The following is a 55,222-nucleotide window of genomic DNA, read 5'->3' on the forward strand; positions in this document are numbered from 1 at the left end:
ATCTCCATGTACCGCGAGCCCTCGCTGAGCATCGCTCCCCAGGACGGCGTGGGTGGCGGTGTGCCGATGCCCAGGAAGCTCAGCGCGGACTCGGCGATGATCACGATGGCGAACAGCAGGCTCGTCACCACCAGCAGTGGGGCGAGCAGGTTGGGCAGCCCGTGCCGGCGCAGGATCCGCCAGGTGCTGCACCCGCTCGCCCGTGCCGACTCGATGTAGAGCTCCTCGCGGATGCGCAGCATCTCCCCGCGGGCCACGCGGTTGAACGAGGGGATGACCAGCAGGCTCAGCGCGATCACCGTGTTGCGCACGCTCGGGCCCAGCAGGGCCGCGACGAACAGCAGCAGCACGATCCCGGGGATCGCCATCAGGGTGTCCATCACCCGCTGCAGCGCCGTGTCGAGCGCACTGCCGCCGAAGTAGCCCGAGGCCACCCCGATCGCGATCCCGATGACGCCGCCCGCGGTCAGCGTTGCCACCGAGACCAGCAGGGAGGTGCGCGCGCCGTAGAGCACCCGGCTGAAGATGTCGCGGCCGAGGTCGTCGGTGCCCATCAGGAACTGCGCGCTCGGCGGCTGCTGGAAGGCCTCCCGGTGCTGTGCCACCGGGTCGAAGGGCGCTATCACCGGGGCCAGCACCGCGGCGAGCACGAACAGCGCGATGAGCGCCAGTGCCACCACACCGAGGGGCTGCGTGCGGACCAGGTGGCGCAGGCCCCGCCGTGCGGTGCGGCGTGCGACCGGTACCCGGTCCGCCACGATCTCGGTCATCCGACTCGTCTCCCGTTCGTCACGCGTAGCGGATGCGCGGGTCGATCACTCCGTACAGCAGGTCGACCACGAGGTTGACCAGCACGAACACGGCGCCGTAGACGACGACGCAGCCCAGCACGACGGGGTAGTCACGCAGCTGGACGGACTCGAAGATCAGCATGCCCATGCCGGGGATACCGAAGATCGACTCGAGGATCACGGTTCCGCCGAGGATCGCCCCGACCTGCAGGCCGACCAGCGTGAACACGGGCACGAGCGAGTTGCGCACGGCGTGGACGAACACCCGGGTCTCGGAGGCGCCCTTCGCCCGGACCGTGCGGACGAAGGGGGACCGCAACACCTCCAGCAGCGACGAGCGGAGCATCCGCGCTATCGCCGCCATGCCCGCCACGCCGAGCGCGAGAGCGGGCAGTGCCATGTGGACGAGGTTGCTCCCGAGATCTTCGCCCGGCGTCCGGTACACCAGCGGCGGCGACCAGCCGAACCACAGCGCGAGGTAGGTCACGAGCAGCAGGCCCAGCCAGAAGTTCGGCACGGAGATCCCCGCGACCGAGACGACCCGAAGGCCCTGGTCCAGCCAGCTGTTCTGCCGCGCGGCCGAGAGCAGCCCCAGCGGAACGCCGAGCAGGACGCTCACCAGCATCGCCATCACGCCCAGCTGCAGGGTGGTGGGCAGCCGGTCGGCGATCAGCGCGGTGACGGGCTCCTGGCTCTGGAACGACGTGCCGAAGTCGCCGCGGGCCGCGTCGGTGACGAAGGTGCCCAGCTGCGTCAGCAGTGGTTGGTCGAGGCCCAGCTGAGCGGCAAGGGCCGCGACCTGCTCCTCGCTCACGCCCGGGGCGTCGGCCAGTTGCAGCCGCACGGCGTCACCGGGGATGAGCCGCAGTGTCAGGAATACGAAGACGGTGACGAGCGCGACCACGAGCAGGCCGTAGAGCGCGCGCCGGAGCACGTACTCAGCCACGGGCCGCCGCCTCTCCTGTGAGCAGGTGGCATGCCGCGATCCGGCCGGGACCGGCCGCGACCGGTTGCGGCGGCGTGGTGCGGCACGGATCGAACGCCGACGGGCAACGGGTGTGGAACCGGCAGCCGGGCGGGGGAGCACTCGGACTGGGTATCTCGCCGCGCACCACCCGGCGTCCGCGCAGGCGGGCGACGGTCGGGTCGGCCGTGGCGACCGCATCGGCGAGCGTGCGCGTGTAGGGGTGGCGCGGGTCGGACAACAGCTCGTCGGCCGGGCCCTGCTCGACGATCTCGCCGAGGTACATCACGCAGATCCGGTCCGAGACGTACCGGACGACGTTGAGGTCGTGGGCGATGAACAGGTAGGACAGGCCGAGCTCGCGCTGGAGCGAACGCAGCAGGTTGAGCACCTGGGCCTGCACCGATACGTCGAGCGCGCTCACGGCCTCGTCGCACACCAGCAGCCGGGGATCGGTGGCCAGTGCCCGCGCGATCCCGATGCGCTGGGCCTGGCCGCCGGAGAACTGGTGGGGGTACTTGTCGAGGTCGCTCCCGGACAGCCCGACGAGCTCGAGCAGCTCACCCGCCCGTCGGCGGTTCGCCCGCCCGTCGGTGCCGCCCTGCGCCTCGAGTGGCTCGCTGATCACCGAGAACACGGTCATCCGCGGGTCGAAGGAACTCACCGGATCCTGGAAGACGATCTGCATGCGCCGGCGCAGCGGGCGCAGCTCGCGAGCGCCCATCCCGGTGAGCTCACGGCCCTCGAACCGGATGCTGCCGCTCGTCGGGTCGAGCAGGCGCAGCACCAGCCGGGCCACCGTCGACTTCCCCGACCCGGACTCCCCGACGAGGCCGACCGTCTCGCCCTGGCCGACCGAGAACGACACCCCGTCGACGGCCCGGACGTGCCCGACGGTGCGCCGCAGCAGCCCACGGGTGATCGGGAAGTGCTTCACGAGGTCACGGACGGCGAGCACGTCCTGCTCGGTGGCGGGCACGGGAGCGGCGGCGGGTTCGGCGACCGACGACATCACGCGCTCTCCCGTCCGACGGCCGCGACGGTGTCGTGCGGGGCCGCCCGGTGGAGCAGGCACCGGCTCGTCCGGCCGCCACCCAGTGTGTACAGATCGGGCGCTGTGGTGGCGCACTCGTCCCAGGCCTGCGGGCAGCGCGGGTGGAACCGGCAGCCGGCGGGGGTGTCGTGCAGGCTCGGGACGGCGCCGGGGATGGCGGCGAGCGGAAGCGTCTTGTCGGTGGTGGGGGTGGGCACCGCGGCGAGCAGCGCGGCGCTGTAGGGGTGGCGCGGGTCGCCGAGCACCTGCGCGGTGGGGCCCTGCTCCACCACCTGGCCTGCGTAGAAGACCACCACCCAGTCGGCCGTCTCGGCGACGACGCCCATGTCGTGGGTGACGAGCAGCAACGCGGTGCGGTACTCGCGCTGAACGGTGCGCAGCACCTCGAGCACCTGGGCCTCGATGGTGACGTCCAGCGCGGTGGTGGGCTCGTCGGCGATGAGCAGCCGAGGGGAGCAGGCCAACGCGATCGCGATCATCACGCGCTGGCGCTGACCGCCGGAGAGCTGGTGCGGGTAGGCGTCGATGCGGCTGCGCGGATCGGGGATGCCGACCTGGTCGAGCAACTCGATCGCGCGCTCCCGTGCGGCCCGTTTCGAGACCCGCCGGTGCAGCCGGATGGCCTCGACGACCTGGTGGCCCACCGAGTACAGCGGGTCCAGCGAGGACATCGGGTCCTGGAAGATCATGGCGATCTCGTCGCCGCGGACCCGGCGCATCCCGCGAGTGTCCAGCTCGGCGAGGTCACGCCCGTCCCAGAGCACCCGCCCCCCGCTGATCCGGCCGCCGTCGAGCAGGCGCAGCACGGCCAGCGCGGTGACGCTCTTGCCCGACCCGGACTCGCCGACCACGGCGACCGTCTGGTTCTCGGCCACGCTGAAGCTCACGCCGCTGACCGCCTCGACGGTGCCTGCTGCCGTGGTGAACTCGACCCGTAGGTCCTCGATCTGCAGGAGCGGTTCGGAGTCCAGGTCGGAGTTCACACAGCCTCCTCGTTGGGGCGCGGTGCTCTCGTCGGCCGCGGCTAGAACCGGGCTCTAGAACTGCATCTGAGGGTGATGCGTACCACTCTATGTGTCAAGGTCCGTTTCATCCGGTCTGTGCGGAGCGCACAAACACGGCTCTCGGTCGAGTCCGCGTCGCAGTTCGCGCAGCCTTCTCCTCCGAAGTCCCGTTCATCCGTTTTGTCGGACCCGCTCCGTAGGCTGCGCGAATGCTTCCCAACATCGTGGGCGAGGCGGCCGACCGCGCCGAGCATCGCCTCCACGACCAGACGGTCATCTGGCTGACGACGGTCAGCCCCGACGGTCAGCCGCAGACGTCACCCGTGGGCTACGCATGGGACGGGACGACGTTCGTGATCATCAGCCGGCCCGACGCTCCGAAGGTCCGTAACCTGCGGGCCAACCCCAAGGTCGCGCTCCACTTGGACCTCGATGGAGACGCGGAGAGGCACAGCATCCTCACCATCGAGGGCATCGCTGCGCTGAGCTCCGCGCCACCGGGAGAGTCCGCTCCGCTGAGTGCGGATGAGACCTCTGCCTACGTGGAGAAGCATCGGGAGTCGATGCGCTGGGCGGGTCTGACGCCGGAGACGACCTTCGCCGACTTCTCGACGGTGATCCGGGTGACGCCCACCCGCGCCCGCTCCTACTGAGCTGTAGGCGCAGCGCACCGGCTGGTCAGACGGGAGTGGTCTCCGCCAGCAGGTCGGGTTCGATCACCGTGCGCATGCGCGTGAGGACGTCCATCATCGCCTCGACCATCTGGCGGGCCTCCTTGGCCGAACGAGCGGAGGCGATCTCACGCCGCGCCTCACCGGTGAAGCTCGTGAGGAGGGCGACCAGCACCCTGTTGACCGGCTGGTTGTCGGCCCGCAGCAGCCGGAAGTTGCTCTTCACCCACTCCTTGCCGCTCTGGCGGAGCAGCCGCTGGAAGCCGGGTGGAGTGTCGCCGTCGTGGATCAGTTTCACGACGTCGCGGTTCGGCCAGGTGTTGTTGAGGTAGGCGCGGGCACCGGCCTCGAACAACTCGAAGGGATCGGTGACGCCGCTCTCCTTCGCGGCGGCGACAGCCGTGGCGGCGACGGCGTGCTGCTCGTCGCGGTAGCGCTCCCACAACGCGGTGAACAGCTCGCTCTTGCCCCCGAAGTGGTGGTACAGGCTGCCGACGCTCGACCCCGCCCGCTCGACGACATCCGAGACGCTGGCCTCGGCGAAGCCGCGCTGGGCGAAGACGACCCGCGCGGCGTCCAGCAGTTGGGTGCGGGTCTGCTCGGTGCTGCCCCACTGGCGACCGGCGCTGCGACCACGGCCCACGTTCCGCGTTGTCACGGCGCCTCCTCAGCCTTCCCCGGCCGTTCCGTTGCGGCCGCGGGGGACCGATAGTGCCAGCACACGCCGTGCACGGCTGTTCGACCCGCCCTACCCGGCCGGCCGGAAGACGGGGACGGCGGCGCCGTCGTGGTCCTCCCAGTCGAGCTCCACGCGCTGCCCGACGCTGACGCTGCCGGGTTCGGCGATCACCTCGGTGAGCATGCGGAAGCCTTCGTCGAGGTCGACGTAGGCCACCGTGTAGGGCGCGTGCGCGCGGAAGAACGGGTGGCCCTGCTGGCGCACCACGGTGAACGTGTAGACGGTGCCGCGGCCCGCCGAGTCGAGCGTCTCCAGATCGGGGTCGTCGTGGCCGCGGGGATAGAACACCACCTCGCCCGTGCTGCGACGGCGCTGGTAGGTCAGCCGGTGCTCGCCGCAGGCCCGCCAGAACGGGCCGGTGTCGGCCTCGTCGAGCACCGGCAGGGGCCGCGCGGGTGCGGTGTCGGCGGTGGCGCTCACGGTGATCAGTCCTTTCCGAGGACGACGGTGGCGGCGGAGTGGCGGGTGCCCAGCTGTCCGCCGTTGCCGTGGGCGACGGCGAGGCGGGCGCCCTGCACCTGGGAGGTCGATTCGCCGCGCAGCTGCCGGGTGGCCTCGATCAGCAGGAAGATCCCGCGCATGCCGGGGTGGTTGGACGACAGCCCGCCGCCGTCGGTGTTGAGGGCGGGTGCCCCGGGGCGGTCCCAGCGCAGCCGGCCGCCCTCGACGTAGGAGCCGCCCTCACCCTTCTTGGCGAACCCGAGGTCCTCGAGCAGTGTCAGCACGGTGATGGTGAACGAGTCGTAGATCATCGCGATGTCGATGTCCTCGGGTCGCACCCCTGCCTCGCCGAAGGCGAGCGGTGCGGACTGGGCGCCGGCGCTGGTGGTGAGGTCGCGGGTGTTGCCCGGGTAACCCACCGCCTCGCCGCTGCCGAGGATCCAGACGGGAGATGTGCGGATCCCGGTGGCCACGTCGTCGCCGACGATCACGACGGCGCCGCCGCCGTCGGAGACGATGCAGCAGTCGAGCAGGTGCAGAGGGTCGGCGATCATCCGTGAGCCGAGCACGTCGTCGACGGTGAGTTCGCCGACGTTCTTGATGCCGAGGTCGCGCAGTCCGGCGACGGCGTCGGGGTTGCGCACGGCGTGGGCGCGCGTGGTGACGGCGATCTCGGCCAGTTGCTCGGGTGTGGTGCCGTACTCGTGCATGTGCCGCTGGGCCACCAGCGCGTAGTTCCCGATCAACGGAAGCCCGTAGGGGATCTCCATGTTCATCCCGGGCGCCGGGTCGGGGGTGCTGCGGCCACCGGTGCCGATGGCTCTGGCCTCGCTCTTCGCCGTGGAGCCGTAGGTCAGCAGCGCGACGTTCGCCCGTCCGGCCGCGATGTCCCGGGCGGCGTGGGCGGCGTGGAACTCGTAGGAGCTGCCACCCAGTGACGTCGTGTCGATCACCCGCGGCGCGATACCCAGGTGCTCGGCCACGGTGATGCCCGACATCGCGCCGGTCTCGCCGGCGTCGTAGAGCGCGTCGACGTCGGCGAACGTCAGTCCGGCGTCCGCCAGCGCCCGAGCGGCGGACTCGGCCTTGATCTGCATCTTGCTGCGGCCGGGTGCCCGGCGCAGTGAGTACTCGTGGATCCCGGCGATCGCGGCGCGTCGCGGTGCCATGTGCGTCTCCCCGTCTGTGGATACGGCCGGTAGGTCAGCGCGGTAGCGCGGTGGATCAGCGCAGCCGGAAACGGCCGCGGTCGATGACCACGCTGCCGTCCGCTGTGCTCGTCCGGAACAGAGCGTCGTCGGGGCCGTCGGCTCCCGTCCACACCGAGACGACGAGCTCCTGGCCGGGCAGGACCGGCCTGCTGAAGCGACCCGACATCCCGCCGAACCGCTTCGGGTCGGAGCCGCACACGGCGTGCAGCAGGGCGCGGCCGGTGAAGCCGTACGTACAGAGTCCGTGCAGGATCGGGCGGTCGAAGCCGCCGCGCGCGGCGAACGCGGGATCGCTGTGCAGCGGGTTGCGGTCGCCCGAGAGGCGGTACAGCAGCGCCTGGTCCGGACGGATGCGGTAACGCACCTGCTCGTCGGGCTGGCGGTCGGGGAGCGTCCAGTTGTCGCCCTGACCCGGCTCCCGGCCGAAACCGCCCTCGCCGCGGATGAACACGCCGCTGCGCGTGGTGACGAGCGGCCGTCCGTCCAGCGTCGCGGTGTTCTCGGTGGTGACGAGTGCGCCGCTGCCCTTGTCCTGGATACCGGTGACCCCCGAGGTGACCTGCACCGTTGCGGCGACGGGCAGGGTGGCGTGCAGCTCGAACGCCTGCTCGGCGTGCACGAGCTTCGCGGGGTCGAAGTCGCCGAGCCGACGGCCCGTGCGAGCAGCCGCGGCGAGCACGCCGAAGGTCGGGAGCACCTGCTGCTCCACCCCGGCGGTGTTCTCGGTGGTGAACTGCAGTTCGGTGGTGGGGTCGTCGGCCCCGGCCCCGACGCCCAGTGCGTAGAGGATGGCATCGGTGGCGTTCCAGGACCGGTCGACCGGCTCCGACCGGATCCCGACGAGGCTGTGGTCGAGCGCCATGGCGCGCCTCCAGCGGAGTCGAGTGGAACTACATTCTAGGACAACCCTCAGCGTGACTCGATGCCCTTGTCAAGCCGTTGACAGCCTCGTCACGGTGCGGTCTCATGGAAGAATCTGATTCTAAAACACGGATTTACCTCTGGCGTGCAGTGCGGAGCAGGTGGGGGACCGGGTATGACTCAGGCCGATCACGTCGCGGTGGTCGATGACGAGCACGGAGTCGGGCAGCAGGACCGGAGCCGCCGGTCGCTGGCCACGCCACAGCGCCTCCGGTCGTTCTTCGCCCCACGGAGCATCGCCCTCGTCGGGGCGTCGGAAGGCTCCGGCTGGGCCCGCTTCATTCTCGACAGCCTCTCCACGTCGGGGTTCGGTGGCGACCTGCGGCTCGTCCATCCCGTGCGTCCGCAGGCGTTCGGCCGCCCCACGGTGCCGAGCCTGCGAGCTTTGGACGAGCCCGTCGACCTCGCGTTCGTGCTGGCCCCCACCCGCGCCGTCGAGGGCGTGCTGGAGGACGCCGCCGCGGCCGGGATCCACAACGTCGTGGTGCTGGCCTCGGGCTACGGCGACGGAGGGGGCGAGGAGGGCCGGGAGCGCGAACGCCGGCTGGTCGAGCGTGCGGTGGAGCTCGACCTCACCCTGCTCGGTCCCAACTGCCTCGGCTTCGTGAACGCGGCGGCCGGTGTGGCGCCGTTCGGCCTGCACATCGTGCCGCCGCTGCGCAGGGGAGGGCTGGGCGTCGTACTGCAGAGCGGGGCGCTCACCAGCAACGTCCTCGCGTTCGCGCGGGCCCACGGCATCGGGATCAGCCTGCTGACGTCGATGGGCAACGAGGCGGTGATCACGGCGGCCGACGTGATCGAGCACCTCATCGACGACGACGAGACCCGTGTGATCGGTCTGTTCCTCGAGTCGGTCCGGGACCCTCAGCGGTTCCTGGCCCTCGCAGAGCGGGCGCTTCAGGTCGGCAAGCCGATCGTGGCGCTCAAGGTGGGGCGCAGCCCGGCGGGCCAGCTCGCCGCGCTGGCTCACACCGGCGCCGTGGCGGGCGACGACGCTGTCGTGGCCGCGGCGTTCCGCCAGTTCGGCGTGACCAGGGTGGACAGCCTGGAGGAACTGCTCATCACGGCGGGGCTGCTCGGCTCGGGAACGGTGCCGACGGGCCGGCGGATGGGAGTGGTCACGGCGTCCGGCGGGGCGTGCGACATCATCGCCGACCGCAGCGCGGACGAGGGGGTGGAGATCCCGGAGTTCAGCGAGTCCACCGGTGCCCAGCTGCGCGAACTGCTCCCGTCGTTCGCCGCAGCGCGCAACCCGCTCGACGTCACCGGGGTGATCCTGGCCGACACCGCCACGGCGAGCGCCAACCTCGGCGGCACCGCGCTCAACGCCGTGGCCGCCGACCCGAAGCTCGACTTCGTTCTCAACCTGATCTCCGTGCCCGTCGCGGCGCCTCCCGACCCTGCGGTGCCCGAACGCCGGATGGCCGACATCGCGGCCACCGTGGCACGGTCGCCGATCCCGATCGTCAACTTCTCCGCCACCTGCAGCGACCTCTCCGAGTACGGCGCCGACCTGCTCGACCGGCACGGCCTGCACGTCGTCGGGGGCATCGAGTTCGGGCTGACCGCGGTGGGGCATGCGATCCGGTGGAACGAGATGCGCCAGGACCGGGGCGCCCGTCCGGCGGCCGCACCGGCGCCCGCCCCGCGCGTCGCACCGGACGACCTGCCCGACGGGGCGTGGTCCGAGGCACGGGCCCGTGACCTCCTGGTCGCGGCGGGCGTGCCGGTGGTGCCGGCCGAGCTCGTGCAGGACCCCGATGAGGCGGTGGCCGCGGCCGAACGGCTCGGCCACCCGGTGGCGGTGAAGGTCTGCTCGGCGTCCATCACGCACAAGTCCGACATCGGGGGCGTCGCCCTCGGCCTCGGTGAGCCCGACGCGGTTCGTGCCGCAGCGGAGAGCGTGCTCGCCGCAGGGCGGGCGGTCACCGACGACGTCGAAGGCGCTCTCGTGAGCCCGATGCGCACCGGCGGCACCGAACTGTTCGTCGGCGTCACGGTGGACCCGTCCTTCGGGCCGGTGCTCGCCGTCGGGCTGGGCGGAGTGTTCATCGAGGTGCTGCGCGACGTCAGCCTGCGAGTTCTGCCCGTCGACCCCGCAGAGGTGGTGCGCATGCTGGGTGAGCTGCGTGGTGCGCCGGTGCTGGCCGGCGCGCGAGGGACGGTTCCCGTGGATCTGCAGGCCGTGGCCGAGGTGGTGACCAAGGTCGCCGAGTGCGCCCGGTCGCTGGGGCCTGCCCTGCAGGTGCTGGAGATCAACCCGCTCTGGGTCGACGGGTCGCACGTCGAAGCCCTCGACGTGCTCGTGGTGACCGGGCCCAGCTGATCGACCCCGTAGACCGACCCGCCTGATCGACCGCTTGATCGACACAGCTCGTGATCGACACAGCTGTCGACACCGCCTGAGGAGGCGACGACGTGGAACTCGACCTGGGACCGGAGGCGTCCAAGTTCCGGCAGGAGACCCGGGACTGGATCGCCGACAATGCGCCCGCCGGCCTGGCCGACCTGGTCGACTGGACCGTCCCACCGATGACGGCGGGCGACCATTCCGCCCATGCCCAAGCCGCGAAGAGCCCACTGCACGAGGAGTGGGAGCGCAGGCTGCTGGCCGAGCGGATGATCTGCCCGCAGTGGCCGGAGCGGTTCGGCGGCCGCGGCTGGACCGCGGTGCAGAACGCCATCTACAGCGAGGAGTGCGCCCGGGCGGGCGTGCCGCGGATCCGGCGTGGGTTCGGCGAGGGGATGGTGGGCCCCTCGGTGATGGTGCACGGCACGCCTGAGCAGCAAGAGCACTTCCTGCCGCGGATCATCAGCGCGGAGGACGTGTACTGCCAGGGCTTCTCCGAGCCGGACCACGGCTCCGACCTGGGCGCCGTCTCCACGCGGGGCGTGGTCGACGGCGACGAGATCGTGATCAGCGGGCAGAAGGTGTGGACCTCGGGCTTCGCCCGGGCGAACATGATCTTCGTCCTGTGCCGCACCGACACAGCGGCCCCCAAGCACCGGGGCATCTCCTACGTGCTGCTCCCGATGCGGGACAACAACATCGACGCGCGCCCGCTGCGCCAGCTCACCGGCAACGCCGAGTTCGGTGAGGAGTTCTTCGACGGCGCCAGGGCACCGCTGTTCAACGTGATCGGCGGGCTGAACAACGGCTGGCGCGTCGCGATGACGACTCTCGGCCACGAGCGGGGCGGCAGCGCAACGATCGGCCACCTGAAGTACCAGCGGCAGCTCACCGCGCTGGTCGAGCTGGCCCGCGAGGTGGGCCGGGACAAGGACCCGATGGTGCGCCAGCAGCTCGCGTGGGCGCACACGCACGTCGAGATCATGCGGTACCAGGGCCTGCGGCTGCTCGCCCAGCTGGCAGAGGGGCGCGAGCCGGGCCCGGAGGCGTCGATCTCGAAGCTCTTCTGGAGCGAGTACGAGCGCCGCGTCGGGGAGATCGCGATGGAGCTGATGGGGCCCGACGCGCTCGTGCGCCCCGACGGCGAGGGCTACCGGCTCTCGCACTGGCAGCAGGTCTTCCTCGCGAGCCGGGCCGGAACGATCTACTCCGGCACGAGCGAGATCCAGCGCAACATCATCGCCGAACGCGCGCTCGGGCTCCCGAGGGAGCCGCGCCCGGCCGAGTTGAAGGGAGCGGGGGCATGACGGGGCTATCAGGGCGGGTCGCGGTCGTCACCGGGGCCGGGCGCGGGATCGGCGCCGGGATCGCCCGGCTGCTGGCCGCGCAGGGCGCGTCGGTGGTGGTGAACGACCTCGGGGTGGAGCTGGACGGCTCGGGGGCGGACAAGGGCCCCGCCGCCGAGGTCGTCCGGGAGATCACGGAGGCCGGTGGCACCGCGATCGCCGACGGCGGTGACGTCTCCGACCCGGACCAGGCCGAAGGGCTCGTCCGCACGGCGATCGAGGAGTTCGGGAAGCTCGACGTGCTGGTGAACGTGGCCGGCATCCTGCGCGACCGGATGATCTTCAACCTCAGCGAGAAGGAGTGGGACGACGTCATCCGCGTCCACCTCAAGGGCCACTACAACACCACGAAGCCCGCGGCCGCGTACTGGCGCGACCAGCGCAACCCGGACGGCCACTTCCGCCTGATCAACTTCACGTCGGTCTCCGGGTTGCACGGCGCCCCGGGACAGCCGAACTACGCCTCGGCGAAGATGGGCATCGTCGGCCTCACCTACTCCTGCGCCAACGCGCTGGGCCGCTACGGCGTCACCGCCAACGCGATCTCACCCGGCGCCGCCACCAGGATGACCGCGTCGATCCCCAGCGAGCGGCAGTCCGGCGCTCTTCGCGACGACGACGAGCGCTCGCCCGACAACATCGCCCCGATCGTCGCGTACATCGCGAGTGAGGCGTCCGACTGGCTCACCGGCCAGGTCGTCGGCGCGCGCGGGTACGAGGTGCACCTCTACAACAAGCCCGCACCCGTCCGGCACATCGTCTCGGACGGCCCGTGGGAGCCCGACCGATTGGCCCAGCTCGTCGAACGCACGTTCAAGCCCGCTGTCACCGGGAACGGGCGGTAACGGCCATGGACCTGGTGTTCACTCCCGAGCAGGAGCAGCTGCGGGCGTCGGTGCGGCGCTTCCTCGCCGAGAAGTCCCCGATCACGGCGGTGCGCGCGTTGATGGACGGGCCGGTCGGCTACGACCCGGCCGTCTGGCGGCAGATGGCCGAGCAGCTCGGCCTGCAGGGCCTCGCCCTCCCGGAGAAGTTCGGGGGGAGCGGCTACGGGTTCGTCGAGCTGGCCGTCGTGCAGGAGGAGCTGGGGCGCGCGCTGCTGCCCGGGCCGTTCTCCAGCACTGTGGTGTTGGCAGCGCACGCCGTCCTGGACGCCGCCGACCCGGCCGCGGCCGAGGAGTTGCTGCCGGGGATCGCCGACGGGTCGACGATCGCCACTCTCGCCGCCGCGGGCGAGGGCGGCGGGTGGGACCCCGAAGCGCCTTCTCTGTCGGCCGAGCCGGCGGGAGACGGTTGGGTGCTGCGCGGCAGCGTCGATCAGGTGCCGGACGGGCACCTGCCCGGACTCGTTCTCGCGGCAGCCCGAACCGCCGCGGGACCGTCGCTCTTCGCCGTCGACGCCGAGGCGCCGGGCCTCACCCGCACGGCGCTGCCCACCCTCGACCAGACGTCCCGGCTGGCTCGCCTGGACTTCGCGGAGGTGCCGGCGCGGCTGGTCGGCGCCGACGGCGCCGCCGGCTCCACGCTGCGGCGCACGCTGGACCGGGCCGCGGTCGCACTCGCCCTCGAGCAGGTGGGCGGGGCGCAGCGCGCGCTGGAGATGGCCGTGGAGTACGCGAAGGTCCGCAAGCAGTTCGACCGCCCGATCGGCAGCTTCCAGGCGCTCAAGCACAAGGCGGCCGACGTGCTCCTGCAGGTGGAGTCGGCGCGGGCCGCCGCCTACTACGCCACGTGGGCCGTGGCGCGCGACTCCGACGAGGTCCCGGCGGTGTCGAGCCTCGCCAAGGCGTACTGCTCCGACGCGTTCTTCGCCGCGGCAGCCGAGAACATCCAGATCCACGGCGGCATCGGGTTCACCTGGGAGCACGACGCCCACCTGTACTTCAAGCGGGCGGCGGCCACGAAGCTGTTCCTCGGCGACCCGGCGTTCCACCGTGAGCGGCTGGCGGTGTCGATCGGCCTGTGAACGGCTCCAGGGGGACCAGCGTCGACACCCCCGGCGAAACGGAGGAGACCACCGACGACCGCGCTCGCTCGCGCTATGCCTGGCGCGTGTTGTCGGTGGTCTGCCTTGCGTCGTTGATGAGTGGGCTCAACAACAGCTCGCTCACGATCGCGCTCCCGGCGATCGTGGGCAGCTTCGACGCCAGCGTGTTCGAGACCACCTGGATCCTGCTGGCCTACCAGCTCACGAACGTCTCGTTGATGGTGTTCTTCGGGCGGCTGGCCGACCTCTTCGGCAGGCGTCCGATGTACATGACGGGCGTCGCGCTGTTCACCGGAGCGAGCCTGCTCGCCGGGTTCGCCCCGTCGGTCGGGCTGCTCATCGCCTGCCGGGTGGTGCAGGGCATCGGCACGGCCATGCTCATCACGAACAGCGCCGCTCTGGTCACGGCGGCGTTCCCGCGCAGGCTGCTGGGGCAGGGCCTGGGCATCTACATGGCGTCGTTCTCGCTGGCCCAGCTGCTCGGACCGACGCTCGGGGGCCTGCTGGCCACCGAGCTCGGTTGGCAGTGGACGTTCTGGTCGAACGTGCCGGTCGGTGTGGTGTGCCTGCTCTGGGGGCTGCGGGTGATGGAGCGGGTCCCGCGCCGCCGTGAGCGGTTGCGGATCGACCCGCTGGGCAACCTGCTCGTCCTGGTCGGGCTCGGCGCGCTGCTGCTCGCGTTGTCCCAGGTCGGGACGTCGGGTTGGGACGACCCACTCGTCCTCGGTTGCCTCGCGGTCTTCGTGCTCGCCGTGCCGGCGTTCCTGCTCGTCGAGCGCAGGGTCGCCGAACCCGTCGTGGATCTGCGGACGTTCCGCGACCCGGTGGTCGGCATCGGCACGCTCGCGGGATTCCTCGCGACGGTGTCGCGGTTCGCCGTCGTGCTGCTGATGGGGCTGTACTTCCAGGCCGTCTCCGGCGACACCCCGGCCGAGGCGGGCCTGAAGGTGCTGCCGGTTGCCATTGCGTCGATCATCGCCGCACCGCTGGCCGGGGCGCTGCTGCGCCACATCGCCCCGCGCACGGTGGCGGTGGCCGCGTGCGCGTTCTCGCTGGTCGGCGTCACCCTGCTGCTGTTCACGATCTCCGTCGACACCCCGTACCCCGTGTTGATCGGCGCCGTCGTGGTGCTCGGGATCGGGTCGGGCGCATTCATCCCCGCGAACAGCACGGCGATGCTGCAGGACCTGCCGCCCGACCGGCTCGGGATCACCAACGCGGTGCGGCTGATGGCGCAGAGCTCCGGGGTGGTGATCAGCACGGCCGTGGCGCTCACGCTGGTGGCCGCGCCGCTGCCGGTCGCCCTGCGCCCGCAGCTCTTCGACGGGTCGCTGTCGCAGGTCTCGCCGAAAGCACTGGAGGACCTGGTCACCGGCTACCGGTGGGCCTTCGGGCTGATGGCGGTGATGTCGGTGCTCTGCCTGGTCGCCTCCACCGTCGGGCGTCAGGTGAATGCCATCAGCCGGAGGGCCGCGACGACGGTCCCGACCAGATGAGGAGTGGGTGGACATGGGTGTGCTCGACGGCAGGATCGCGCTCGTCACGGGGGCGAGCCGGGGGATAGGCGCGGAGATCGCCAGGCGGTTCGCGGCCGAGGGCGCCACGGTGATCGCGACGGCCCGCACGCTGGAGCCCGGCAGCTCGCCGCTGGCCGGGTCGCTCACCGACACGGTCGCTGCCATCGAGGCGGCAGGCGGCTCGGCTCAGGCCGTCGCGGCCGACGTGTCCCGCGCGGAGGACCGCGTGGCGCTCGTGGAGCGGGTCACCGCCGAGCACGGGCCGGTGGACATCCTGGTGAGCAACGCCGCCGTCACCTGGTTCACCCCGGTGGCCGACTTCACCGCCAAGCGCGTCGATCTCATGTTCGAGGTGCAGGTCAAGGCGCCGATGCACCTGGCGCAGCTGGTGCTGCCGGGCATGCGGGAGCGCGGCGCAGGCACGATCCTCAACATCTCCTCGCGCGCCGCCATCCACCCGCAGCTCCCGCCGACCGGGCGGGCGTCGCGCGGCGGCACGGTGTACGGGATGTGCAAAGCCGCCCTGGAGCGGTTCTCCACCGGCCTCGCGGCTGAGCTCTACGCCGACGGGATCGCCGTGAATGCGCTGTCGCCGAACCGGGTGGTGCCCACGCCGGGCACCGTCTTCCACCACCTGACCACCGAGGACGCACCCGACGCCGAACCGCCGGCCGTGATGGCGGAGGCCGCGCTCGCGTTGTGCCGCCCGCCCGCGAACGGGAGCCGTGCGCTCACCGGCCGGATCGCCTACTCCCAGGACCTCCTGAACGAGCTCGGCATCGCCGTCCCGAGCAGATGACGGCGGCGGGCTGGGTCCGCGTCGACTGCCACGTGCACACCGTCGCCTCCGGGGACGCGGTGCTGCGGGTCGAGCAGCTCGCGTGCCGGGCGGTCGAGCTGGGTCTCGACGTGGTGTTCGTGACCGACCACAACGAGACCTCGGCCGCGCTCGCCGCGCAGGGCCGCGACCTGGGCGTCCGGATCGAGGTCGGCGAAGAGGTGCGCACCGCCGACGGGGAGGTGCTCGGGCTGTTCCTCAGCGAACGCATCCCGTATGTCCTCCCGATCCGCGAGGTGGTGCGCCGGATCCGGGCCCAGGGCGGGCTCGTGGGCCTTCCGCACCCCTTCGACCCGCTGCGCGCCGGTGCCGGCGCCGTGGCCGACGCCCTGTGCGCGGACGGCGCCGTCGACGTGGTCGAGGCGTTCAACGCCAAGGTGCGCGACCCTGCGCACAACGACGCCGCCGCCGCGCTGGCGTCCCGGCACGGGCTGCCGGTCGCGGCCGGATCGGACGCCCACGACGTGACCGGCCTGGGCGCCGCCTACATCGAGATGCCGGATTTCGATGGCCCGCGCGACTTCCTGGCCGCCCTCCCGCACGCACGACTGGTGGGCGAGCTACGCCCCCACGCCCCCCGCTTCCCACCCCGCCCCCGCGCCGGCTGACCGCCGTCCGCTCCTGCCCGACGGCACACATCTGGTGGCCACGGCACATACGTTCTGCCATGTGTGCCGTGGCCACGAGGTGTGTGCCGTCTACGTCAGGGGGCCCGTTTCCTGCAGTCGGCCGTCTGCTAGCCGGAGCCAGCGGCTCACCTTGATCTCCGCGAGGAACCGTTCGTCGTGGCTGACGACCACGAACGCGCCTTCGTAGGCGCCCAGCGCACTCTCCAGCTGGCCGATGCTGACCAGGTCGAGGTTGTTGGTCGGTTCGTCGAGCAGCAGCAACTGGGGCGCCGGTTCGGCATAGAGGACGCAGGCCAGGGTGGCGCGCAGCCGCTCGCCGCCGGACAGCACCCCGACCGGGAGGTCGATGCGGGAGCCGCGGAACAGGAAGCGGGCGAGCAGGTGCATCCGCTGCGCCTCCGGCATCGTGGGCGCGAACGCGGCGAGGTTCTGCGCCACCGTGCGGTCGAGGTCCAGCAGGTCGAGGCGCTGGGACAGGTAGGCGACCCGGCCGTCGGCCCGCCTGGTGCCGCCCTCCGGCTCCAGCTCGCCGTTGATCATGCGCAGCAGCGTGGACTTGCCGGCCCCGTTGGGGCCGGTCAGGGCTACGCGCTCGGGTCCGCGGATCGTCAGGTCGGCGCCGTCGCCGGCGAAGAGAGCCCGGTCGCCGTAGCGGACCTGCATCCGCTCCCCGAGGAACACCGTGCGGCCGGCCGGGACGTTGGTGCCCGGCAGGATCAGCGTGATCTTCTGCTCGTCGCGAAGAGCGCGACCTGCCTCGTCGAGCCGGGCCCTCGCATCGCTGACGCGCGCGGCGTGCGTCTCGTTCGACTTCCCCGCCGACTCCTGGGCGCGTCGCTGGAGCCCGCCGGCGACGATCTTCGGCAGACCGGCGTTCTTGATGTTGCGGGCGGCGTTGCCGGCCCGGCGCTCGGCCCGCTCGCGGGCCTGTTGCATCTCCCGCTTCTCCCGCTTGACCTCCTGCTCGGCATTGCGGATGTTCTTCTCCGCCACCTCGCGGGCGGCCTGCACGGCCGTCTCGTACTCGGTGAAGTTGCCGCCGTAGGTCCGCAGCTCGCCCCGGTCGAGCTCGGCGATGCGGTCCATGCGGTCGAGGAGTGCCCGGTCGTGGCTGACCAGCAGCAGGCAGCCGTTCCAGTCCTCGATCGCGCCGTAGAGCCGTTGCCGGGCGTCGAGGTCGAGGTTGTTCGTCGGTTCGTCGAGCAGCAGGACGTCGGGCCGCTTCAGCAGCTGTGCCGCCAGACCGAGGGTGACGATCTGGCCGCCGCTCAGGGTGTGCAGCTGCCGGGTGAGCGAGAGGTCGCCGAGACCGAGCCGGTCCAGCTGGGCGCCGGTGCGCTCCTCGATGTCCCAGTCGTTGCCGATCGTGGTGAAGTGCTCCTCGCTCGCGTCGCCCGACTCGATCGCCGCGAGCGCCGTGATCACCGGACCGATACCCAGTACCTCGGCCACGGTCAGGTCGCCGACCAGCGGCAGGGTCTGCGGGAGGTAGCCGAGCACCCCCGTGACGGACACGGAGCCCCCGCTGGGCCGGTACTCGCCGGCGATCAGCTTGAGCAGGGTGCTCTTACCGGCCCCGTTCGGCGCGACGAGGCCCGTACGGCCGCCGCCCACGGTGAAGGACAGGTCCTGGAAGACGGGGGTGTCGTCAGGCCAGGAGAAGGAGAGGTTCGAGCAGATGACGAACGCGTCGGACATGCGAGAGAGCCCTCGTGTGTGATGCGGGCGTGCCAGGGCCGCCCATTGGGAACAGGGGGAGGTGCAACGACGGCGGCTCCACACCGGCGGCGCTCCTGCGCTCATGCCGGCGGCCGACCATGTCCGGTCTCACCCGGAGATGTCGTCGTCACCCGCCATGTCTGGTCTCCCTCGGTCCCCGATGATCGCGCTCGACCATAGCAGTAGCGATCTCTTTCCTCACCGGGGTCACCCCGCGGCGGATGCAAGCCGGCGGTCCCGGGGTCGGTGGTGCAGCATTAGCGCTGATCCGGATCGCCATACGTGCGTTCGGGTGTTCGCGACTGCGCCGTTCAGAGGTTCCTGATTCCGCCACCTTCCGGAAGGTTCACCACCCGATCGGCGAGGTATCGTTTCGTCGAGCGACGGCAGGACGGAGCGGGTGACGACGACGAGCGGTGACGGTTCACAGCGATCGCCGGAGAGTGGCGGCGATCGGATTCGTCGTGCCGCCTATGAGCTGTTCAGTCGCAACGGGGTGCGGGACGTCGGTGTCGATGCCGTGATCGCGCACGCAGGCACCGCGAAGATGACGTTGTACCGCACGTTCCCGTCGAAGGATGATCTCATTGTCGATTTCCTTCGCCGGCGTGAGCAGCTGTGGACCGAGGAATGGCTCCAGCGTGAGAGCAGACTGCGTGGCGAGCGTCCGCAGGACCAGTTACTCGCCATCTTCGACCTGTTCTCGGAATGGTTCGCCCGTCCCGATTTCGAGGGCTGCGCCTTCCTCACCACCATGATGACGGTGAACGACCCGGCGAGCCCCGTGCGCCGGGCGAGTGTGGAACACCTCGCGAACATCCGCGGATACCTGCGGCAGCTCGCCGAGGAGGCGGGGGTGGCCGACGTGGATCGCTTCGCGCGTCAGTGGCACGTGCTCATGAAGGGTTCGATCATGGCGGCCCACGAGGGCGACACCGCCGCGGCGTCGGCTGCGCGTGAGCTCGGCGTGTTGTTGCTGCGGTCGCACGGCATCGCCGCCGACTGAGTACTGCTCGGGCGCCACGCGGGCAGGGAACGGGCCGGCTCGAGGGGTCGAATCGAGCCGGCCCGAGGTACTGGCGCGCGACGGTGCGCTGCGACGTCAGACGCCGAGTTTCTCCGCGGCCAGGCGGCTTCCTTCCACCCGGGACGTGATCTTGCGGAAAGCGACGTCACGGGCGTAGTCGGGCGACCCGTGGTTGGGCTTCTCGTCGATGGAGAACGGCGAGAAGCCGCAGTCGTCGGTGGATCCGAGCTGCTCCTTGGGAATGAAGTTCGCCGCCCGGATCAGCTGGTCGGCGATCTCCTGCGGACTTTCCACCCGCGGGTTCTGCGGGTTCGTGACGCCGATGTACGCCATCTGTGTCACACCGCGGGCGTCGCGCAGGTTCCGGCCGATCGTCTCGTACACCGGGTCGCGGTCCCGCTCGGACGCGAGCTGGATCAGGAAGTATCCGGCGTCGATGTCGAACATCGTGCCGAGCAGGTTGTTGTAGGGCACGTCGGCCGAGTGCACGGAGTCGCGGTCCCCACCAGGGCACGTGTGAATACCGATGTTGCGTCGCTCGTCGGCGGAGAACCGCGCCATCACACGGTTGTTCAGCTCGATGAAGTGCGGCAACAGGCCCGCCCCCGTCCACGGGTTGCGCGGGTCGTCCCGGGTGGCCAACCGGCCCTCGGTGAAGTCGACCGACACCCGCTCGGCTCCGGCGGCGAAGGCCTCGCGGATGTCCCTCTCGCACTCGTCGACGAGCGCCGCCTCGAACTCGTCGCGGCTGTAGCCCTCCACCGGGTCCTTCAGCGGGTAGAGCAGCGCGAGCATCGACGGCGCGATCACCGCCTGCTTCATCGGCCTGTTCGCGTACGGGATCGACTTGCGCAACGTGTCGGCCGCGTGCTGGTTGTAGCGGAACGGCCCGCGTTCCAGCTTCGGGAGCCGGCGTCCGTGGCCGTCGGCGAAGATCGCGAAGAATTGACCGTCAGGTCCGAGTCCCGGGGCGAGTCCGGTGCCGGCCAGGGTGTCGGTGATCGGATATGTGGCGAACGACGACCAGCGTTGCTCTCCGTCGGAAATGATCGGCGAACCGGTGGCCTCGAATCGTTCGATCGAATCCTTCACGGCCGCGTCCTGCAGCTTCTCGAGATCGTCTCGGCCGATCTCGCCTGCGTCGTACTTCGCGTAGGCCTCCTGCAGCTTGGCGGGTCGGGGGAGCGAGCCCACCGGCTCGGTGGGGACTCCGGTGGCCGTGCGCGGGTCGTAGCCCATGAATGGATCTCCTCCTCGAGAATCCAGGCCAGGGACCAGCCCGATCCCGGCGTCTCCTGCTCTTGCTGATGAAATGGTCGATCACGCACGCCCGACCGAGTGCTCGGTGCGTGCCCCGGAATTATTACGCCAAGCGAGGGAGACAGGTCTGTCTCAGACTTCGCCCGAAAGGGTAGTCTTATTCGCATGGCCGGTCAATGAGTGTTTTGGTGCTACCTGAACGTTCACTGATCCCTGGTTGATTGTTGCCGTTCCCGGAGGGTTTCCCGAGGGGTGTGGATAGCGCGGACATCGCGAACTGCACCCGGTCGAGGCAGGATGTCCTTCGGGGTGAGACCGACCTGTCTTGTGGTTCCGGTCACACAGTGGGAACATCAGCCACATCAGGCGCCCACCACCGCCGATCCGGAGGGCACCGCCTACCATGGCCGAGCTCGAACCGCGCAACTTCCTCCAGCCCTGCCTGCTGCTGCTCCTGCGTGAGCAGCCCGACCACGGCTACGAGCTCGCCGCGCGTCTGCGCCCGATGCACGACGGGGACGGCGACGCCGGCGGCGTCTACCGTGCCCTGCGCAGTCTGGAACGGCATGGGCTGGTGCGCTCGGAGTGGCAGACGTCCGACGTCGGACCCGCCCGGCGCACCTACTACGTCACCCCGGACGGCGTGAACAGCCTCGACTCGCTGGCCGACAGCCTCGGTCAGACGCACGAGGCGCTGCACATCTTCCTCGATCGCTACGCGCGGGTGGTCGCCGCAGCGAAGCGGGGCTGCCCCGAGGGGAGCCGAATTGACCATCGAGCTGACAGATACGGACGTACGAACGGCGTTCACGCGGCGCGAGGAGCCGATCGGCCTGCTGGCCACTGACGCCCCCGCGCTCGCCACCGCCTGCCACGCCATGGCACGGCGGTTCCACCGCGGCGGACGGCTGATCGCGTTCGGGGCAGGCGGCTCCGCTGCCGACGCCGCGCACGTGGTGGTCGAGTTCGTGCATCCCGTGATCATCGGGAAACGGGCGCTGCCGGCACTGTCGCTGCGGGGCGGATCCGGTGGGTTCCGCGCCGAGCTGGAGCTGTTCGCGGAGCCCGAGGACATCGCGCTGGCCATCGCGCCCGACGGTGGTGACGCCGCCCTCGCCGACGCCCTGGCGGCGGCGCGCGACCGCGGCCTGTTGACCGTCGCTCTGGCAGGGGCGCCGGACGGGCCGCTGCACCGGTCGTCTCTGGACCATGCGCTCGTCGTGCATTCGGACGACCCGCGGATCGTGCGCGAAGGCCAGGTCACCACCTACCACGTGCTCTGGGAGCTCGTGCACGTCTTCCTGGACGCCCCGGAGGTGCTGGCATGAACACCGGAACGGGCACGCACGGGCTGCTGCCCGACCCGCACCCCGGCGACACCTGCATCACCTGCTCCGACGTCGCCGTGGCCGTCACGGTTGTCGAACTGCTCGGCGACGACATGGCCCTCGTGGACACCGACGCCGGCACACAGGAAGAGGTGAGTGTCGCGCTCGTGGACGCCGAGGTCGGGGACACCGTCCTCGTCCACGCGGGAGAGGCCATCGCAAGGCTGGAGCCGTCATGAGTATCGAGTCGCTCTATCCCTTCCTGCATGCAGGCGCCGCGGATCGGGACGTGCTCCTGGCCGACGTCGCCCGGTCGACGGCGGAGAAGGTCGGTGAGATCGGACGGCTACGCCACGACGTCCTGGCCGCCGACGCCGCCGAACTGGCGGCCTGTGCCACGGCGATGGCGCAGCGGTTCGACAGTGGCGGGAGGCTACTGGCGTTCGGCAACGGCGGCTCGAGCACGGACGCGGCAGCCATGGCGGCGCTCTGCGTCGATCCAGGACCGGCATGGCGGCCGCTGCCCGCCCTCGCGCTCGCGGCGGACGTCGCCACGCTCACCGCTCTGGCCAACGACGTCGGCTTCGAGAACGTCTTCGCCCGTCCGCTGGCCGCTGCGGGGCGCCCCGACGACATCGCACTGGGCCTCTCGACGAGCGGAGGTTCGGCCAACGTGCTGCGTGGGCTCGCCGTCGCCCACGAACGTGGCCTGCTCACCGTGGGTCTCGCCGGCTACTCGGGTGGCGCGATGGCCGAGGCGGCCGAGCGCGGCGAGATCGACTACCTCTTCGTCATGCCGTCGGCGTCGGTGCACCGGATCCAGGAGGCGCAGACCACCACCTACCACGTGTTGTGGGAGCTGGTGCAGCGCGCGCTGGGCCGTCCGTGAGCGAACCGTCGGTGCGGGCCCGGATCCGCGTCAGCGGGATCGTGCAGGGGGTGGGGTTCCGGCCGTTCGTCCACGGCCTGGCCGGGGAGCTGGGCCTCGCCGGCTTCGTGGGCAACGACGAGTCCGGCGTGGTCATCGAGGCCGAGGGCAGCGCCCACGCGCTGGACGCCCTGCTCACCGCACTGCGCGACCGGCCGCCCGCGCTCGCGCTGGTCACCGATGTCGCCGCCACGGGCATGCCGGTGCTTGGCGACACCGCCTTCGCCATCGCACCCAGCTCGGCCCGCGGCCCGCGGGCCACCCTCATCTCGCCCGACACGGCGACGTGCGCCGACTGCCTCGCCGAACTGCGTGACCCGTCCGACCGCCGCTACCGCCACCCCTTCATCACCTGCACGAACTGCGGGCCGCGGTTCACGATCGTCACCGGGGTGCCCTACGACCGGGTGGCCACCACCATGGCCGGCTTCCCGATGTGCACCGCCTGCGCCGCCGAGTACCACGACCCGGCCGACCGCCGGTTCCACGCGCAGCCGGTGTGCTGCCCGGACTGCGGGCCGACGCTGCGACTGGTCGACGTCCGCGGCAACGACCTCCCGGGCGACCCGATCACCACCGCTGCCCGGATGCTCGCCGACGGCGGCGTGCTCGCCGTGAAGGGACTCGGCGGCTACCACCTGGCGGCGATCGCGGCCCACGAGCAGGCGGTGGCCGAGCTGCGGGCGCGCAAGCACCGTGAGGACAAGCCGTTCGCTGTGCTCGCTCCCGGGCTCGACGCGGCCGCGAAGCTCGGGGAGATGGGACCTGCCGAGGCCGCCGAGCTCACCTCTCGCCGCGCCCCGATCGTGCTGCTGCGCCGGCGCCCCGGTGCGTCACTGGCTGCGGCCGTCGCTCCGGGCAACGACCACGTCGGCGTGATGCTGCCCTACACGCCCGTGCACCATCTGCTGCTCGACGAGCTCGCCGCTCCCATCGTGCTGACCAGCGGAAACCTCTCCGACGAGCCGATCGCCCACCTCGACGACGACGCCGTCGCCCGGCTCGGTGGCATCGCCGACGCCTTCCTCACGCACGACCGGCCGATCCGCACGCGGGCCGACGACTCGGTGCTGCGGGTGGTCGCCGGGCGCACCTACCCGATCCGCCGCTCCCGCGGCTACACCCCCGAACCCCTGCGGATCGGCGTGACCGCCCCGGAGCCGGTGCTCGGGTGCGGTGCCGAGCTGAAGAACACGTTCTGCATCCTGCGGGGCGCGGAGGCCTTCCCGTCGCACCACGTCGGCGACCTGGAGAACGCCGAGACGCTGCGGGCCTACACCGACGGCATCGAGCACCTCGGGCGTCTGCTGGACGTCACTCCCGCAGTGCTCGCCCACGACCTGCACCCGGAGTACCTGTCCACGAAGTACGCGCTCGACCGAGCCGCCGCCGAACCCGGCCTGAGGCTGGTAGGGGTGCAGCACCACCACGCCCACCTGGCCGCCTGCCTGGCGGAGAACGGCGAGACCGGGCCGGCCATCGGGATCGCGTGCGACGGCCTCGGTTACGGACCGGACGGTGTGCTGTGGGGTGGTGAGGTGCTGAAGGTGTCCCTCACCGGGTTCCGGCGGCTCGCGCACCTGGAGCCCGTGCCGTTGCCGGGCGGCGTCACGGCCATCCGGCAGCCGTGGCGGATGGCTGCGGCCTGGCTGCACGCCACCGGCACCGACCCGGCCGGCCTCGCCGTCGCGACCCGGAACGCTCCACTGTGGATGCAGGTGGAGAAGCTGCTGGCGTCCGATGTGGAGGTTCCGGTCACCACGAGCGCCGGGCGCCTGTTCGACGCCGTTGCCGCGCTCGTCGGGATCCGGGACCGGGTCAACTACGAGGGGCAGGCGGCCATCGAGCTGGAGCAGTGCGCGTCGGCGGTGGGGGAGTGCGACGGCTATCCCGCCGGCTTCGACGGCGGGCTCATCCGCGCAGGCGATCTCGTGCGCGCCGTCGTCGCAGACCTCCGCGCAGGCACCGCGGCGCCGCTGATCGCAGCCCGCTTCCACGCCGGCCTGCACGACGCGCTGGCCGCCGCGGCCGTACGGGCAGCCGCAGGCGCCGGGCTCGACGTGGTTGCCCTGTCCGGCGGGGTGTTCCAGAACCTCCGGCTGCTCCACGGCGTGTCCCGGCGGCTCACCGAGGCCGGGCTGCGGGTGCTGGTCCACTCCCGGATGCCGTGCAACGACGGCGGGATCAGCCTGGGTCAGGTGGCCGTGGCGGCGGCGACATCTGCTCGCACGTGATCGCCGTGCACTGATTCGGCCGGCAGCGCCGATCGGGCGAGGCGAGACGTGTCAGCGCACCTCGATCACGTGGACAACGCGGTCCAGCGCGCGGAAGTCGTCGGCATTGCGGGTGGCGAGGCTCAGGCCGTGGCGCTCGGCGGTCGCGGCGATGAGCAGGTCGAGGCGCCGTGGACGAGGGTTTCGCCCTGCGGCTCGAACCATGTTGGCAAGCAGGCCGTACGACCCGGCAACAGCGCTGTCGAGCGGGATCACGTCCATGGCGTCGACGATGGCTCCCAGGCGGCGCCTGCGTCGCAGCCGCTCCTCGGCATCCGCAGAGGCGCCGACCCCGTACTCCAGTTCGGCGATTGTGACCGCGCTGACCGCGACGTAGTCGGCGATGGACACAAGGCCTGCGGTCGGCGGCGTGATCACGACGGACGTATCCAGCAGCACCTGACGGGCGACTCCGCCTGTCGTCACCGTTCGCCGTCCCGATCCCACGGGTCGGAGGAATGTTCGTCGCCGAAGAGTTCGTCGGCTTCGGCGACATCGCGCGCCCACTGGCCGGGATCAGGTGCGGGTCCGGAGGCGGTCAAGAGCTCGTCGAGTTCGGCGGCAGGTACCAGGCGCCTCCGAGAGGTCGTCCGCTGATGCGGCACCAGATCGGCGACTGCACGTCCGTGGACCGTCACGGTGAAGGACTCGCCTTCGGCCACCCGCCGCATGATCTCGGCGTTGTTGTTGCGCAGCTCGGACTGCCTGATGGACTCGGCCACGCTCGCCACGATAGCTATGGGATAGCGTTATCGCTATCGCGGGTCGAGGCCGATGTCCGTGCCATGACGCCCACGAACACTCGATCGTGCAGTTAAGGCTCCGTTCGACGTGATTGGCGGCGGTGATCGCGCGTTACCTCCCCAGTACCGAGCGCGACGATCAAGGGGAAGTGGCCATGGACTTGCTGACGCCGGAGCTGCTGGCGGAGATCAACGCCGTGTGGGACGCGAACCAGGCGGGCAAGATCACTGTTCAGGAGGCGTCGCGCCAGGCGAACGAGCTGCTCGGCACCCCGCCCGTCGACGCCCACCGGGAGCGCCGGGTGGCGTACACGGCGCGCATGAGCGCCCGGTGACCTGAGGCGATCAGGGACGAGCACCGACAGGGGCACCTCGGTCCCGTGTGGCACGCGGATGGCGCACGTGTCGACCGGGAAACTGGCGGAACGTGCTGAATCGCAGCGCGCGGCGCCAAATGGACATCCGTCGCGAACCGCTGGGTATGAGCTACGCCATATGTCCACCCTGAACGCAAAGATCGACCCAACCGTGTGTGGCATGTCGGCCGGTGCAGAAGGTGGCGGCTCACAACGGAAGGACTGAAATGTCTCGTAGCTGGGTTCGGCGCGTCCTGGTCGCCGCTGCTGCTGGCGCCGTGGCTGTCGCCGCACTTAGTCTCGCCGGCGTCACCGGTGCATCCGCCGCAGTGCCCACTGCAGCCGCATCCGGAAATCTCGTGGCGGTTCCCGTGGCCCTCGAGTCAGCTGCTCAACCCGCTGCTCCTTCCGCCCCGATGCCGGGGGATCCCGGTGAGTTCGACGTCTTCAACAATGCGGAGTTCCAGGGTGGTTTCGCCAACCTCACCAACGCCACGATCCCCGATCTGGGCGCCGACAACCTGAACCTGAACGACCTGATCTCGTCTGCCGTCAACAACTCCGGCACGATGATGTGCCTGTTCCCCGACCCCAACTTCACGGGGCAGCCGATTCAGTTCCCCCCGAACACTCAGCTCGGTCAGTTCGACCAGAACGAGAACGACACGATCTCGTCGGTGCGACCCTGCAACTGACGTTCCGCGCAGTGCGCGTACCGCGCGACGGCTCGAATCCTTCACCGGCGATGGCCGGACGAGACGGCTCCTGACCAGCTGAGTGCTGGCAGGGGCCGTTCTCGTCGTGCCCGTGGTGTCCGGGTCGTGTCGCGGGGCGGCCCCGGAGGTCGGGATTCGCCTGCTCCGGTTCGCTGGTCGCGGACTTCTGCAGTGGCCCACATGCCTGTACACGGGTGGTGCGAGAGCCGTGTTCACCGGGGCATGGGTAGCAACACCACTCGTTCTCACGCCAATCGAACCGCTAGTAATCTTCTGATGCGCGCCCATCGCTATTCGTGCCGGTCGGCCTTACCGCAATCCCGCAGCAATGATCGAGCCCTACATAGTGTGTATCTCATCACATCTGCCACCTGAACGGTAAGACGAGGTAATGCGTGTAACGGCATGTCGGTCACCGCAATGGGCGGTGGCTCGGACGGGAGGACTCGGAATGTCTCGCAGTTGGATTCGGCGGAATGTGGTTGGCGCGGCCGCCGGGACCCTGGCGCTCGTAGCCCTGACGTTGGGTGCCGTTACCGTCGGCACGGCGGCTGCCGCACCTGCGGCGTCGACGGCCGGCGCGGCCGGAGCGCAGCCTGCCGCCGTTGCCGCTGCGCACGGGGGCGACAACGAGTTCGACCTCTTCGAGAATGCCAATTTCGACGGCTTTTTCGCGAACTTCGACAGCACCAAGGTCCAGAGCCTCACCGCATTCAAGGTGCAGGGCAATCCGAACCAGGATCAGAACGACTTCTTCTCGTCCATCGCCAACAACTCGCAGACGGCGATGTGTGTGTACTCGGACATCAACTTGAAGGGCAAGAGCCTGCTCATCAACCCGGGTGTGACCGTGTCCAACCTCGCGGCTGCCCAGCTCGGCGGCGGCCAGACCTTCGACCTGAACGACCAGATCAGCTCGCTTGCGCCTGCGATCCCGAACCCCGCAACGGGAACGCTCGGCTGCCCCACGGCATGACCTTCCGGACATCCAATTTTTGTTGATGGTTGGAATGTGCTCCCGAGTGCGGCTTCCGGGTCCGTCGCGACGCGTTCTCGCAGGGAGTGTGAAATCTGCACGCTCGAATGAAGCTCAGGACCCGGGCCCATGCCTTGCAGGAACGTCCGTCGGCGACGGACGCCGGCTCACCACGGAAGGACCGACATGTCTCGTACCTGGCGTTGGCGAACTCTGTCTGCGGTGGCTACCGGTGCCATGGCGCTGGTAGCGGTATCCCTCGGCGGTCCCCTCGCTGCGACGGCCTCCGCGGCGACGCCCACCGCGGCGACGCCCACCGCGGCGACGCCCACCGCGGTGACGCAGCTGGTACCCCCGTGCGGCCAGGGGGGAGGCCCGAACAAGTTCGAGGTCTTCGACAACCCGAACTTCTCGGGTGCCTGTCAGGACGCCACCAACCCGGTTCCCGACGAGTCCAATCCTGTATTCAACTTCAACGACAAGCTCAGTTCTGTCGTCAACAACACGGACACGGAGATGTGCCTGTTCGTCGACAGCAACTTCGGAAGCATCAGCTTCCGATCCGAGCCGCACACCAAGCTGGCGTCGATCGGCGACCCGTTCAACAACTCGATCAGCTCGATCGAGCCCTGCCCCTAGTCGGGACGGGCGTCCGGCTCATGTGAGCGATACGCGCCGGCGCAGCCAGCCGTACCAGGCGTCGAGCCCGTCACCGCGGGTCGCGGAGATCTCCAGCACCTCGACGGCGGGGTTGGCCCGGCGCCCGTAGGCGATGCAGGCGGCCACGTCGAAGTCGACGTAGGGGAGCAGGTCGACCTTGTTCACGAGCATCAGGTCGGCAGTGCGGAACATGTGGGGGTACTTGAGCGGCTTGTCGGCGCCCTCGGTCACCGACATGATCACGACCCTGCCGGCCTCGCCGAGATCGAACAGCGCGGGACAGACGAGGTTGCCGACGTTCTCGACGAAGAGCAGGGAGCCCGGTTCGGGTGCGAGGGTGCTGAGCCCCGCGGCGACCATGTCGGCGTCGAGGTGGCAGCCTGCGCCGGTGTTGATCTGCACGACGCGCGCTCCGGTGGCGCCGATGCGCTCGGCGTCGAGCAGGGTCTCCTGGTCGCCTTCCAGCACCGCGCACGGCAACTCGTCGCCGAGGTCGCGGATCGTGCGGGTCAACAGCGTGGTCTTGCCCGAGCCTGGTGAGCTCATCAGGTTGAGCGCGATCACGTCCCGGTCGGCGAGCCACTGCCGGTTGAGTGCAGCGAGGTCGTCGTTCTTCGCCAGGAGGTCGACCTCGAGCGCCACGGTCCGCGTGTCCGGCTCGGTGTGGTCGTGTCCGTGACCGTGCGGGTGGTCATGGTCGTGTCCGTGGGAGTGGTCGTGCGGGGGTGGGCCCGGCCGGGCCAGGTCGGTCAGCCGGACGCCCGTGTCGTCGGAGCAGCCGCACGTCGCGCACACCTCAGACCACCTCCACCTCTCGGATCCGCAGCTCTCGTCCGCCCTGCACCTCGACGTCCGCGCTGCCGCAGTCACACAGCGGTAACACCTCGCCGGTCTCGAACGCCACTCCACAGGTGCGGCAGGCCGCCTTGCCGGGCGGCTCGTCGATCTCCAGGGTGGCGCCCTCGCACGTGGTGCCGGCCGCCACCATCTCGAAGCAGAAGCGGACGGCGTCCGGCACCAGGCCGGAGAGCTGCCCGACCTCCAGCCGGATCCGGCACACGCGTGCGTCCCGCATCCGCTGGGTCACGGTGGTGACGACGGTCTGGGTGATCGACAACTCGTGCATCGACGCCGACTGCCTAGCAGATCCGGGGCAGCGGGTCGCCCACCAGCAGATCCACGATCCGCGTTCCTCCGAACGAGGTGCGCAGCAGCACCAGCCCCGGCGGGTCGTCCTTGATCGTCCCGATCGCGGCGGCGCCCTCGCCGAGGGGGTGGGCACGCAGCGCGGCCAGCGCCGCATCCGCCTGGTCCGGAGCCACGACGGCGACGAGCCTGCCCTCGCAGGCGACGTAGAGCGGGTCGATGCCGAGCAGTTCCGACGCGCCGTTGACGACGGGCCGCACCGGCAGTGAGGCCTCGTCGAGCACCACGGCCACCTGGGCGGCCGTGGCCACCTCGTTGCAGATCGTGGCCACGCCCCCGCGGGTGGCGTCGCGCAGGAGCCGCACGCCGTCGCCCGCCGCGTCCAGCAGCCCGGCGCTGATCTCGTGCAGCGGTGCGGTGTCGGAGACGATGTCGGCGGAGATGTCGAGCTCACCGCGCGCCAGCATGACCGTGATGCCGTGGTCGCCGATGGGGCCCGAGACGAGCACGACGTCGCCGGGACGGGCCGCTGCGGCCGACAGCACCACGTCGCGCTCCAGCACCCCGACGCCTGCCGTGTTGATGTAGAGGCCGTCGGCCTTGCCCCGCTCGACGACCTTCGTGTCGCCGGTGACGATCTGCACGCCTGCCGCCTGCGCGGCAGCCGCCATCGAGGCCACGATGCGCTGCAGGTCGGCGACCGGGAAGCCCTCCTCGAGGATGAACCCGCAGGACAGGTAGAGCGGCCGAGCCCCGCACATCGCGAGGTCGTTGACGGTGCCGTTGACCGCGAGGTCGCCGATGTCGCCGCCGGGGAAGAACAGTGGGGACACCACGTAGGAGTCGGTGGTGAACGCGAGCCGACCGGCCGCGGTGCCGTTCGTCCACATCGGGGCGAGCTGGGCGCCGTCCTCCAGCTTCTCCAGCACCGGATTGCGGAACGCGTCGAGGAACACCGCCTCGATCAGCGTCTGCGTCGCCTTGCCCCCGGCGCCGTGGGCGAGCGTGATCCGTTCCTCCTTGATCCGCGCCTTGCGGGCGCGGGCCTTGGCGATCCGGGCCAGCACCTGCTCCTCGCGGGTGAGGTGCTCGGAGCCTGCGTGCGGGGGGTGCTGAGTTTCCGCGTGCGCGAGCTGGGCCTCCTCGGCGGCGGCCGCCGCGACGGCCTCCTCCGCCCAGTTCGCCCGCGTCGGAATGCCTGGGCCGAGATCCTGTGTCATGTCCGGGTCGCCTCCTTCACGCGCTCCCGGCTGAACCGCCCGAAGTTGTAGTAGGCGGCGCATGCGCCCTCGGACGACACCATGCAGGTGCCGATCGGGGTCTCGGGCGTGCACGCGGTGCCGAAGACCTTGCACTCCCACGGCTTGAGCACTCCCTTGAGCACCTCGCCGCACTGGCAGGCCTTGGGATCGGCCACCCGCACACCCGGCACGAGGAAGATCCGCTCCGCATCGAACCGCGCGTAGCGTTTCCGCACCTGCAGCGCCGAGTGCGAGATGAAGCCGAGCCCCCGCCACTCGAAGTGCGGACGCAGCTCCATCACCTCACCGATCACCTGCAGTGCCCGGGTGTTGCCGTCCCACGGCACCACCCGCGCGTACTGGTTCTCGATCTCGCAGCGGCCCTCCTTGAGCTGCAGCAGCAGCTGGTAGACCGACTGCAGGATGTCCAACGGCTCGAAACCGGCGACGACCAGCGGCTTGCCGGCGTCGCGGGCGATCCATTCGTAGGGCCGGCATCCGATCACCGTGGAGACGTGGCCCGGTCCGATGAACCCGTCGAGTCGCAGGTCGGGAGAGTCCAGGATGGCCTTGATCGCCGGGATGATCGTGACGTGGTTGCAGAAGATCGAGAAGTTGTCGAGACCCTCGGCTTCCGCGCGCAGCACCGTCATCGCCGTGGACGGGGCGGTGGTCTCGAAGCCGATGGCCATGAACACGACGCGCTTGTCGGGGTTCCTCCGTGCGATCTTGAGCGAGTCGAGCGGCGAGTAGACCATCCGGATGTCGGCGCCCGCCGCCTTGGAGTCGAAGAACGACCCCCGGCCACCGGGAACCCGCAGCATGTCGCCGAACGTCGTGAGGATGACGTCGTCGTGCTCGGCGATGGCGATGGCGTCGTCCACGCGGCCCATCGGGATCACGCAGACCGGGCAGCCCGGCCCGTGCACGAGCGACACGGTGTCGGGCAGGTAGTCCTCGAGGCCGTGCTTGTAGATGGTGTGGGTGTGGCCGCCGCAGACCTCCATGAACTTGTACTGCCTGCCGGGCTCGCACAGCGCGGCGATCTGCGTCGCCAGCGTGCGGGCCATGCCCGCATCGCGGAACTCGTCGACGAACCTCATCGCCGTCCCCTTACCTCTGGTCGTGCTGCTAGGTGATGTCGCTGGCGGCGAGCGCCTGGAGCTCGTCGGTGTAGGCGTCGCCGAGACCGGTGAGGAAGTCCAGGGAGGCCTTCGCCTCGGCCTCGTCGATCTTCGACAGGGCGAAACCGACGTGGATGAGGATCCAGTCGCCCGGTTCCAGGTCCTCGTCGCGCAGAAGACCGATGTTCACGGCGCGCTTGACGCCCTCGACGCTGACCATCGCCAGGTCTTCGTGCTCGGCCAGCAGCTCGATGACCTCGCCGGGAATGCCCAGGCACATGCGGATCTCCTCCTACATCCGGCGCATGTCGCGGTACCGGGAGATCTCCCCCCGCGACTGCACGGCGAGTACGGTGCCGGTCGCCGCGACGGCCACCAGCACGAGAAGCAGCAACTTGCGGATCATCTGCTCACTCCTTCGTCGATCATGAGTTCCTTGACGAGAGCGGTCACGGCCCGCACGCCGGGCTCCACCGCTGCGACCACCGCCGGGCTCAGGCCGATGCCCTCGTCGAGGACAGCGGGCTCGCACCCGACGACGAACACGCGCTCCACCGGCCGCTCCAGGCCCATCGACGAGGCGAGCCCGTCGAGCAGCGTGAGCACGGCGGCAGGGTCCATGCCGTGGCCGTCGAGCGCGGGGACCTCGGCTCCGGTCTCGTCCCGGGCGCCGTCGAGGTCGTGTTCGAGGGTGTAGACGGTGCCGGGCTGACCGCCGCGCTGCGTCGCGTCCACGATCACCAGAGCGCGGTACCCGTCGAGGAGCCGGTAGGCCAGGTGAACGCCCCGGATCCCGCTGTCGACGAGCTCGACACCTGCCGGCAGGCCGCCGCGGCGCTGCAACTGCTCGACCACGGCGACGCCGAAGCCGTCGTCGGAGAGGAACACGTTGCCCACCCCGGCGACGAGGACCCGGCCGGGCGTGCTGCCGTTGCCGCTCATCGGAGCGCCTCGAGCTCGTCGGGGTGGAAGTAGCGGAAGCGGCCGTGGGCGAGCTGCATCTCGGCGCCCGGATCGCCGTCGACCGAGACCGCGACGTGCACGCGTCCGTCCACGTCGTGCACCACGGCCTGCACGGTGGCGCGCATCCCGTCGAGGAAGCGGTCCTGGATGTCGCCGCCGCGACCGGGCCGCAGCACGACCTGGCTGCCCTTGGCCACCGGCACGTCACCGACCATCGTGGTGTCGGTATCGGGGTCGACGGCCGCGTCCTGGGCGGGATCCCACCACGGCAGCAGTTCCGGGGGCCGGTCAGCCGGGCTGTCGGCGCCGAACGCCGCGCCGCCCGTGTCGATCGTCGGGATGTCGGACGCCGCTGCCGCGGGCCGCATCGAGCGGATCACCCCGTGCAGCCGTTCCATGATCTCCGGCGGCATGGCGTCGACCGCGTCGATGATGCCTGCGGCGCGCGGGTCGGTCGCGCGCGCCTCGGCCTTCTCCTCGTCGGTGAGTACGAGCGTCCGGAGCGTGAGGATCTCGTCGTTCTCGAGGCCGTCGAAGAGGTTGATCGTGCTCTCGGGAGCCAGCTGCGGGTGGTCGGCCAGGATGATCGGCGAGGACAGCAGAAGGTCGCTGCGGTCGGCCGGTCCGGCGAGTACCGGCCAGGTGTGCTCGTTGACGCACTTCGTGGTGGCCGGTTCGGCCCACTGCGGCGGGTCGGTGAGCGACAGGAACGCTCCAGGGCGGGCTGCGATCAGCGTGTGTGCCGCGATCAGCGATGTGCGCAGCACCTCCTCGCGGGGGGCGCCGGGCGCGCAGCCGCCGTCGTTGACGATGTCGAGCCGCAGCCGGTGCACCAGGTAGGGCCCCGCGATGTCGGAGGCCGAGACGACCAGCCGGGCGGTCACCGGCCAGCACTCGCGCCGGAGCCGGCCCGCGACCGCGCCAGCGGCGTCCCGGATCTCCTCGGTCTCCCGCGTCCCGTGCAGCAGGATCGGGACGGTGACCTCTTCGTGCAGCACGGCGTCGAGATCCAGCACCGCGTCGACGTGGCGGGGCACGCCCTCCTCGAACCGCAGGTGCCGCCGGCCGTCGACCACCAGTTCCGGCACCGGTGTGCCGTCCGGGGTGAGTGGCGAGCGGGCCTGCAGCTGCAGGCAGCGCAGCCGGACGTACAGCTGCGTGCCGCCGTCGCGGCCGGGTTCGAGCAGGCATTCCATGCGGTTGCGGGTGGGCTCGCTGCCGTCGGTCTCGGGGGTGAGCACGCCGAACTGCCAGCGCAGCCGGTTCTTCTGCGCCGTCGCCCGGTAGGGGTAGAGCAGGTAACCCTCGAACAACACCGCGTCGGCGACGGCCGCGACCTCGTCGAACAGGGTGCCGGGATCGGTCATCGCTCGGCCTCCTTCAGGAGGTGCTCGAACGTCTCGTCCCAGTTCGGGATCGTCCGCTCGGAGCGGTAGGCGGACAGCGCGTCGAGGGTCCTCGTGCCGACCCGGATCCATCCCGAGCCGGGGAAGTGCGCGTCCATCGCCGCGCGCCACGTCGCGACGGGGAGCCGGAAGGTCGCCTCCTCGTGCCAGGAGACCAGCCCGACCTGAACTCCGGCGAGGCCCCCGTAGTACACGACGCCGGAGAACAGGAACACGAGCGAAACAGCCCTGGCCTCGGCCCTGTCCTCGCGGCTGTCCTCGGCACCGTCCTCGCCGTCGGCGGTGAGGCCGTGGAAGTACTTCGTGGACGCGACGTCGAGGTCGTAGGTGAGCGGCACCGAGATCGGCACGACCGTCGAGTCGGTGAAGCCGGTGACGGTCGTGCTGATCTGGGCGAACTGCAGGGGGTTGAGCGTCTCTCCCCACCGTGCGGGCGCCCCGAACAGATCGGCGAGCTTCCCTGTCTCCTCGGGGGTGTAGCTGCGGCCGCGCGGCTCGATCCGGATCTGGGTCCGCAGGGCCACCGAGTGCACGCGCTGCCCGCCGTCGTGGCTGACCTGTACGTCGAACACCAGTGACGGTCCGGCCGCGTAGGGCTCCGGCCGGGCTCCGATGCAGGCGAAGCTCAGCACCTCAGGCCTCCGGTCCGGTGGCGGGTGGGACGGGTCGCGCTTGCTCGCGCAGGTCGTCGAAGAAGCCGTCGATCTCGTGCCACGCCTCGGCGCCGCCGTCGAAGCCACGCCAGTGCAGCTTCACCAGTCCGACGAGCCGGTAGCAGGCGTCGATCGGCACGAGGAGACCCTCGGCCGATCCGGCGGCTCCCGACCCCGCCCTGTCCCGGCGGACGAGGAGCGCCTCGACGTCGGGCTCCAGCTCGGCGGCGAGGCGACCGGCGCCCAGCCCGGCGGCCCAGGACTCGAGCCCCAGCTCACTCTCCGTGGCACCGGCAGGGCTCGGATAGCAGGCGATGACCTTTCCCTGTGCGGAGTTGTGCAGGAAGAAGGCCATGGCGACGGGGATCTGCAGCTCGTCCCACTGGGCGTCGGTCAGACGGAAGTCAGGGTCGGACAGATACCGGTCCGGCACACGGCGGTAGCCGCCCCCGCCCGCTCCCGGGTTGTCGAACAGGAAGCCGCACGGCCCGCACGCGCAGAGCATCCGGCGCTCGGCGACCTGCACGAGGTGCGGGTGCTGCGGAGGCACCGGGGTGGCGCACAGCTCGCAGACCTCCTGCACCGGTTCCTGCTCCACGGAGTCGACCAGGAACCGGCGTAGCGAGGAGATCCCGGGCATTCAGCCCACCCTCTTCGGGGACGCCGACGGGCGCACCCCGATCTGCAGCAGAGCCGGGCCCGCCGGCACGGCGTCGAAGACCACGCCCGCCACCTCCGGGGCCAGCTCCGTGATCGACGCGGCCACCACGTCCTTCACGGTGTCGGTCCCGCAGCCGCCGCCTTCGATCTGCACATGCACCCGGCCCTCGTCGTCGAGCCCGGCGAGGGCGAGGCCGGAGCCGTGCGAGCCGAGCCTGCGCGTTGCCGCGCCCATCGCGTGCGTGAGCCGCTGATCGAGCGGCACAGGGTGTAGGTCGTGCAGCGCGAGCAGGCCGGCGACCAGCGGATCTGCCGCCATCCGGTGCACGATCGTGTCCCCGGCACCTGCCCGGACGATGGAGACCATCTGCTCCAGGCCTGCGCCGTAGAACCGCATCAGCACCCGCACCAGCTCTTCCGCCGCATGCCCCACCGCGGGGCCGCCGTCCGCCGTTATGCCCTCGAGGAGTTCCTCGATTCGGCCGGCGAGCCCCTGCGGATCCAGGTCGGTCGAAGCCACTGCTGCCGCTCAGATCGTGTTGAGCATCGACGGCGACGTCATGCGGTGCAGCGGTTTCCCGTCGCCCTTGTACATGTGCACGCCGCACGGCAGGCAGGGGTCGAAGCTGCGGACCGCCCGCATGATGTCGATGCCCTTGAAGTCCTCGTTGCGACTCTCCTCGAAGATCGGCGTGTTCTGCACGGCGTCCTCGTACGGACCGGGCGTGCCGAACGTGTCGCGCACGCTGCCGTTCCAGGGCGTCGGCGGGTACGGGTGGTAGTTCGCGATCTTGCCGCCGCGGATCACCATGTGGTGCGACAGCACGCCGCGGACCGCCTCGGTGAACCCGACACTGATCGCCTCGTCCGGGACGACGAACTTCTCCCAGGTCTTGGTGTGGCCGCCGCGCACCTCGGCGAGTGCCTTCTCGATGAAGTGCAACGCACACGCGGCCGCGTAGGCCTGGAAGTAGGTGCGCGCCCGGTTGCGCTCGACCGCGTTGGACAGCGGCCGGCCCTGCTTGTCGTGCGGGATCCGCCACTCGAAGCTCACCTCGGGCTTGAGCGCGGTGCGCGGCAGGTTGATCTGCACGCTGTTGCCCGTGGCCTTGACGAAACCGATGTCGACCAGGCCGCCCAGAGCCGTGGCCCACAGCCGGGCCAGCGGACCGCCGCCGGTGTCGAGGGCGAGGTGATCCTTGCCGTCGAACCAGCGCGGCGACATCGTCCAGCTGTACTTGTCGTCGAAGTCGCGCTTCTGCGGCGCCGGGATCGTGTGCTGGTTCCACGGGTGCCTGCGGTCGACCGGGTTGCCCAGCGGGTCCTGCGTCGCGAACATCTCCTGGTCCTCCCAGTCCCGGTAGAACGAGCTACCGAGCAGGATGCGGATCCCGAGGTTGATGTCCACGAGGTCGTTGGTGACCAGGTTGCCGTCCACGACGATGCCGGGCGTGACGAACATCTTCCGGCCCCAGCCGGTCATCGTCCGGTACTGGAAGTCGCAGTGCTCCGGGTCGTTGAACGCGCCCCAGCAGCCGAGCAGCACGCGCCGGCGTCCGACCTCCTCGTAGCCCGGCAGGGCCTCGTACATGAAGTCGAAGAGGTCGTCGTGCATCGGCACGACGCGCTTCATGAACTCCACGTACCGCATGAGCCGGGAGTAGTAGTCGGTGAACAGCTGGATCGTGGCCACCGTGCCGACGCCGCCCGGGTACAGCGTGGAGGGGTGCACGTGGCGGCCCTCCATCAGGCAGAACATCTCCCGCGTGTACCGGCTGACCTGCAGTGCCTCGCGGTAGAAGTCGCCGGTGAACGGGTTGAGCGCCCGCATGATGTCGCCGATGGTCTTGTAGCCGTGCTCGGCGCCGTGCGGCGACTCCGTGCGGTTGGCCAGTTCGAGCACCCCCGGGTTGGTCTCCGCGATCATCCGCTCGCAGTAGTCCACCCCGACCAGGTTCTCCTGGAAGATGTTGTGGTCGAACATGTACTCGGCGGCCTCGCCGAGGTTGATGATCCACTCGCCCAGATGCGGCGGGCGCACCCCGTAGGCCATGTTCTGGTTGTAGACGGAACAGGTCGCGTGGTTGTCGCCGCAGATGCCGCAGATCCGGCTGGTGATGAAGTGGGCGTCGCGCGGGTCCTTGCCCTTCATGAAGATCGAGTAGCCGCGGAAGATCGACGAGGTGGAATGGCACTCGGCGACACGTTTCTGCGAGAAGTCGATCTTGGTGTAGATCCCGAGGCTTCCGACGATCCGGGTGATCGGATCCCAGGCCATCTCGGTGAGCCCGGTCTTGTCGGTACCGGTGCCCGACGGCTTTGCCTGTGTGGTGGTCATCGACGCGTTCCCCTTACCAGGACTTCTTGAAGCCGGTGGTCAGCTCGCGCCCGTTCTTGCGCCAGCTCGGTTCCTTGTCGAGCTTCCGTTCCGTGATCCCACGCAGCCTGCGGATGATCGCTCCGTACGCGCCGCTGGCGGCACCGGAGACCCTGCTTCCGGGAGGTGCGTCCATGAAGGGCATGAACTTGTCCGGGAAGCCGGGCATCGTGCAGCCGATGCAGATCCCGCCCACGTTCGGGCAGCCGCCCACACCGTTGATCCAGCCCCGCTTGGGGACGTTGCACTTGACCACGGGGCCCCAGCAGCCCAGCTTCACCAGGCACTTCGGTGAGCCGTACTCGGTGGCGAACTGGCCCTGCTCGTAGTAGCCGCCGCGGTCGCAGCCCTCGTGCACCGTCTGGCCGAAGAGCCAGGTGGGGCGCCCTTCCTTGTCCAGCGGGATCATCGGCGCCGCACCGGTGGCCTGGTAGAGCAGGTAGAGGATCGTCTCGGAGAGGTTGTCGGGCTGGATCGGGCAACCGGGCACGTTGACGATCGGGATGCCGGCCGGCGTCGTGAAGTTCCAGCCGAGGTAGTCGCGTACGCCCATGGCGCCGGTCGGGTTGCCCGCCATCGCGTGGATGCCGCCGTAGGTGGCGCAGGTACCCACCGCGAGCACGACGAGCGCCTTGGGCGCGAGGCGGTCGAGCCATTCGCTCGTGGTCATCGGCTGGCCCGTCTCCGGGTTGTTGCCGAAACCGCACCAGTAGCCTTCTGGCTTGATCTTCTCGTTGGGAATCGATCCCTCGACCACCAGCACGAACGGATCGAGCTCGCCCCGTTCGGCCTTGAAGAACCACTCGATGAAGTCGTTGTTGCCACCGACCGGGCCGTTGTCGAAGTCGATGAGCGGCCAGTGGACGGCGATCTTCGGGAGGCCTGGCAGGGCCCCGAGGGCGATCTCCTCGATGCTGGGCTGGGTTGCCGCGGTCAGCGCGACCGAGTCACCGTCGCAGCTCAGGCCGGCGTTGATCCACAGAACGTGGACGGTCGGTGCCTCGGCCTCCGTGGTGGACGCTTCCGTCGTGGACATGGCGGTCCCCTCGATGGCGCTGCCCCGTGGGGCGGCGCCTGTCCGACGTGGTGGGAAAGTCCGTTGTAACGGCCTGGGCCGGGCGCAGTAAGTGATCGCGGTCACTAGATGTTGCCGACACTGAGCGGATCGGGTGGCCCCGTGCCTGCGCATGATCAACGATCCGGCTCGGTTTCACCGAGCGTCAGGAACTGGTTCGCAATCGTGGTAATCGCGGAGAAATCATCGCTCGATTCCGGCGGCCATCGAAATCCGCTCATAATATTGACGATTATTGATCGTCGGACCGGATCGGGAGTACGTAGTGCCGTTGACGCGCAGATCGTTCATGAAGGGCCTCGGAGTCACCGGGGGCGCGGGGATGATGTATGGGGCAATGTCTGCTATCGGACTGGCCCCGGCTGCGGCACAAGAACCGTTCCGTGCGCCCGAACCGGGCGACCTCGTCGGGCAGGGCCCTGGCCACCACACGGTCACCGTTCTCGGGGCCGGGCCTGCGGGTCTCTGCACGGCATACGAGCTGGGCAAGGCGGGTTACGACGTCACGGTGCTGGAGGCGCGTTTTCGCCCGGGAGGGCGAGTCTGGTCCATCAGGGGCGGCACGGAGGAAACAGATCTCGACGGGGAGACACAGCGCAGTACGTTCTCCGAGGGACATTTCCTCAACATGGGTGCCACCCGGATCCCGCAAGGCCACGTCACGCTCGACTATTGCCGGGAGCTCGGTGTGGCGATCCAGGCATTCCCGAATCAGAACGCGAACGCATTGGTCAACTACACCAGTGAAACACCTTTGACCAAGACGTCGATGACCTACCGGGCCGCGCGGGCCGACACCTATGGGTACATCTCGGAGTTGTTGCAGAAGGCCGCCTCCCGGGGCGCCCTCGACGACGTGCTGAGCGCCGACGACAAGCAGGCTCTCGCGGAGTTCCTCAAGGACTTCGGCGACCTCAGCAGCGATGGGCGCTACCTCGGCTCCAGCCGGCGCGGGTACACGTCCGAGCCAGGTGCGGGCATCGACGACGGCACCCGCTTACCGCCGCCGCCTGCCCTGTCCGACGTGGTCCGCAGCGGGATCGGGCGCAACTTCGGGTTCGAGCTCGAGAACGACCAGGCGATGATGATGTACACCGCCGTCGGCGGGATGGACCAGATCTACCACGCGTTCCACCGCAGGCTCGGCGACCGCGTCCGCTTCGGAGCGGTCGTCACGTCGATGCGCAACGTGCCGGAGGGCGTCACCGTCGAGTACACCCACGGCGGTGTGGGCCGGTCGATCACCAGCGACTACGTGGTCTGCACGCTCCCGCCGCACCTCGTGGCGCGGCTGCGCACCAACCTCGCCCCGGACGTGCTCGCCGCCTTGCGCGCGCCCAAGGCGGTGGCGTCGGGAAAGCTCGGCATCGAGTACTCGAACCGCTGGTGGGAGACCGAACAGCGGATCTACGGCGGCGTGAGCAACACCGACAAGGACATCCGCGAGATCATGTTCCCTTTCGACCACTTCCACGGTGACCGGGGCATCGTGGTCGCCTACTACAGCACGGGGAAGCGCCAGGAGATCTTCGAGCCGCTCAGCCACCGCCAGCGGCTGGCCAAGGCACTTGCGGAGGGAGCGGAGATCCACGGCGAGAGCTACACGAAGAACGTGGGTCCGTCGTTCTCGGCCGCCTGGCGGCGCATCCGCTACTCCGAGTCGGCGTGGGCATCGTGGAGCTCCAAGAGCCCCGAGTACAAGCTGCTCCTGCAACCGGCCGACAAGATCTACTTCGCCGGCGACTACCTCTCGCACGCGCTGTCGTGGCAGCACGGTGCGTTGACCTCGGCCCGTGCTGCCGTCGCCGCCGTGCATGCCCGCGCCGCCGGTCCGCGCTGACTGCGTGCCGACCGGCGGCTACGCCATGATCTCCGCGACGATGCGCTCGGCGTAGGTGCGGAGGAGCTCGGTCAGGTCCTCGTCGTCGCTCCGTACGCGCCCGGTCCTCCCGATCGCGGCGATGCACCCGATCACCGTCATCCGGTTGTCCCGCAGCGGCACGGCCAGCGCCGATCGACCCACCTTGATCTCGTCCACCTCGTGGGCGACGCCGGACTCCCGGATCCTGCGGAGCTCGACGGCCAGCACGTCCGGCTCCACGATCGTGCGTCCGGTGAGCGGCCGCAGGGGTGCGGGGAGCCCGAGCTCGGGCCGGTGGGAGAGCAACAGCTTCCCGATCGCCGACGCGTGCAGGTGCGTGCGGATGACGTTCTCCCCGGCCAGCTCGTGGTCGGGGTCGCGGTCCACCAGCCGGATGCGGTCGTCGGCGTAGGACGCGACGAAGATGCCGAACCGCACGCGAGCTCGCAGTTGCTCGACCACCGCGTTGGCCGCCCGGAAGTCCTCCGATGCGGTGCCGCCCACCGCACCGGCCAGCTCGCGGGTCCGTCGTCCGAGCGCGAAGCCGGAGAGGTCGGAGACCCGCACGAGGAATCCGTCGGCGACGAGGAGGTTCAGCAGCCGGTACGCCGTGGCCGGGGGGATCCCGCTGAGGCTCGAGATGTCCCTGGCCGTGGCGCCCGAGCCGAGCTGGGCGACCGCCTCCAGCAACACCAGCGCCTTCTGCGCCGCTCGTGTCTCATGGCCACCGGGTTCGTGCGGCCGGTGCGTGACCGCGGCCATCAGGAGGCGTCGGTCGAAGAGCCGCCGCGATGCCCGCGCCCGGGTGGTGCCCGGCCTGCGACGAGGACGGGGTTGCCGTGGGCGTCGGGGGCGAACACACCGGCGCCGGGCAGCACGTCGTCGGACTCCGCGTGATCGAACGCTCCTACGCGGTCGAGGTCACCGGGGCGTCGCCGGAGCAGGCGGCGGTGCCAGAGCAGGCCGGCGGACAGCAGGGCGGCGATCACGGCCGGCGCGCCGATGTCGGCGTCGACGACCCGTGCCACGACCAGGTAGCCCAGCAGCGCGATCCCGGCGAGGCTCGCCGCGAACGCCGCGAGCAGGACCCCTCTCGTCTGCTCCCGGATCCGGCGCAGGAACCGGATCGAGGCCACCGCCACGAGGACGTAGGCGGCCACGACCATCGCCCGCACGACGTCGCGCAGAGTGTCGCGTACCGGGGAGGGCACGAGCAGGGCGCTCGCCACGGCGACGAGCAGCACGATGACCAGCAGCGCCGCGTAGGGCGTGCGAAACCGGCGGTGCACCGCGGTGAAGAACGGGGGCAGCAGCCGTTCGACACCCATCGAGTACACGAGCCGGGATGCCGCGTGCGACGACGCCGTGGCCGACGCGAGCCACGAGCAGGCCAGCCCGAGGTTCAGGGCGACCACGAGCAGGGTGGGCGCACCCGAGGCGGTGCCGTGCAGGTAGACGTCGACGATCGTGGTGCTGCGGCCCGTCCACGCCGCCCAGGCTGCGAAGACGAACAGGCCCCCGCAGATCATCGGGGTGAGCAGAACCGTGCGGGTGATGGTGACCAGCGGGCGCTTCGCCTCGGGACCGAAGAACGTGGCGCTCTCGAAGCCGGCCAGCGCGAAGACCGCGCCGAGGGCGACGTAGAGCACGCCGTGCGGAGCCGTCACGGGTTCGGCGGGTGGCGTTACGGCCTCTGCGGCCGGCATCAGGGTGAGGGCCAGGATGAAGAGCAGGGATCCGGCCTCGACCGCGAGGATCGCGAGCGCGGCGAAGCGCGCCCCACGGACCAGCACGGCCAGCGCGGCGGCCGCGACCGCGGCGTGCACGGCGAGCGTTGCCAGCGGACCGTCGACGTCGACCCCGACCTCACGGAGCACGGCGGTGAGCGCCGCGCTGCCGCTGTAGAGCGTGAGCGTGGCACTCCCCAGGTACTTGACCAGCACGGCGACGCCGGTGGTGAGAGCTGCGCGCGTGCCGAGACCCTGGAACACGAAGCTGTACAGGCCCCCCGCCGCCGCTTGCCGCCGGGTGAACTGGGTGACGCACAGGGCGATCAGCGAGATCAGGATCGTCGCGCCGATGATCGTCAGTAGTCCGACGAGCGGCGACGCGTTCCGAAGCATCGTCATCGGCAGGACCACCATCGACGCCGCGGGCGCGGTGGTGGCCACCGACTGGGCGAGGACCTCCACCCCGGAGAGCCGCCTGCGTCCGAGGGCACGCAGCGGCGACATCGCGGGTCGATCGAGCTCCTCGGCTGAGAACGACCGGGTGATGGCGTCCGACAGCGCCGACATCGTTCCCTCCGAGGTCATTTCGCCACTGATCGTGACGAAAATTAGGGCCGAGATGTTGCGCTGAGGTTGCCTGCCCGAGTCGAACGGAGCCCCCGGAGTGGGAACCACGCCGGGCGCTCCCACTCCGTGCACGCCGGATCGTTCGCCGCCGTTCCACCGATCGACTCACGGGGCTCCCAGCCTTGGTGACCAACTCATCGGGTCGTCAGAAGGAGCAGGAGCGTGCGGTGCCAGTAACCCGGAGATCGTTCATGAAGGGACTCGGCGTCACCGGAGGCGCCGGGGTGATGTACGGGGCGATGTCCGCGATCGGGCTGGCCCCGGCCGCGGCGGAGGCGCCGTTCCGGGCGCCCACGATGGGGGACCTCGTCGGGCAGGCCCCGGGGCACCACTCCGTGGCCGTGCTGGGTGCGGGGCCCGCCGGCATGTGCACGGCCTACGAGCTCGGCAAGGCCGGCTACGACGTGACGGTCCTGGAAGCGCGGACGCGTCCCGGCGGCCGGGTGTGGTCGATCCGGGCCGGCACCGAGGAGACGGACCTGAACGGGGAGACGCAGCGCTCCACGTTCTCGGACGGCCATTTCTTCAACATGGGCGCCACCCGCATCCCGCAGAGCCACGTGACGCTCGACTACTGCAAGGAACTCGGCGTCGAGATCCAGCCGTTCGGCAACCAGAACGCGAACACCGTGGTCAACTACGCCAGCGACACACCGCTGTCGAAGACCTCGATGACCTACCGGGCGGCCAAGGCCGACACGTTCGGCTACGTCTCCGAACTGCTGCAGAAGGCCGCCTCGCGCGGTGCCCTCGACGACGTGCTCTCGGCCGACGACAAGCACGCCCTCGCGGAGTTCCTGACCGACTTCGGCGACCTCGGCAGCGACGGGCGCTATCTCGGCTCGACCCGGCGCGGGTACACCTCGGAGCCGGGTGCGGGCACCGACTACGGCACGCGCCTGGCACCACCGCACAGCATGTCGGACGTCATCCGCAGCGGGATCGGGCGCAACTTCGCGTTCGACTTCGAGTACGACCAGGCGACGATGATGTTCACCCCGATCGGCGGGATGGACCGCATCTACTACGCGTTCCAGGACCGGCTCGGCGACCGCGTCAAGTTCGGCTCCGTCGTCACGGCGATGCGCAACGTCCCGGAGGGCGTCACCGTCGAGTACACCGCGGGCGGCCGGGCCCAGTCGATCACCACCGACTACGTCGTGTGCACGATCCCGCCGCACCTCGTCGGCCGGCTGGGCAACAACCTCCCCGCCGACGTGCTGGCAGCGCTCAAGGCAGCCAAGGTGACGTCGTCGGGAAAGCTCGGCATCGAGTACTCGAGGCGCTGGTGGGAGACCGACGAGCGCATCTACGGCGGCGCGAGCAACACCGACAAGGACATCGCGCAGATCATGTTCCCCTACGACCACTTCCATTCCGACCGGGGCGTGGTGGTCGGCTACTACAACACCGGCAAACGCCACCAGGCCTTCGAGTCGCTCACCCACCGCCAGCGGCTGGCCAAGGCGCTGGCGGAAGGCGCCGAGATCCACGGCGACAAGTACAAGAAGGACGTCACCTCGTCGTTCTCCGGGAGCTGGCGGCGCACCCGGTACTCCGAGTCGGCGTGGGCGTCGTGGGACTCCACGAGTCCCGAGTACAAGCTGCTCCTGCAGCCCGTGGACAAGATCTATTTCGCTGGCGACCACCTCTCGAACGCCATCGCGTGGCAGCACGGAGCGTTCACCTCCGCCCGGTCCGTCGTCGCCGCTCTGCACAGCCGTGTCGCGGGACCGAGCTGATGAGCCGGCCGTCGATCACCCGTACAGCGACGACCCGGACCCCCACCACTCAGCCACCTCAGCACCGACGGGAGCACCCGATGCCGACACCGCCACACCAGGGAACGCCGCACCTGCGGGCACTTGCCACGGGAGCGGCCGTGCTGGCGCTCGCCGCAGCCGGATGCTCGACCGGCACGTCCGCCGCCGCGCCCGCTCCTCCCGCCGCCGTGTCCCAGGCGGTGCTGGAGCCAGGCCAGGACAACCCGATGATCGCCCAGGGCGTGGCGCTCGGCGCGGGCGCCGCGTTCTACAAGACCAGCGGGCTGGGCCCGAAGCAGATGAACGCCGCCGCCGCCGAGGGGACCCCCGAGTCGTTCATCGACACCGACCAGTTCGCAGGCGGCGTGCTGCCCGCCGGGGTCACGCTGACCGAGGCTCAGGGGATGAACGTGCTGCGCAACATCCGCGAGAACCTCGAGGCGCAGGGCCTGACGCTCGAGAACGTGACGACGATGCGCGTCTTCCTCGACAACGCCCCCGGGTCCGACCGCGCCGACTACGCCGGCTGGAACCGCGCCTACCGGCAGTTCTTCGCCAACACCAACCTCTCCAGCGGCGACACCGAGCTCGTGCCGCTGGGCAGCGCCGCTCCTGCCGCGCCGCTGGTCCGTAACCCGGCGCGGCCGAGTCGCTTCGCGCTCGAGGTGCAGAGCCTGCCCGTGGCGGGCTGGCTGGTGGAGGTGGAGGTCGACGCGGTGTTCCCCGCCGGCAGCGGACCCCGCTGACGACAGGATCGACGGCCGTCCTACGTACGGCGCCTACGTAGGACGGCCGGGGAATGGGGGAGAGTCCCCATGTGACGCGGCTCGATCCGGGCGATTGTTCACTGCATGAGCAGCCTGACTGCCCAGCAGGCGATCGAGGCGGCCCGCGCCGTCGCCGCCACCTTGGCCAAGGACGCCGTGGAGCGGGACAGGGCGAACGCCAAGCCGCACGCCGAGGTGCAACTGCTGCGTGATGCCGCCCTGCCCGCCATCCTGCTGCCGCGGGAGGTCGGCGGCTCTGGCCTCGGGTGGGACACCGCGCTGCGGGTGGTGCGCGAGATCTCCGCCGCCGACGGCTCGATCGGCCAACTGCTCGGCTACCACTACATGAACCAGGATCTCCTGGTCTGGTTGCACAACCCGGATGCGTTGGCCCTGTGGGGCGTGCGGTCCGCGGAGCATCAGTGGGTGTGGGGCGACGCGGTGGACGTGTACGCACCGGCCACCACGCTCGTCGGGGACGGCTCCGGTTTCCGGATGTCCGGGCGCAAGAGCTTCGCCACCGGATTCTCGGTGGCGGACGTGTCCGTGGTGGCCGTCGCCGAACCCGGAACGGGATCGCCGTTGCTCGTCATCGTCGAGAGCACGGCGGACGGGGTGGCGCCGGGCGGTGACTGGGACAACCTCGGACAGCGCCTCTCGGCGAGCGGCAGCGTCACGTTCACCGATGTCGCCATCAGCCCCGAGCAGGTGCTCGGCACGCTGGACCCGGCGCGCGCGACCCCCCAGGGCTCGCTGATCGCTCCCGTCAGCCAGGCCGTGCACAGCGAGATGTACCTGGGCATCGCCCAGGGCGCGTTGCGGACGGCGGGGGAGTACACGCGCACGGTGTCGCGGCCCTTCCTGCTCTCCGGCGTCGAGTCGGCCACGGCGGATCCGTACGTGCTCGCCACGTACGGCCGGCTCGTGGCGGCGGTGCGCGCGGTCGAGGCGCTGGCCGACGACGTGGGCACGCACGTGGCCCGCGTGAACGCCGCCAGGGACGGCCTCACCTGGGACGCGCGCGGCGAGCTGGCCGTGCACACCTCGGCGCTGAAGGTGGTGGCCATCGAGACCGTGCTGGAGGTGACGTCGAGGATCTTCGAGGTGACGGGAGCGCGGGCCACCAGCAACGCGGTGGGGCTCGACCGGTTCTGGCGCAACGCACGCACCCACACACTGCACGACCCGGTCGTCTACAAGCAGCGCGAGGTGGGCGAGCACTTCCTCACCGGTACCTACCCGCCGTTCACCGTCTACAGCTGATCCCCGGGCCGGCGCCGGGTCGCCGTCATCTCGCCGCCCAGGCAGGCGCGTCCCGCGTCCGGCGAGCCGCGAGCGCGACGAGCTGGCCGCGGGCCCGCACGTCGAGCTTGCGGCACAGCGCCTCGACATGCTTCTCCACGGTGCGAGGGGAGATCACCAGCGTGTTCGCCAGTTCACGCGTGGTGGTGAGCCCCCCGCCCAGCAGGTTGAGCACCTCGGCCTCGCGTGGGGTCACGCCGCGCCGGCGTAGCCAGTCCGGAACCGGGGGGTTTCCGGCCTGCGGCGAGGCTGCGAGCGTGCGGCAGGCGTCGGCGATCGCCGGGGTGCCGAATCGGTCGAAGAACTCGCCTGCCTCGGCCGCCCAGGTCTGCGGATCACCCCACCCGTCAGCCAGCGCGGCTTCCGCGACCAGCCGCCGCGCGAGATGGCGCAACCACGGCCAGGGCAGCTCCCGTGGGCCGAAGGAGGTGACGACGGCGGCGGCCTGCTCGCCGTGGCCGCGGCGACCGGCCAGCACCGCCTCGGCGAGGTCGGCAAACGCGGCGTTGGGCCGGTTCACCACGGCCGGGCTCGTGCGCAGCGCCCCGATCGCCGCTTCCGCGTCGCGACCCTCGACGGCGCGCAGCAGCGCCCACCACCCCCACCACGGCAACGGCCGAACCTCCGGTGCATCGGTGGTGAGCGTGAACGCCGTCTCCAGCTCACGGACTGCCGCCGCCCGGTCCTCCGACAGCAGCGAGCAGACCCCGCGGGCGAAGCCCCAGATCCCGGCCTCCGCGTCGGCGTCGGCATCCAGCGCCCCGGCCGGGACGGCGGCGATGTCGCGTTCGACGCCGGACCGATCGGCCCGCAGCGCGGCGGCACAGGGCACCATCCCGAGCGCGATCACGTGGATCTGGTCGAAGCCGAGTGCGGCAGCTCCGTCGCGGGCCGACGCGGCCGCGGCGCGTGCAGCCTCGGGGTCACCGTTCATGAGGTGGGAGGCACCCAGATCCAGGTCGAGCACCACCACCAGGCGCACGGCCCCCGCTGCGACCGCGGCGGCGCGGGCGGCCTCGAGCCGGTCGCGCCGCCCGGTGCGGAAGAGGTCGATCGTGCCCAGCTCGTGCAGCGCCGACAGCACGCCGAGCGGCAGGTCGTGTGCCACCGCGATCGCGTGGGCCTTCTCGAATGCGGCGAGCGCCGTGTCCGGGTCGGCCGTGCGCTCGGCCCGGCCCACCACCTGGAGCGCCTCGCACGCGACGTCGGGCCTGCCGGCGGCCAGCGCCGGATCGACGACGCCGGACGCGAGGGTGGCCGCGGCGGTGCGCGAGTTGCGGCCGAGCAGGACGAGAGCTCGAACCAGGTCGGCCTCGGGGGCATCGGGATCGTGCTGAAGCGGGCCGTGATCGGGTCCGTGCTCGGTCGGGCAGTGCGGGTTGGGCACGGCGGCGGCCGCGAGCTGCACCTCGGCGAGCTCCCACCGGCCGGCCTCGGCCGCTGCCCGGGCCAGCCGGAGACGGGCGCGGCGGCGCACGGTCTCGTCGGGCGCCGAGCGCAGTTCCGCCATCAGTTCCGCCGTGGCGGCCGCGGCTGCGTCCGGGTCGCCTGCGCGGCACCGAACGTCGGCCACTGCGTCGGCGAGCGCGACACGGGTGGCCGCCGGGCGTGCGAGGGCCAGACCGCGGGACAGCAACCGGTCGGCGGAGTCCAGCGCTCCGTCGCGGGCGGCGCGGGTGCCGGCGCGGGCCAGGAGGTCGGCGGCGGACGGGTCGCCTGCCAGCTCGGCGAGATCGGCCGCCAGCAGGGCGGCCTCCCCAGGCAGGTCAGGGGAGCGATGACGCAGCACACCGCCCAGTGCGGCGGCCATCTCGGCCTGCAGCGGGCCGGAGAGCCCGGCGAGCACCGCGTCCTGAGTGAGCGCGTGGCGGAAGCGGTACCCGGGGCCGTCGGGCTCCAGCAGCCCGGCACCGGTCGCCGAGGCCACCGCCGCCGTCATCGTGGTCGTGTCGAGCTCCAGCGCCTCGGCCACGAGTCGCCAGTCGAACCGGCGGCCGAGCAGCGCCGCGGCGGCGAGCACGTTGCCATCCACCGGGTCCAGGTCGGCCACCCGCCGCCGGACGGAGTCCGCGAGCGAGCGGGGCACCGTCGTGCTGCCGCCCGGAATCGTGGTGTCGTAGTCGCCGAGCAGCTCTTCGACCATCAGCGGCACGCCGTCGGCCTGGGCCGTCACCGGCGCGGCGGCCTCGGGGTCGAGCCCGCAGGCCCGGACCATCTCGGTGACGGCGGCGTCGTCGAGAGCGGTGAGCGGCATCGGTAGCGCACACCCGCGGGCCGCCAGCGCGTCGGACACGGCCCACGCCTGGTCGCCCTCGCCGCTGCGCAGCGTGGCGAGCAGCAGCACACCGCTGTCGGCGATGTGGTCGCCGAGGTACTCCAGCACGGCGAGCGTCTCGGGGTCGGCCCAGTGCAGGTCCTCGAGGACGACCACGCAGCCCCGCGGCGCGACGAGCCGGAGCAGTCGCAACAGCCCTTCGGCGAGCACCGGCCCCGACGCCGACGGCGCGCCGGTGGCCCATTCGGGCACCAACGGCCCCAACACGGCGGCGTACGGCCCGAGCTCGCTGCGGTCGGGGAGCCCGTGGCGGCGGGCGAGGGCCAGCGTGACCTCGACGAACGGACGCAGCGGCGCCGAGCTCGCCCCGGACACGGCCCGCCCGACGACCGCAGGCAGCCCGGCCCTGGCGGCGGCCGCAGACACCTCACGAGCCATCCGGGACTTGCCGATCCCCGCCTCGCCGCTGAGGAACACGACGGTGCCGGCGCCGCGCCGTGCCGCGCCGAGCAGGTCGACGAGCACGGCGAGCTCTGCGTGCCGCCCGACGAGGGACGGGCAACGTACCTGATGCACCAGCACCTCCCGTCGCGCTCTCCTCGACTCTCCACGGATGGGCGGCTCCAGGGGGCGCCCTGGGCGTCATGTGTCGAGGCCCACGGAACGCAAGCTCTATCGGAGGACCATCAACAGACTCCCGGGCCACCATCTCTCAACAGCCACTTGCCACGTGGAGAACGTCTTCGTCCTCTCAGCGACGGAGGGCTGCCATTCTGATGCGTGCGGTCGATGGAATTCCGTTCCGTGGACATTCGGTGCATATCGACCCGAATCCGTCATGCGGGAGAGAGTGGCCGCAGCGGGCACATTCGGCGCGAAGTTTCTCGTTGTCACGAGGGAGAGACCTGCGAAATGCGTGTACGGGATCCGGAGGAGGTGAATGCAGTGCGCCGGGGAGCCGAGGGCCGGGAGGGGTCGGGGCGTGGGTCGGTCTGCCCGTTCGGGGTGAACCGCGACACGGGCGCCGCCGTCGTACTGGCCGAGCACGCCCAGGGGTGGTACGACGAAAGGTGATCTCGCCGTCGCCCGGCCGTCGCGGTGGTAGCCGCCCGATGAGCCGGACGTCGAGGGAAATCGGGCACCGCGGCCGGTTGGGCAACGGAGCCGACTCGACGTGAGCACTTCCGGATGACGTGCGTGAGTCGATCGCAGAGGAGTCGCCATGTCCGTCGATGAGATGTCCGAGCCCGTTCCGTCCGTCGAGGTGTCCCCGCAGGATCTCCCGGGCACCGTGCGGAGCCTCGGCTCGATGAGCTGGGTTCGTGAGCCGCTCGACGATGCGGTGGGCGGTCGCCGGCGGGTGATCGCCCCGCCGAGCGCCGCGACCATCGGCACTCCCGCACACGGTGCCAAGGCGGCGCTGCGAGCCGAGCTCGGCAAGCCCAACACGGTGTTCATGATGGGCGACAACCCGGCGCTGCCGCGGATGCCTGAGCGGCCGACACTGCTCGACTTCTTCCGGCTGCGGTTCGACGGCTTCTCCGTCTCGCACATGCTGCAGAGCGCCAAGATCGCCAAGGAGCGCGGCCTCGACGAGAAGGTCGTGATGGCCTGTCTCCTGCACGACATCGCCATCGCCGGGCTGATCTCCAGCCACCACGGGCACTGGGGAGCGCAGCTGATCGCGCCGTACGTCGACGAGGAGGTGGCCTGGGCGGTCGAGAAGCACGAGGCGCTGCGGTACTTCGCGGACGAGTCCGTCGGCTACTCCTACCCAGAGGCGTACATCGCGTACTTCGGAGCCGACTACGACCCCCCGGCGTACATCCACCAGGAGCACGAGGAAGCGCGCAAGCACCGCTGGTACATGACCTCCCGGCTGATCACGATCAACGACATCTATTCGTTCGACCCCGGGGCGCAGGTGCAGTTCGAGGAGTTCGAGGACATCATCGGCCGCAACTTCCGGCAGCCTGAGGAAGGCCTCGGTTTCGACGGATCGCCGGTGGCGCACATGTGGCGCACGATGATCTGGCCGAACAACTTCCTGTGATCCCGTAGCTGCCTCTCCTCAGACGGCCTGGGATTCGTCGCGCGACGATGTGGGCAGCATCGCCAGGTCCTCGAGGGGGATCTCGGTGCCGGTGTCGTCGACGACGGCGACGTGCACGGGGCGGCCGGTGGTGCGGGAACGCCGGACGATGGAGGGCCCGGCCGGGCGCGGCCGATACTCGTCCCCCCATTGCTGCAGGGCGGCCAGAACCAGCCGTAGCTTCCTGCCGGACTCCGTGAGGTGGTAGCTGACGCGCGTGCGGCTGCCGGGCTCCCGGTACTGCTGCGGCTCGAGGATGCCGGCGGCCACGAGGGTGCGGAGGCGGGCGCTCAGCAGATTGGGAGCGATGCCGAGGGTGCTGCGGAAGTCGGCGAACCGGGTGGTGCCCAAGAATGCGCTGCGCAGAATGAGGAACGTCCACCTCTCACCGAGGACCTCGAGACTGCGCTCGATCGAGCATGCCGGCTCGTTCTCTTCGGCCTCCATCCGACAAGAGTAGGACGAAGCGTTCGATCGGGGGCGGCTGACTCCGGGATCGCAACGTAGCCCGTGCTCCACTGGGACAACGCCGGATCTCTCGACGGGAGAAGATCATGATCGACCATCGGTACGAGGTGTCCAGAACGGCATTGCTGCTCGTGGATCCCTACAACGACTTCCTTTCCGAGGGCGGGAAGCTGTGGGAGACCCTGCGGCCGGTTGCCACCGAGGTGCGGCTGCTCGACAACCTCCGCGCGGTCACCGCGGCTGCGCGCGCCTCTGGCGTGGTGACGTTCGTCGTGCCGCACCGCAGGTGGGAGCCGGGTGACTACGACGACTGGGACCATCCGAACCCGACGCAGCGTGCGATCCAGAAGCGACACACCTTCGCCCGGGGCGAATGGGGCGGTGAATGGCACCCGGACTTCGCGCCTCAGCCGGGCGATGTGGTGATCAAGGAGCACTGGGCGCAGAGCGGGTTCGCCAACACGGATCTCGACTTCCAGCTCAAGCAGCACGGCATCACGCACGTGGTGGCGATCGGTCTACTCGCGAACACCTGCATCGAGTCGACCGGTCGTTTCGCGATGGAGCTCGGCTATCACGTGACGCTCGTGCGCGACGCGACCGCGGCGTTCAGCCCGGCGATGATGCACGCCGCTCACGAGCTGAACGGACCGACTTTCGCCCATGCCATCGTGACGACCGACGAGCTGCTCGCGGTCCTGCCCCACGCCGGAGCCACCTCCCGCTCGGGGGACGGGAGGTGACCCGGCTTCGTCCCGGTTCGTGAGGCCGGGTTCGGGGAGCGGACAGTGCGCGCCGGTCAGACTCCGGCGCCGACGAGGACCGGCTGGTCGTGCGTGACGGCCGGCGGTGGCTCGTGGCCGACGGGGTGGGCGAGCAACCAGTCCCACACCTCGACCGGGCCGTCGGCGATGTGCACGGCGCCGCAGTGGCAGGTGCCCTGGAGCTGGTCGCTGCCCGGCAGCCACACCACGCGCAGCACGCCGGGCCCGGTGAGCATGCGGGTGGGCTCGATGGTCATGCCGGGCTCACCTCCCCGCCGCCGTGGCCGGCTCCGGCCGCAGCATCGCCGCGAGCATCCGCCGGGCGGCGAGGCCGCCGGTGTCGATGTTGATGGACAGCTCCTGGTACCCGGCCGGTTCAGTGGCGATCACCTGCTCCAGCACGTCGAGCGCCGCGACGTCCTGCAGCACGACCGTGCGGTTCTGCTCGGCGATGAAGTCCGAGACCGACGTGTCGTCGAGCGCGAAGTCGCGGGCGACCGCCCAGAAGTCATGGGTGCTGTGCTCGGTCTCCGGGGTGATCGCGTAGACGACCTCGACGTGGAAGGCATCGGGGTCGGTGCCGTCCGGGTTCGGCAGGGACCCGACCGGTGCGATCCGGCTGTGCAGCTTGTAGAGGCACGGCGGGGTGTACTCGATGTCCTGCCAGCGCGCGATGCGCCCGGTCAGGCCGGTGGAGGTCGCGTAGAACGGCGGGCACTCGGCGTCGTCCATGTGCCGGCTGACGTAGACGATGCCCGCGGCCTCGTCGACCTCGGTGGTGATCGGAGTGCTGGCCACCTCGGGCGTGCCGATGTAGCCGCCGTGCAGGTAGGTCTCGTGGGAGAGGTCGAGGAGGTTGTCGACCAGCAGGCCGAAGCGGGCCGCGAGCGGCTCCATCCCCGACACCGACGTGTAGTCGGGCGAGACCAGCCACGGCGCCCGCGGGATGCGCGTCGCATCGGCCAGTGCGGGGTCGCCGATCCACACCCAGACGAACGAGTCCTGCTCCACGACCGGATAGGTGCGCAGCCGGGCGGTGCGGGGCACCCGCGTCTGCCCCGGCACCGCGACGCAGGCACCGTCGGCGCCGTAGGTGAAGCCGTGGTAGCCGCACACCACGGAGTCGCCGACCAGCCGGGTCGGCGCCTGGGACAGCGGGAACCGGCGGTGCACGCATCGGTCGGACATGGCGGTGAGCTGCCCCGCCTCCGTGCGCCAGAACAGGATCGACTCGCCGCAGATCGTGCGGGAGAACAGATCGTGTCCGATCTCGCGGCCATAGGCCGCGACGTACCACTGGTCGCGGGGGATCGTCGTCATATCAACGAATGTTCCGACCGAAGCACGGGTCTCCGAACCCCCGTTACCGCATGCCGGAAACCTGATCCGCATATCAGTGGATCAGCCGGTCGACGGGAACGGGACACGAGGACGGCGGTGATCAGGTCCGTGTGAGGTCTGGCTAATATCCGCGCGCACCGAGGACGGGAGAACAGCGATCGCAGCCGAGGCGAAGCACAACCAGTCCCCGCGTCCGGGGGGCGACAGGTTCGCGGAGCGCCGCCGGGAACTGGCCGACGCGGCGATCCAGACGCTGTCGGAGCTCGGCTACGCCCGCACCAGCCTGCGTGAGATCGCCCAGAACTCCGCGTTCTCCCACGGCGTGCTGCACTACTACTTCGCCGACAAGGTCGACCTGATCACCTACTGCGTGCGGCAGTACAAGGCGCAGTGCGTGCTGCGCTACGACCAGATCGTGTCCCGGGCGAAGACGCCGGAACGGCTCGCGGACGGGTTCGCCGACGCCCTGGTGGCCACCGTGCGCGACGAGGGCAGGATGCACCGCCTGTGGTACGACCTGCGCTCGCAGGCGCTGTTCGACGACTCCTTCCGTGCCGATGTCCTCGAGATCGACGACAGCCTCGAGCGGATGATCTGGCGCATCGTCAGCCGCTACGCCGAACTGCTCGGCGTGGAGCTGACCACCACGCCCTCGATGGCCTACACGATGTTCGACGGTGCCTTCCAGATGGCGCTGCTGCGCCACCTCGCAGGTCAGCCGGAGGCGCTCGTCGAGCTCCGGACCCACATCCAGATGCTCCTCGCGCACGTCACGTGCATGCCGGCACGCACCCAACGCGTCAGCTGATCGTCGCCAGCGCTCGGGGCGCGACCTCGACGCGGACGGCGGTGCCTGCCTCGACGGCGAGCACCTCGCCGTCGAGCTGCAACGGGGTCGGCTTCAGCGTGGTGAAGCCGTAGTGGGTGGCGCTGGGCTGCGGGCCGAGTCCCGTGGTGGCCGCGCGGATGGCGACGCCCAGGATGCGCCACTTCGCGGTGTGCGGCAGCGTGATCACCTCGAACCGCCCGTCGTCGGGCCGGCCCGACTCGCTGAGGACGGCGTACTTGGCCATCTGACTGATGTTGGCGAACACCAGGCTGTCGATCCGGTGGCGGCTCCCGTCCTCCAGTTCGATGC

General features: G+C 70.5%; 57 protein-coding genes (2 of these 57 cut by a window edge). 26 read left to right on the forward strand and 31 right to left on the reverse strand.

What is annotated here, in order from left to right:
• The 4 genes in view from ABD743_RS42105 to ABD743_RS42120 are tightly spaced (at most 19 nt apart) and all read right to left on the reverse strand, a layout consistent with a single transcriptional unit that may run on beyond the window.
• On the reverse strand, positions 1-770 hold the 5' portion of the coding sequence (locus ABD743_RS42105; RefSeq protein WP_344729988.1) for an ABC transporter permease. It extends 115 nt beyond the left edge of the window; only the first 770 of its 885 coding nucleotides appear in the window; its start codon is at positions 768-770; its stop codon lies off the left edge, out of view.
• Between the two features lie 19 nt (positions 771-789).
• Positions 790-1,737, reverse strand: a complete 948-nt coding sequence (locus ABD743_RS42110) for an ABC transporter permease (RefSeq protein WP_344729990.1) — start codon at positions 1,735-1,737, stop codon at positions 790-792.
• Positions 1,730-2,767, reverse strand: a complete 1,038-nt coding sequence (locus ABD743_RS42115) for an ABC transporter ATP-binding protein (RefSeq protein ID WP_344730160.1) — start codon at positions 2,765-2,767, stop codon at positions 1,730-1,732. The genes ABD743_RS42110 and ABD743_RS42115 overlap by 8 nt, the downstream gene beginning before the upstream one ends.
• Positions 2,767-3,792, reverse strand: coding sequence for an ABC transporter ATP-binding protein (locus ABD743_RS42120; protein WP_344729992.1), 1,026 nt, complete (start codon positions 3,790-3,792; stop codon positions 2,767-2,769). Before ABD743_RS42120 ends, ABD743_RS42115 begins: the two co-directional genes overlap by 1 nt.
• A 230-nt stretch (positions 3,793-4,022) precedes the next feature.
• On the opposite strand from ABD743_RS42120, the gene ABD743_RS42125 reads away from it, so the two are divergent.
• The gene (locus tag ABD743_RS42125; RefSeq protein ID WP_344729994.1) at positions 4,023-4,466 is read left to right on the forward strand and encodes a pyridoxamine 5'-phosphate oxidase family protein; all 444 of its coding nucleotides are present in this window, start codon (positions 4,023-4,025) and stop codon (positions 4,464-4,466) included.
• 25 nt (positions 4,467-4,491) lie between these two features.
• Here ABD743_RS42125 and ABD743_RS42130 read toward each other — a convergent pair whose 3' ends face one another.
• From ABD743_RS42130 to ABD743_RS42145, 4 genes are all read right to left on the reverse strand, one after another.
• Positions 4,492-5,142: a TetR/AcrR family transcriptional regulator gene (locus tag ABD743_RS42130; protein ID WP_344729996.1), complete on the reverse strand. Its 651-nt coding sequence runs from the start codon at positions 5,140-5,142 to the stop codon at positions 4,492-4,494.
• A 90-nt stretch (positions 5,143-5,232) separates the two neighbouring features.
• On the reverse strand, positions 5,233-5,643 hold the full coding sequence (locus tag ABD743_RS42135; protein WP_344729998.1) for a Zn-ribbon domain-containing OB-fold protein: 411 nt from the start codon (positions 5,641-5,643) through the stop codon (positions 5,233-5,235).
• Positions 5,644-5,648: 5 nt separating this feature from the next.
• Complete coding sequence (locus ABD743_RS42140) at positions 5,649-6,833, reverse strand: thiolase C-terminal domain-containing protein (protein WP_344730000.1); 1,185 nt, start codon at positions 6,831-6,833, stop codon at positions 5,649-5,651.
• Positions 6,834-6,888: 55 nt separating this feature from the next.
• Positions 6,889-7,737, reverse strand: coding sequence for a MaoC/PaaZ C-terminal domain-containing protein (locus ABD743_RS42145; protein ID WP_344730002.1), 849 nt, complete (start codon positions 7,735-7,737; stop codon positions 6,889-6,891).
• A gap of 174 nt (positions 7,738-7,911) precedes the next feature.
• Here ABD743_RS42145 and ABD743_RS42150 point away from each other — a divergent pair, with 174 nt between their 5' ends.
• The 7 genes from ABD743_RS42150 (at position 7,912) to ABD743_RS42180 (ending at position 16,442) form a co-directional block, all read left to right on the forward strand.
• A complete protein-coding gene (locus ABD743_RS42150; protein WP_344730004.1) occupies positions 7,912-10,122 on the forward strand; it encodes an acetate--CoA ligase family protein in 2,211 nt (736 codons plus the stop codon).
• A 92-nt stretch (positions 10,123-10,214) separates the two neighbouring features.
• On the forward strand, positions 10,215-11,453 hold the full coding sequence (locus tag ABD743_RS42155; protein ID WP_344730006.1) for an acyl-CoA dehydrogenase family protein: 1,239 nt from the start codon (positions 10,215-10,217) through the stop codon (positions 11,451-11,453).
• Positions 11,450-12,337 carry an SDR family NAD(P)-dependent oxidoreductase gene (locus ABD743_RS42160; protein WP_344730008.1) on the forward strand — a complete coding sequence of 296 codons (888 nt, stop codon included), beginning with the start codon at positions 11,450-11,452 and terminating at the stop codon, positions 12,335-12,337. Before ABD743_RS42155 ends, ABD743_RS42160 begins: the two co-directional genes overlap by 4 nt.
• Positions 12,338-12,342: 5 nt before the next feature.
• Positions 12,343-13,458 (forward strand): acyl-CoA dehydrogenase family protein, encoded by a 1,116-nt coding sequence (locus tag ABD743_RS42165; protein ID WP_344730011.1) that lies wholly within the window; start codon positions 12,343-12,345, stop codon positions 13,456-13,458.
• Positions 13,455-14,975 (forward strand): MFS transporter, encoded by a 1,521-nt coding sequence (locus tag ABD743_RS42170; protein ID WP_344730013.1) that lies wholly within the window; start codon positions 13,455-13,457, stop codon positions 14,973-14,975. The genes ABD743_RS42165 and ABD743_RS42170 overlap by 4 nt, the downstream gene beginning before the upstream one ends.
• A gap of 13 nt (positions 14,976-14,988) precedes the next feature.
• On the forward strand, positions 14,989-15,795 hold the full coding sequence (locus ABD743_RS42175; protein WP_344730015.1) for an SDR family NAD(P)-dependent oxidoreductase: 807 nt from the start codon (positions 14,989-14,991) through the stop codon (positions 15,793-15,795).
• Positions 15,792-16,442: a PHP domain-containing protein gene (locus tag ABD743_RS42180; RefSeq protein WP_344730017.1), complete on the forward strand. Its 651-nt coding sequence runs from the start codon at positions 15,792-15,794 to the stop codon at positions 16,440-16,442. The genes ABD743_RS42175 and ABD743_RS42180 overlap by 4 nt, the downstream gene beginning before the upstream one ends.
• Before the next feature lie 90 nt (positions 16,443-16,532).
• Here the strand turns inward: ABD743_RS42180 and abc-f are convergent, their stop codons facing one another.
• The gene (abc-f, locus tag ABD743_RS42185) at positions 16,533-18,161 is read right to left on the reverse strand and encodes a ribosomal protection-like ABC-F family protein (protein ID WP_344730018.1); all 1,629 of its coding nucleotides are present in this window, start codon (positions 18,159-18,161) and stop codon (positions 16,533-16,535) included.
• 421 nt (positions 18,162-18,582) lie between these two features.
• Between abc-f and ABD743_RS42190 the strand changes: the two genes are divergently transcribed.
• The gene (locus tag ABD743_RS42190; RefSeq protein WP_344730020.1) at positions 18,583-19,188 is read left to right on the forward strand and encodes a TetR/AcrR family transcriptional regulator; all 606 of its coding nucleotides are present in this window, start codon (positions 18,583-18,585) and stop codon (positions 19,186-19,188) included.
• Between the two features lie 96 nt (positions 19,189-19,284).
• On the opposite strand, the gene ABD743_RS42195 is transcribed toward ABD743_RS42190, so the two are convergent.
• A complete protein-coding gene (locus ABD743_RS42195) occupies positions 19,285-20,448 on the reverse strand; it encodes a uroporphyrinogen decarboxylase/cobalamine-independent methonine synthase family protein (protein WP_344730023.1) in 1,164 nt (387 codons plus the stop codon).
• Between the two features lie 424 nt (positions 20,449-20,872).
• Here ABD743_RS42195 and ABD743_RS42200 point away from each other — a divergent pair, with 424 nt between their 5' ends.
• Genes ABD743_RS42200 through hypF form a run of 5 tightly spaced genes read left to right on the forward strand, consistent with a single transcriptional unit; the run spans position 20,873 to position 24,959 of the window.
• Positions 20,873-21,316, forward strand: a complete 444-nt coding sequence (locus ABD743_RS42200; RefSeq protein ID WP_344730025.1) for a helix-turn-helix transcriptional regulator — start codon at positions 20,873-20,875, stop codon at positions 21,314-21,316.
• Positions 21,237-21,797 (forward strand): SIS domain-containing protein, encoded by a 561-nt coding sequence (locus tag ABD743_RS42205; protein ID WP_344730027.1) that lies wholly within the window; start codon positions 21,237-21,239, stop codon positions 21,795-21,797. Before ABD743_RS42200 ends, ABD743_RS42205 begins: the two co-directional genes overlap by 80 nt.
• The gene (locus ABD743_RS42210; protein ID WP_344730029.1) at positions 21,794-22,036 is read left to right on the forward strand and encodes a HypC/HybG/HupF family hydrogenase formation chaperone; all 243 of its coding nucleotides are present in this window, start codon (positions 21,794-21,796) and stop codon (positions 22,034-22,036) included. The genes ABD743_RS42205 and ABD743_RS42210 overlap by 4 nt, the downstream gene beginning before the upstream one ends.
• Positions 22,033-22,686: a D-sedoheptulose-7-phosphate isomerase gene (locus ABD743_RS42215; protein ID WP_344730031.1), complete on the forward strand. Its 654-nt coding sequence runs from the start codon at positions 22,033-22,035 to the stop codon at positions 22,684-22,686. The genes ABD743_RS42210 and ABD743_RS42215 overlap by 4 nt, the downstream gene beginning before the upstream one ends.
• Positions 22,683-24,959, forward strand: a complete 2,277-nt coding sequence (hypF, locus tag ABD743_RS42220) for a carbamoyltransferase HypF (protein WP_344730033.1) — start codon at positions 22,683-22,685, stop codon at positions 24,957-24,959. Before ABD743_RS42215 ends, hypF begins: the two co-directional genes overlap by 4 nt.
• A 51-nt stretch (positions 24,960-25,010) precedes the next feature.
• On the opposite strand, the gene ABD743_RS42225 is transcribed toward hypF, so the two are convergent.
• Positions 25,011-25,424 carry a PIN domain-containing protein gene (locus tag ABD743_RS42225; RefSeq protein WP_344730035.1) on the reverse strand — a complete coding sequence of 138 codons (414 nt, stop codon included), beginning with the start codon at positions 25,422-25,424 and terminating at the stop codon, positions 25,011-25,013.
• Positions 25,421-25,720, reverse strand: a complete 300-nt coding sequence (locus ABD743_RS42230) for a type II toxin-antitoxin system Phd/YefM family antitoxin (protein WP_344730037.1) — start codon at positions 25,718-25,720, stop codon at positions 25,421-25,423. Before ABD743_RS42230 ends, ABD743_RS42225 begins: the two co-directional genes overlap by 4 nt.
• A gap of 176 nt (positions 25,721-25,896) precedes the next feature.
• On the opposite strand from ABD743_RS42230, the gene ABD743_RS42235 reads away from it, so the two are divergent.
• From ABD743_RS42235 to ABD743_RS42250, 4 genes are all read left to right on the forward strand, one after another.
• Complete coding sequence (locus ABD743_RS42235) at positions 25,897-26,076, forward strand: hypothetical protein (RefSeq protein ID WP_344730039.1); 180 nt, start codon at positions 25,897-25,899, stop codon at positions 26,074-26,076.
• Between the two features lie 212 nt (positions 26,077-26,288).
• On the forward strand, positions 26,289-26,792 hold the full coding sequence (locus ABD743_RS42240; protein WP_344730040.1) for a peptidase inhibitor family I36 protein: 504 nt from the start codon (positions 26,289-26,291) through the stop codon (positions 26,790-26,792).
• A 499-nt stretch (positions 26,793-27,291) separates the two neighbouring features.
• On the forward strand, positions 27,292-27,789 hold the full coding sequence (locus ABD743_RS42245) for a peptidase inhibitor family I36 protein (protein WP_344730042.1): 498 nt from the start codon (positions 27,292-27,294) through the stop codon (positions 27,787-27,789).
• A gap of 222 nt (positions 27,790-28,011) precedes the next feature.
• Positions 28,012-28,428, forward strand: coding sequence for a peptidase inhibitor family I36 protein (locus tag ABD743_RS42250; protein WP_344730044.1), 417 nt, complete (start codon positions 28,012-28,014; stop codon positions 28,426-28,428).
• Positions 28,429-28,446: 18 nt separating this feature from the next.
• Here ABD743_RS42250 and hypB read toward each other — a convergent pair whose 3' ends face one another.
• The 12 genes from hypB to ABD743_RS42310 all read right to left on the reverse strand — a co-directional run bounded on the left by hypB (position 28,447) and on the right by ABD743_RS42310 (position 39,055).
• A complete protein-coding gene (gene hypB / locus ABD743_RS42255) occupies positions 28,447-29,244 on the reverse strand; it encodes a hydrogenase nickel incorporation protein HypB (RefSeq protein ID WP_379659310.1) in 798 nt (265 codons plus the stop codon).
• 1 nt (position 29,245) lies between these two features.
• Entirely contained in the window at positions 29,246-29,575 is a 330-nt protein-coding gene (locus ABD743_RS42260; protein WP_344730046.1) for a hydrogenase maturation nickel metallochaperone HypA, read from the reverse strand.
• A gap of 13 nt (positions 29,576-29,588) precedes the next feature.
• Positions 29,589-30,815 (reverse strand): hydrogenase expression/formation protein HypE, encoded by a 1,227-nt coding sequence (gene hypE / locus ABD743_RS42265; RefSeq protein ID WP_344730048.1) that lies wholly within the window; start codon positions 30,813-30,815, stop codon positions 29,589-29,591.
• The gene (gene hypD / locus ABD743_RS42270; protein ID WP_344730050.1) at positions 30,812-31,939 is read right to left on the reverse strand and encodes a hydrogenase formation protein HypD; all 1,128 of its coding nucleotides are present in this window, start codon (positions 31,937-31,939) and stop codon (positions 30,812-30,814) included. The genes hypE and hypD overlap by 4 nt, the downstream gene beginning before the upstream one ends.
• A 28-nt stretch (positions 31,940-31,967) precedes the next feature.
• Complete coding sequence (locus ABD743_RS42275; RefSeq protein WP_241034392.1) at positions 31,968-32,240, reverse strand: HypC/HybG/HupF family hydrogenase formation chaperone; 273 nt, start codon at positions 32,238-32,240, stop codon at positions 31,968-31,970.
• 122 nt (positions 32,241-32,362) lie between these two features.
• Positions 32,363-32,902, reverse strand: a complete 540-nt coding sequence (locus ABD743_RS42280) for a hydrogenase maturation protease (RefSeq protein WP_344730052.1) — start codon at positions 32,900-32,902, stop codon at positions 32,363-32,365.
• Positions 32,899-34,290 carry a hypothetical protein gene (locus ABD743_RS42285; protein WP_344730054.1) on the reverse strand — a complete coding sequence of 464 codons (1,392 nt, stop codon included), beginning with the start codon at positions 34,288-34,290 and terminating at the stop codon, positions 32,899-32,901. Before ABD743_RS42285 ends, ABD743_RS42280 begins: the two co-directional genes overlap by 4 nt.
• Entirely contained in the window at positions 34,287-34,961 is a 675-nt protein-coding gene (locus ABD743_RS42290; protein WP_344730056.1) for a DUF6084 family protein, read from the reverse strand. Before ABD743_RS42290 ends, ABD743_RS42285 begins: the two co-directional genes overlap by 4 nt.
• 1 nt (position 34,962) lies before the next feature.
• The gene (locus ABD743_RS42295) at positions 34,963-35,622 is read right to left on the reverse strand and encodes a DUF5947 family protein (RefSeq protein ID WP_344730058.1); all 660 of its coding nucleotides are present in this window, start codon (positions 35,620-35,622) and stop codon (positions 34,963-34,965) included.
• Positions 35,623-36,162 (reverse strand): hypothetical protein, encoded by a 540-nt coding sequence (locus ABD743_RS42300; protein ID WP_344730060.1) that lies wholly within the window; start codon positions 36,160-36,162, stop codon positions 35,623-35,625. It lies immediately after the preceding gene.
• A 9-nt stretch (positions 36,163-36,171) separates the two neighbouring features.
• Entirely contained in the window at positions 36,172-37,980 is a 1,809-nt protein-coding gene (locus ABD743_RS42305) for a nickel-dependent hydrogenase large subunit (RefSeq protein ID WP_344730062.1), read from the reverse strand.
• Between the two features lie 13 nt (positions 37,981-37,993).
• A complete protein-coding gene (locus tag ABD743_RS42310) occupies positions 37,994-39,055 on the reverse strand; it encodes an NADH-quinone oxidoreductase subunit B family protein (protein ID WP_344730064.1) in 1,062 nt (353 codons plus the stop codon).
• A 376-nt stretch (positions 39,056-39,431) separates the two neighbouring features.
• Here ABD743_RS42310 and ABD743_RS42315 point away from each other — a divergent pair, with 376 nt between their 5' ends.
• Entirely contained in the window at positions 39,432-40,934 is a 1,503-nt protein-coding gene (locus tag ABD743_RS42315; RefSeq protein WP_344730066.1) for a flavin monoamine oxidase family protein, read from the forward strand.
• Positions 40,935-40,952: 18 nt separating this feature from the next.
• On the opposite strand, the gene ABD743_RS42320 is transcribed toward ABD743_RS42315, so the two are convergent.
• Both ABD743_RS42320 and ABD743_RS42325 read right to left on the reverse strand, forming a co-directional pair.
• Positions 40,953-41,717, reverse strand: coding sequence for an IclR family transcriptional regulator (locus ABD743_RS42320; protein WP_344730068.1), 765 nt, complete (start codon positions 41,715-41,717; stop codon positions 40,953-40,955).
• Entirely contained in the window at positions 41,717-43,270 is a 1,554-nt protein-coding gene (locus ABD743_RS42325) for an APC family permease (protein ID WP_344730070.1), read from the reverse strand. Before ABD743_RS42325 ends, ABD743_RS42320 begins: the two co-directional genes overlap by 1 nt.
• Before the next feature lie 209 nt (positions 43,271-43,479).
• Between ABD743_RS42325 and ABD743_RS42330 the strand changes: the two genes are divergently transcribed.
• The 3 genes from ABD743_RS42330 (at position 43,480) to ABD743_RS42340 (ending at position 47,105) form a co-directional block, all read left to right on the forward strand.
• On the forward strand, positions 43,480-45,054 hold the full coding sequence (locus ABD743_RS42330) for an FAD-dependent oxidoreductase (protein WP_344730072.1): 1,575 nt from the start codon (positions 43,480-43,482) through the stop codon (positions 45,052-45,054).
• A gap of 80 nt (positions 45,055-45,134) precedes the next feature.
• The gene (locus ABD743_RS42335) at positions 45,135-45,821 is read left to right on the forward strand and encodes a Rid family hydrolase (RefSeq protein WP_344730074.1); all 687 of its coding nucleotides are present in this window, start codon (positions 45,135-45,137) and stop codon (positions 45,819-45,821) included.
• Between the two features lie 105 nt (positions 45,822-45,926).
• Entirely contained in the window at positions 45,927-47,105 is a 1,179-nt protein-coding gene (locus ABD743_RS42340) for an acyl-CoA dehydrogenase family protein (RefSeq protein ID WP_344730076.1), read from the forward strand.
• A gap of 25 nt (positions 47,106-47,130) precedes the next feature.
• On the opposite strand, the gene ABD743_RS42345 is transcribed toward ABD743_RS42340, so the two are convergent.
• Positions 47,131-49,995, reverse strand: coding sequence for a helix-turn-helix transcriptional regulator (locus ABD743_RS42345; protein WP_344730077.1), 2,865 nt, complete (start codon positions 49,993-49,995; stop codon positions 47,131-47,133).
• Between the two features lie 369 nt (positions 49,996-50,364).
• Here ABD743_RS42345 and ABD743_RS42350 point away from each other — a divergent pair, with 369 nt between their 5' ends.
• The gene (locus ABD743_RS42350) at positions 50,365-50,493 is read left to right on the forward strand and encodes a hypothetical protein (RefSeq protein ID WP_344730078.1); all 129 of its coding nucleotides are present in this window, start codon (positions 50,365-50,367) and stop codon (positions 50,491-50,493) included.
• 148 nt (positions 50,494-50,641) lie between these two features.
• On the forward strand, positions 50,642-51,472 hold the full coding sequence (locus tag ABD743_RS42355) for an HD domain-containing protein (protein WP_344730080.1): 831 nt from the start codon (positions 50,642-50,644) through the stop codon (positions 51,470-51,472).
• Between the two features lie 18 nt (positions 51,473-51,490).
• Here the strand turns inward: ABD743_RS42355 and ABD743_RS42360 are convergent, their stop codons facing one another.
• On the reverse strand, positions 51,491-51,958 hold the full coding sequence (locus ABD743_RS42360; RefSeq protein ID WP_344730081.1) for a winged helix-turn-helix transcriptional regulator: 468 nt from the start codon (positions 51,956-51,958) through the stop codon (positions 51,491-51,493).
• Between the two features lie 107 nt (positions 51,959-52,065).
• Between ABD743_RS42360 and ABD743_RS42365 the strand changes: the two genes are divergently transcribed.
• Positions 52,066-52,722 carry a cysteine hydrolase family protein gene (locus tag ABD743_RS42365; RefSeq protein WP_344730082.1) on the forward strand — a complete coding sequence of 219 codons (657 nt, stop codon included), beginning with the start codon at positions 52,066-52,068 and terminating at the stop codon, positions 52,720-52,722.
• 56 nt (positions 52,723-52,778) lie between these two features.
• On the opposite strand, the gene ABD743_RS42370 is transcribed toward ABD743_RS42365, so the two are convergent.
• Entirely contained in the window at positions 52,779-53,000 is a 222-nt protein-coding gene (locus tag ABD743_RS42370; protein WP_344730083.1) for a hypothetical protein, read from the reverse strand.
• Positions 53,001-53,007: 7 nt separating this feature from the next.
• Positions 53,008-54,063: a Rieske 2Fe-2S domain-containing protein gene (locus tag ABD743_RS42375; RefSeq protein WP_344730084.1), complete on the reverse strand. Its 1,056-nt coding sequence runs from the start codon at positions 54,061-54,063 to the stop codon at positions 53,008-53,010.
• Between the two features lie 178 nt (positions 54,064-54,241).
• On the opposite strand from ABD743_RS42375, the gene ABD743_RS42380 reads away from it, so the two are divergent.
• Positions 54,242-54,892 (forward strand): TetR/AcrR family transcriptional regulator, encoded by a 651-nt coding sequence (locus ABD743_RS42380; protein WP_344730163.1) that lies wholly within the window; start codon positions 54,242-54,244, stop codon positions 54,890-54,892.
• On the opposite strand, the gene ABD743_RS42385 is transcribed toward ABD743_RS42380, so the two are convergent.
• A protein-coding gene (locus tag ABD743_RS42385) for a diacylglycerol/lipid kinase family protein (protein ID WP_344730085.1) crosses the window boundary here: on the reverse strand, positions 54,885-55,222 show its final stretch. 580 nt of this gene lie beyond the right edge of the window; the window shows 338 of its 918 coding nt (coding positions 581-918); the start codon falls outside the window, past its right edge; its stop codon occupies positions 54,885-54,887. The two genes, ABD743_RS42380 and ABD743_RS42385, sit on opposite strands and share 8 nt — an antisense overlap.

The sequence above is a fragment of the Pseudonocardia yunnanensis genome, assembly GCF_039534065.1.
Taxonomy (GTDB): domain Bacteria; phylum Actinomycetota; class Actinomycetes; order Mycobacteriales; family Pseudonocardiaceae; genus Pseudonocardia; species Pseudonocardia yunnanensis.

Excerpts from the sequence above, each read along its gene's own strand:
- ABD743_RS42275 (WP_241034392.1), bottom strand. The coding sequence starts at position 32,240 with ATGTGCCTGGGCATTCCCGGCGAGGTCATCGAGCTGCTGGCCGAGCAC.
- ABD743_RS42175 (WP_344730015.1), top strand. The coding sequence starts at position 14,989 with ATGGGTGTGCTCGACGGCAGGATCGCGCTCGTCACGGGGGCGAGCCGG.
- ABD743_RS42210 (WP_344730029.1), top strand. The coding sequence starts at position 21,794 with ATGAACACCGGAACGGGCACGCACGGGCTGCTGCCCGACCCGCACCCC.
- hypD (WP_344730050.1), bottom strand. The coding sequence starts at position 31,939 with ATGAGGTTCGTCGACGAGTTCCGCGATGCGGGCATGGCCCGCACGCTG.
- ABD743_RS42125 (WP_344729994.1), top strand. The coding sequence starts at position 4,023 with ATGCTTCCCAACATCGTGGGCGAGGCGGCCGACCGCGCCGAGCATCGC.
- abc-f (WP_344730018.1), bottom strand. The coding sequence starts at position 18,161 with ATGTCCGACGCGTTCGTCATCTGCTCGAACCTCTCCTTCTCCTGGCCT.
- ABD743_RS42145 (WP_344730002.1), bottom strand. The coding sequence starts at position 7,737 with ATGGCGCTCGACCACAGCCTCGTCGGGATCCGGTCGGAGCCGGTCGAC.
- ABD743_RS42370 (WP_344730083.1), bottom strand. The coding sequence starts at position 53,000 with ATGACCATCGAGCCCACCCGCATGCTCACCGGGCCCGGCGTGCTGCGC.
- ABD743_RS42200 (WP_344730025.1), top strand. The coding sequence starts at position 20,873 with ATGGCCGAGCTCGAACCGCGCAACTTCCTCCAGCCCTGCCTGCTGCTG.
- ABD743_RS42295 (WP_344730058.1), bottom strand. The coding sequence starts at position 35,622 with ATGCCCGGGATCTCCTCGCTACGCCGGTTCCTGGTCGACTCCGTGGAG.
- ABD743_RS42260 (WP_344730046.1), bottom strand. The coding sequence starts at position 29,575 with ATGCACGAGTTGTCGATCACCCAGACCGTCGTCACCACCGTGACCCAG.
- ABD743_RS42355 (WP_344730080.1), top strand. The coding sequence starts at position 50,642 with ATGTCCGTCGATGAGATGTCCGAGCCCGTTCCGTCCGTCGAGGTGTCC.
- ABD743_RS42360 (WP_344730081.1), bottom strand. The coding sequence starts at position 51,958 with ATGGAGGCCGAAGAGAACGAGCCGGCATGCTCGATCGAGCGCAGTCTC.
- ABD743_RS42305 (WP_344730062.1), bottom strand. The coding sequence starts at position 37,980 with ATGACCACCACACAGGCAAAGCCGTCGGGCACCGGTACCGACAAGACC.
- hypE (WP_344730048.1), bottom strand. The coding sequence starts at position 30,815 with ATGACACAGGATCTCGGCCCAGGCATTCCGACGCGGGCGAACTGGGCG.
- ABD743_RS42320 (WP_344730068.1), bottom strand. The coding sequence starts at position 41,717 with ATGGCCGCGGTCACGCACCGGCCGCACGAACCCGGTGGCCATGAGACA.
- ABD743_RS42375 (WP_344730084.1), bottom strand. The coding sequence starts at position 54,063 with ATGACGACGATCCCCCGCGACCAGTGGTACGTCGCGGCCTATGGCCGC.
- ABD743_RS42280 (WP_344730052.1), bottom strand. The coding sequence starts at position 32,902 with ATGAGCGGCAACGGCAGCACGCCCGGCCGGGTCCTCGTCGCCGGGGTG.
- ABD743_RS42285 (WP_344730054.1), bottom strand. The coding sequence starts at position 34,290 with ATGACCGATCCCGGCACCCTGTTCGACGAGGTCGCGGCCGTCGCCGAC.
- ABD743_RS42235 (WP_344730039.1), top strand. The coding sequence starts at position 25,897 with ATGGACTTGCTGACGCCGGAGCTGCTGGCGGAGATCAACGCCGTGTGG.
- ABD743_RS42335 (WP_344730074.1), top strand. The coding sequence starts at position 45,135 with ATGCCGACACCGCCACACCAGGGAACGCCGCACCTGCGGGCACTTGCC.
- ABD743_RS42165 (WP_344730011.1), top strand. The coding sequence starts at position 12,343 with ATGGACCTGGTGTTCACTCCCGAGCAGGAGCAGCTGCGGGCGTCGGTG.
- ABD743_RS42160 (WP_344730008.1), top strand. The coding sequence starts at position 11,450 with ATGACGGGGCTATCAGGGCGGGTCGCGGTCGTCACCGGGGCCGGGCGC.
- ABD743_RS42310 (WP_344730064.1), bottom strand. The coding sequence starts at position 39,055 with ATGTCCACGACGGAAGCGTCCACCACGGAGGCCGAGGCACCGACCGTC.
- ABD743_RS42340 (WP_344730076.1), top strand. The coding sequence starts at position 45,927 with ATGAGCAGCCTGACTGCCCAGCAGGCGATCGAGGCGGCCCGCGCCGTC.
- ABD743_RS42115 (WP_344730160.1), bottom strand. The coding sequence starts at position 2,767 with ATGTCGTCGGTCGCCGAACCCGCCGCCGCTCCCGTGCCCGCCACCGAG.
- ABD743_RS42215 (WP_344730031.1), top strand. The coding sequence starts at position 22,033 with ATGAGTATCGAGTCGCTCTATCCCTTCCTGCATGCAGGCGCCGCGGAT.
- ABD743_RS42195 (WP_344730023.1), bottom strand. The coding sequence starts at position 20,448 with ATGGGCTACGACCCGCGCACGGCCACCGGAGTCCCCACCGAGCCGGTG.
- ABD743_RS42365 (WP_344730082.1), top strand. The coding sequence starts at position 52,066 with ATGATCGACCATCGGTACGAGGTGTCCAGAACGGCATTGCTGCTCGTG.
- ABD743_RS42150 (WP_344730004.1), top strand. The coding sequence starts at position 7,912 with ATGACTCAGGCCGATCACGTCGCGGTGGTCGATGACGAGCACGGAGTC.
- ABD743_RS42180 (WP_344730017.1), top strand. The coding sequence starts at position 15,792 with ATGACGGCGGCGGGCTGGGTCCGCGTCGACTGCCACGTGCACACCGTC.
- ABD743_RS42315 (WP_344730066.1), top strand. The coding sequence starts at position 39,432 with ATGTCTGCTATCGGACTGGCCCCGGCTGCGGCACAAGAACCGTTCCGT.
- ABD743_RS42325 (WP_344730070.1), bottom strand. The coding sequence starts at position 43,270 with ATGACCTCGGAGGGAACGATGTCGGCGCTGTCGGACGCCATCACCCGG.
- ABD743_RS42140 (WP_344730000.1), bottom strand. The coding sequence starts at position 6,833 with ATGGCACCGCGACGCGCCGCGATCGCCGGGATCCACGAGTACTCACTG.